Genomic DNA, 40,605 nt, shown 5'->3' with positions numbered 1-40,605 from the left:
AAAGCGGGCTGTGCTATAACCGCTTTCGGTACTACGACCCGGCCGGTGGGTGCTATGTCTCGCCAGACCCGATAGGGGTGCTGGGCGGGTTGAACAATTATGCCTATGCTCCGAATCCCCTAACGTGGATCGATCCTTTAGGTCTTGCTAAGTGTGGGACTGGTGAATATAAAGATGTCGGTGGACATCACGTACATGCTAAAGCTGGTTTTAAGAGTAACCCCAAATATGATCCTAAAAAAGGATTCTCAATTAGTCAGGATTACATGGATAAGATGGGGTTAGACCATCAAGCTATGACTTCATATCAAAGGCAGGCGTTCAAGGAGCTTTATAATAGTGGGCGGCCTAATACTCTTGCAGAGCATACGAAAATAGCAGTCAATGCACTAGAATCAGGAGGAGCAACGACACAACAAGCAAGAAGTCTTGTTGCTGAATCGTTATGGAATTTACGCTCTCAAGGTGCAATCTCTCCCTCAAATATCCCTTGGTATAAGTGAGTTATCGCCATGACAGATAAAGAAATTTTAGATGAATTTGGTTGTGCCGTTATGCATATGGTTCGTGACCGTTCGATTGATAGGTTTGAAAAAATTCAATTAGGAACATTAAAATCACAGAGAGCTATAGAGCTGCATAATCTATTGTCGGATTTTGATGAAAAACAAAAAAAGGTAATTAAAGATTTAATTACCGAGTGTGTTGATAACACTGTATTTAATTTCCTTTTTATGTTTGAGGAAGATGAAAATAAGAAAATATTATCATCAGACGTTAATGTTAACGAAATAAGTGATGGTTTATCCGGTGAGCTTTTTACAGAAGATGGATGGATAAATAAATTTAGCAAGAAGAAATAATAAAATAAGCCGGAAGCGATCCCAACGATCCTTCCGGCTGCTTCTTATGCTGTTTAGTTCAACGATCATATATCAGGCTGTGTCCCTTAATTCAGACTCACTGGTGATGGTGACGAAATGTATTAAATTCATTCGTTTATGAATCAATTTCGTACATTTCCACTGCCGTCACTTGCCAACGCTGTATGATTTTCCACCACGCAGGTGATTAAGAGACACAGCCTGGATTGAATGAGGAAGTACTCTATTAACCAGATCCCGAAATGGATGTTGGGGATCCTCGCTCCAGTGCCGTTTTTAGTGTGTCACCACTTAGATGGTCGGTGATACCATCAGTTGATGCCCATTGTTCAAAAATGGACAACAGTTTATAGGGCTGCCTGATTAATGGGCTAATAGCCTCATTATGTTTACAGGCGAGCCAGAATAATCGTGATAACGGCGTGGATATCCGTGTGGAAGATGACGAGGATGTTTGGTTTTTGGTCGGCATGTTGATTAACTTTTCCAGTTCAGTATGCCGGATGACAAAGCAGGCATCTTGCGGTAGGTCGTGAACCGGAAAGTAATCCTTTCGGAAGTCTGGATTCATGCCTTGTTGTTGAATCTCTTGATAAATATCAGTCCACATTTTCTCAGGGAGTCGCATGATTTTCTGGTTTATTCTTTCCTGCCATGTGATCTTTTCGAATACCTGAAATATCTCTCCTGAAAGAGTTACCGATATACCGTAATTGATCTCATTCTCACCGATGTGTGGTAATGGAATGTGCAGGGAGCGGGCAAGTAAACGTTGTACCATGACGTACTCATGTCCCGCTAATAGTGTGTCAATAATGGGCTGGGTGGGAGTAATGTATCTTCCCTCGGTACTGAGAATAAGATTTCGTTTGCCAAGGAAACTGTTTCTATCGAGCAAACAGAGTCGGTCGATGAATGAGTGCCCGACCGGGCGTAGCTTCAATTTATTATCCAATGTTCGTATTTTTCGTAAAACAACCGGTGACTGGAAGTAGATGGAAAGGCTGATGTTGCCATATAAAGCATGGCGATAAATATCACTGTCCGTCAGTTCTGTTTTTGTTGTTTTCTTCGTTATTCTGATAGCCTCCTGTATCGTCATCCATTCAGGCATACTGCTCTTTGTGTTTAAAAGGAAGGTCTGTTTTTGCATGATGTAATCTCCTTCAGCATGACAACCTTTCCTGTGCGTAGGGGATAACTGGGGGTTAATAAAATTACCGTGTATAACGTTAAGCTTTTATATATAAATTTCCATGGCGTAGAAGGGGTTTAGTTAGAATGACCAGAGTATGCCATTTTTATTTTTTTATCTTTTAAGAAAGAAAATAAAAATCCACAAGGAATGAGATAACCTTGTATCACAAGTGGGCTACCGCCTGCAGTGGTAGCACCACCACAGCATCTGAGATACGTATTCTTTAGTTTTATGAATGGATGTCATCACATTGTTTCACTGGCATGGACAGCCCAGAACTGTTCTGCCAGATTGAATTTATAGAATGAAATTTTTACTTAAAGTGATGCAGTTTGTCATAAAAATAGATGTACTGCTGTCATTATTGGTTATTACGTGTTAGCTCCGGTATTTTTGCGTGTATAGAAAGGGTAATTGGCATCTTTTCATTCTTAAAAGGTTACCCATCGTAATTGGCGGGGCGTTTTCGTTTGCCATAGCTTGCTGCGTCAGGTTGCATGGATGCTTGCCGTTTTTGACACTGGCGATGATGGTGCTGCGGTCATGAAGGATGTGTCACCAATATGCCGTCCGGCCTGATAACCGGGTTGACGCCATAGGCTGTTTGCACCGAGGGACTGGCTGCAGGGCATGTCGCCTGTCGCGGGGATGATGGCCTTGATCGAATCAGGAGAGGAGCCGGTAAAGCTGTTGTGCGGGGAAGCCGGGCCAGCCAGTGCGCCTTTCGGCCTGGTCAGCCAGTGCGTCCTTGAGCTCGTTGTGAATCCTTGCAGAAGACGGGCTTTATGGCCGCAACCGGAAGAGGCAAACAATTTCCCCGGCGCAAACGCCTTCCTCGCGCAGCAAATTCTTTGCCTCTTCCGGTCCTTCACGGTGTTACGGTCGCAAGCGATGCGGCCAGCCCGGCTCCTGCCATTCGGATCACCACAAAGGACGCGACAGGCGCGACCTTGAAAATCCGAAAGGAGCAACATCATGGCTAACATCGGCACCTTCACCACACAAAACAACGGTTTCACTGGCACCGTCCGCACTCTGAATTTGAATGTCAAAGCCAGGTTCATCCCCTGCGACAAAAGCAGCGAGCATGCCCCTGACTTCCGCATTCAGACCCTCGGTGGTTATGACATCGGCGCAGCCTGGCGGAAAATCAGCCAGGCCGAACGGCCTTATCTGTCGGTGACGCTCGACGACCCATCCTTCCCGGCACCCCTCTATGCCCGCCTTATCGAAGAAGAGAATGGCAAGCACCAGTTGATCTGGTTGCGCAGCAAACCGTCTGCCTGACAGCCAGACACCTCGCCCCGCCAGTCACGGCGGGGCGCACACTGTTACTCCGGCAATAAACCAGTGGCTCATTGCGTTTTCGTGGCTCTTGAGATGGTCAATGCAGTATGTCCCCTGCGTTAATGGGCAGGGGACATACAGCGAATACTTTTTGCTAACCGATGATAAAGTTTACTGCGCGCTCCCTGCATTCTCGCGCATAAACATAGGGCGCAACGTATCCCTCCCGGTTCATATCCAGATAATCCGACCACCATTGCATCATCGCTTGTCGGGCATCAAGGTATTTCGCTTTATGGATGTAAGCCGCTCGCACGCTGTTGCGCTCCTGATGGCTCATCTGGCGCTCAACCGCATCCTGTAACCACAGGCTGGATTCCATCAGCGCGCTACAGGCCATTGCCCGGAATCCGTGACCACAGATATCATTTTTTGTGTCATAGCCCATCAGGCGCAACGCCTTGTTGACTGTGTTTTCGCACATCGGTTTATACGGATTGTGAGCGCCGGGAAATATCAGTACCTGATGTCCGGAGATTTCCTGTATCTGTCTCAGAATAGCGATGGCCTGCCGGGAGAGGGGAACGATATGTGGGGTACGCATCTTCGCGCCACGCCCGGAATAACGTACGCCGGGGATGGCTTTGCGGGTAGCGGGAATAGTCCAGATGTGGTTTCTGAAATCAATTTCCGACCATCGCGCGAAGCGCAATTCGCTGGAGCGGATGAACAGATGCAGGGTGAGCGATACGGCCAGCCGGGTTAATTCCCGTCCTTGCCGGTAGTCCTCAATGCGTGTCAACAGTTCAGGTAGTTGCTCCAGCGGCAGGGCAGGGTAGTGACGTTTAACGGGCGGGGCGATAATACCGTCCAGATTGGCCGCCGGATTGTGTTCTATCAGTTCCTGATGCACAGCATGACGCATGATGTTGCACAGGTGCTGCCGGGTACGGGCTGCCACTTCCAGTAAACCTTTTTTCTCAATCCCTCTCAGCAGACCGATGCAGTGACGGGGTTTCAGCTCCGTGACGGGCAGGTGCCCGATAACCGGAAAGAGATGGTTGTTCATACTGGCGAGCAGGCGAGTGGCATGGCTCTCTGACCATGTCCGGTTGCTCTTGTGCCAGTCCAGGGCTACATCTCTGAATGATTTTTCTGGTGAGCGGGGCGCTTTTTTTGCCGCCCGCTGGTGTGCGGGGTTGATATTCTGCGCCAGCAGTTTACGGATGCTGTCACGTTGTTGACGCGCATCAGCCAGCGATACATCGGGGTAGGTACCTAAACCAAGGCGGGATTCTTTTTTATTGATACGATATTTGAGATACCAGAGACGTGAACCGCCGGGATTAATCAACAGGTACAGGCCGTGAGAATCGGAAACTTTGTAGGGTTTTGCAGATGGTTTTAAGTTGCGGATTTTTGAGTCATTAAGAGACATGTGGGGGTCACTCCGTCATCGAACTAACCTGACCCCCACATTCTTCCCGTGCAGAGGGAAAACTGAAAATGCATCGGGAAGATATTTCATGCTATATCGCTAAATAAAAAGCAGATGCCTTTCGACATCTGCTTTTCTGAATTTGGCTCCTCTGACTGGACTCGCACTTCATCTATGATTCCTGTTATTCGTGGTTTTCATAATATTAGTGTTTTTTATACCAACACTTCTACCAACATTATTTAATCTGCTTGTATAAAATGTCAATTAAAAACAATTGGTTATGACAACATGCGGTGCTGAACTCTATTGAACAATATGCATGCTTGGGCTTGGTATGCTTTTGCTTTTACCCGCTTTATTTCAATAGATTAGCAACATCAAAACCGATATCTTTAGGCATAACATATCAAAGAGATAAGTAAAACCCAAAGGATACGTTATGACCAAAGCGGAGATCGCCGAAGCTGTTAAGGAATGGTTCAATATTGAGAATTACAGCGAGCTTCATGATTTGACGGTCGAAGAGCTTTTCCAAGAGATAGAGAACCGAATTATCGTTTACCGGATGGAAAGCCGTCTGGCTTCGATGAGTTACGAAAACAGGAAGATACATGATGATTACTATGATGATTTGCTGGATGGTAAAGTCATTTTTGGGGATATCTTCGAAGGGCCAAAGAAAGAGCTTTCTTCCAGCTATGCCATCAAGCCTGTCACACACCAAGGGCTATGGGAGGTGGCGGGTTATGTTGCTGCTTTCGATAAATACGTTAACCCGGAAGGAAAACCCCTACCTCATATGGAAGTCTCACACTATCTGAAGGAAGCCGGGGTAAACAACGAGGGGCTGATGCTGGTTCAAATTAATCTGGCGGAAACGTCATCCGAAGAAATCATAAATCACCTTAAAGTGATGGTGCCTGAGTGGAAAGAACAACTACAGGCTCCTGAGCCTCCAGCCAGAGATTTCCGTTTTGGGGTTAGCAACCTCAAAAGAATACTTGATTACAACATCATTCCCATCATGGATTTGCTGTTCTGGGCGCAGGGTGAAGAGGTCAGGATTGGTATGCCGCAACTGACCAGCTTTTTATACCCTGATGAGTTCAAAGGCGGTATTCGTGATGTTGAAAAAGTGAAATCAACAGATCATCCACTGGCAGTCAAGTATCTGACAAAGCATACTTACTATCAGTCTTTTGTCGATTTTACGTACAGATACGACGACAGAAGACACTGGAAAGTACAGGAACTGATCGAAGATGAACTTGGTAAGGACAAGGAGGAACTTGATCAGAACTGACCTTTCAAGTGGCGGTGTGTTGCGCAATGCAGATATCGCCTATATTCACTGAATCTGAACATACCCAATTTTTATCCTCCCAAAAATCTGCGTAAAAAACTCTTTTCTGAACATCCCTAGTTTAGAATCAGACAAAATCCTAGAATTATCTCCATCGAACAACACAGGAGATAAATATGGTTCAAATCGAAGAAAATAAAAAACAGCGCCTTATTCGTTTACCGGAAGTAATAAGAAGAACAGGATTTGGTAAGACGTGGATTTATGAACTTATCAAAGCCGGACGTTTTCCTGCACAGGTAAAAACGGGTGTAAGAGCAGTAGCTTTTATCGAAAGTGAGATTGATGCGTGGATTGATAACGCTATTTCACAATCACGTAGTGTATCTAAATAATATAAACAAGAGGAAATAAAATGAAGAGTATGGTATTGCCATCAATGAAAATGAATGTCACCAATGATTCTACAAGATATTTTATATTAAAAAGTTGTGAGGGTTATGATAAGTATTTACGACGCATGCAGGAATGTGTGGGGGAAAGGTTCTATTACCTCCTTGAGGATGATGAGTATATGGAAGATATTTTAAAAGCAGTCATAGGAAACAGCAAGATAGGTTTTAACAAGTTTTTAAAAAGGCACAGATATAAAGGTTCGCTTAATGACGTTCACTTTGATGAAGTTCTTGTGAATCTACGCGAAATACACAATGCAGTGAGCTTCTGTATTTTAAACGACCACCAGTAGGTGTTAGATCTGCCTCGTCAGGGGTAAATAATATCAAAGTGAAATATAAAAGCATTTAACTATGAGGAACAAATATGTCTAAAGAAACCGTTATTGAAAATAAATCCACAGCGCTGTTCTTTGATCTTGCTAAAAGGTCGTTTAAGACAAGCTGGAAAGTCCTGCAACAGATTAATGGTGAAAGTAAGGAGCTGCTGGATGATCCTGATTTTATGAGTCCATTCATTATGAATGTATTTGACCATATTCAGAGGAACTTTGAAAGGTTTACGGCTCAAGAAGGTAATCGTGGTGATATTACCGAAGTTAACTTTGAACTGGTTGCAGCAATGTTGGTGCGGTATTCAGATAGTTTTAGAAAGTAAGTTTAACGTTGCCCCGCAAGGGGCTAACAACCATAAATGTAACATAAGGATTAAAAATGAAAGAGATAGTATTGAAAGAAAAAAGTGAAGCAGCAATATATATTATTTCAACAGTATTACAGGGGTATTGTGAAACGATTTATCACATAAATGAAAAAGAGCCTGAAACAGCAATGAATATTATATCAGGAGAAATGCTATCAGAAATACTTTATGACGTGCTGATTGCACATGAGGTTGAAGTATGCGCTAAAGATGAGAGATATAAAGATTTATCTGACATCAACTTTGATGAGCTGAAGGAAACGATTCTATATTGGCATAAAGAACATGTCATAGAACTGGTGTTAAAAAACATAGAGCAGAATGACACTGATGATCGTGTTTATTGGAAACTTAAAATAACGGTAAATCGTCAATGACAAATGGCTATATTCCCTCGCTGAGAGGGAAATAATATAAATAAAAAGATGAGGTAATCAATATGATTGATGAATTCCACGTAATGTTTATGTACAGAAAAATCCAAGCAGAAGCCGCTACGACAGACCTTAAAACCCTGAACCAACTGTTGAAGAAGTTCCGCAAGGTGGTAGCAGAGCGCCGTGAAGAATACTATCAGGAGATTGGTGAGAAAAAGGCGCGTAAGCTGAAGGAGAAAAGATTACAGAAGCTGCTTGAAAAAATGGAAAGTGACCGTATTTCGCCAGAAGATCTTTGTTGCTGACACCAGAAACTGCGAAAGGTATTACTTGAATGAACTTTCCTTCCAGAAAGTAAGCTCGTAAAAAAGTGGGTGAAGTAAATGTCAATCACTACATACCATATTGGTGAGGTCACCAATATGGTCTCTCTATTTTCATTTAAATAGCCATTTTCCTGCGTTTTGTATTCGTTATCGCATATCCATTTACTAAAAATGATATATCAGAAAGTTGCTCAAGGTTTTTCTCAACAGACTGCTGAAAATCAAGAGCCGCTTCAGTTCGTTGCTTTACCACGAGAGCGATAATTTCATCATCACTTTTTTCTACAATCGCTTTCGCATAAAGCCTGCGTTCATAAAGCTTATCAAAATCCCCTGATGATTGGACAGATTTTTTAGCCTCTGAATAACTTATAGGATTAATTTCATCGATAAAATTAACCATTAGAGATTTTCTCTTTTTATCTAGCCTGCGTAGTTCGGTATGTGCAGATTTATATTTCTTAATTTCATATTCAAATGCGTCTTCATTACGCAGTTTACGATATCCTTCTTTATATTCATCCATTGATGGTTGTTGTTTTAGTTTTTCAATAGTATCTAAATATGCTAATAAATCGCTGTTGTCTAATTTTACATTCCTCATAAATACCTCGTTAATAATGATTGTTATATTTATATATTAAGGTATGTAGAGAAAGTGTCAAATTGAGCAGATGGTTAAAAATTATTTTCATCTGCGTTCCCGGTGAGTGTAATATTAACCCTATACCATTCTGGCATAATAAATTGTAAAGGGGTGTTTTAAACAAGCTGAAGCGTTTTATATTGCTCAAAAATCAGCTCACCATTATCAGTATAAATCTCAACCTTACCTATTTTACCATCAGGTCTTTTGATTGAATAACGAATCAATCTGATATCGTAATATTTATCTAACAGATCTTTTCGATTAGCAAAATATTTTGATTTTGTTGTATGATTTATTAGGTAGTTATAGCTTGAACAAATATGTTTTTTGAAGTCCCTTTCGGATAAGCCACTTTCTTTAATTTTTTTGGTGATAAAAAATTTTAGCGGTCGCTCATATTCTTCTTTCTCTCTGGCTTTACGGGCTTGTTCTTCCTTCTTACGTTGCTGTTCGATGAGATAGAGCCTATCTTTCTCTGCCTGTTGGCGATTTTGTTCATTTTGAATGATGCTACTTACCTGCGAAGCTGGAATAACCTGAATGTTATTTTCCCAATATCGATAAGGATTACTCGACTGAATGTTTTCAACTGTAGTGAATATTTTATTTGTATCAAGTTTTTTATCAAAAGAAATAATACGATTATTACCCTCTTTTGCGATTAGTTTTGCTGTATTCTCTAAGTTTGCCTGACTTCTTAAATTAAATGAACCTACAACGGTGTTTCGGCTATTGTGATATAAAGCTTGTTTTTTATTGTCACGATAACATTCAAGATAAGAATAGAGTTTGAACTCTTCAATGCCAAATGTTTCCTCAAGCATAGCCATCTGTTCAGCTAAGACATTCAGAATGTCGTTTTTAGATAGTTTTTCATGAAGTTTTATCACAAGTGAACCGGGTAGTTTTTTCATTTTTTCTCCTTGTTATTATTGTTTTTATCAGGATACTGCTTTCAAAATATTTGTGCCATCAGCTAATTCTTTTCTTGCCGCTTCATTTTCTTTCGTTCGTTTGTATACCTTTCGTGGTTTATCGATCTTGATACTGTTTTTAGCATTAGGAACTGCATTATTCTTTTTCTTCTTACTAAAAATAAATGCGTCCGTGTAGATCTCTTTCGTTTCTGTTTCTAACGCTAAGTTTCGTCTTTCTTGCTTTGAGTAATCAGTATAGTTTTCTGGGTATTGTTCAAGCTCCGCATGAAGACTTCTGGCATTACTTAAATGCTCTTTACGCTTCTCATCAAGTTGATGACTTAGACCTTTGGCGAAAATGTTCGAGTTAATATATAGATGACCATGATGCTCAACGAGTATTCCTTTCTGTTTTAGTTTTTTGAATATGTTTGACATATTACCGGATGCGATATTCAATGCTTTGCAGAGTGATGATTGAGACAGATTGATAAGATTTCCGAACTCCATGTATTCTAAAATATAAGTTAATACACGGAATTCATTCTTAGATATATCTAAATCAGAAAAAACACGAAAGTTGGAAGTGAAAGCAAAAACGTAAGGCTGTGCAAATGAGATTGCTTTATCTTCTTCTGTTGCAATAACAGTGGTCGATTTTATATCTTTGTTTTGCAGCAAGTGTCTTGCGATATCAATCTTTTGTTCAGTGGTTAATGTTTCAAATAAGCGAAGTAGTTCAGTATCATTAGTATTCATATTATTCTCTCTTATAGTTTTTATTCTGTTATTTTTAATACTATGCAGAAATATAAAAGTCAATAGTTAAACTATAAATAAAATAGGAGTTTTATTATTATGATATTGCTATATGTTAAAAAACCTATGTTCAAACATAGATCTTGCTATGTTCGAACATAGGACGGATCTATGTGCGCACATAGGTATCTGCTATGTTTGAACATAGCAAAAAAAGGTGTGAAGCCTTGATTTTATTGGGCTGGGACCGTGCTTATAATTAAATAATTAGTAAGAAGTTAAGAGAGTCCAGCTTTCCTTTTTTCTTATGTAAAGAGAGTTTTACGTGAAAATATGCGGTTTTCTTGATGCTAATTTTCAGCGATGTGATTGTTTCGTACAATCACGGAGCGCTGCTGGCATCTTAGGAATACTGCAATTGTTTTACCTTTATTTTATTGGCGGCTGTCGCCGCAATTCTTTATGGATAAATCCATCATTAACAGGGACAAGCCCTGTTTCAGCAATGTGATTGTTTCGGACAATCACGAAGTGCTGCTTCTTTGAATATAGTTTTCCTATACGTTTAAGAGCAAATGCTATAGCCTTGATGAATTTCTAGTTAATATACTGACAAAGGGCGAAGCCGTGAGCGAAAGCTCATAAGAAAGGATTTGTTTTTCAATATGAATTTTTAATTAAGTATAGGGTAAATCTGGTATATATAATATCGTAAAAACTAAACCGTCCATGAAGTCGTAATATTAATCATACTATTTCTGCTTTATCGGCTATCGCCGAGATTTTTTATGGATAAATCCATCATTAACAGGGACAAGCCCTGTTCCAGCAATGTGATTGTTTCGGACAATCACGAAGCGCTGCTTCTCTAAATATAGTTTTCCTATACGTTTAAGAGCAAATGCTATATGTTATCGCGGTAATTCTATGTTTAAACATAGGATCAATTTCTTATTTTATGATGGAGTGATCTGGAAACAGTTTTCCCTCTATTTACTATCAATATTGAAAAATCACCTCATAAAAATAGAAATATATATTTCAGAGTTAGGGCGTAGCCGTGCTCATGAAAACGGGTTTATCGTTTTCGACAGCACATGAGCGTTAGCTCATAAGATAAATATTTTTTTCAAAAGAAGATTAAAATAATAAGAAAAACGTTGTTGTCCAAAAGTTAAATTTGATTTTCATAAAATAAATATGGTATTAAAAAATAAAACAAAAAGGAAAATCAAAGGATGAATAATATTAAAATCATTACGCTATTTCACGCTAACAAAAACGTACCATTTATGACCTGTATGGTTAAAGACATTGAAGAAAACAAACACGGGATAAAACTTATCTTAGAAAACGGCAATAAAATCTATGTAAAAGATTACGATTTTTTCTTCCTGTCAGAATCTGCAAATGAACATGATAAAGAACGTATGGTAAATGTATTTGGGAGACTGATTTCAGAACTCAGCCAAGTTAGCGAAAAAACAATAAAATCTCTGATATCAGAGACCAAAACCTACAACAGTCAGCATCCCAACACGCCCGTTAGTGTTTTGGATGATTATTATTACTGTCGCAGAGTGAAAGCCAATACCTCAGATGAACCCGCATTGATGAATGCACTTGGCCTACAGGATCTGCGTGAAGCCATAACAGAAGATGTCTTCTTATCTGAACTGGAAGCCTCTGGCGGTATCGTACTTCACACCGATATGGGCTATCCAGTTGTGGAATACAAAGGTACTGATATCAGAATAGCTATCGAGCCGATAAACCTTGCCTCTATGCGAGATCTGACCAATGGCTATGTGGTAATGTTCAGGAACGGTGAGTTCGAGCATGAACTTGAGGGCGATCACTATGAGGCGTTATCTCAGGCTGTTGATAGGCTTAAGATCGCTGTTGTGATGTACATATCTTTTAAAAATAACCCCATATACTAAAAATTCATATACAAAATGGGAAAAGTTTTTTTTAGAATAACCATTTTTATTACTTCAATTTAATTAATTTTAATGATAAAAATAATGTATTTATTACGTTATAGATAAATGTTTATTTAATTTTTTAAAGGATGATTTAATGATCTCGGGGTTGTTTCTACGTAACTTCAAAAATTATGAAAACATAAACTTCATCCCATTCTGGACGTCTGAAAATGATAGGATGACTATTTTTGCAGGTGATAACGGCGCAGGTAAATCTGCCATTTTAGAAAGCATAAACTGTTTAATGAATAACATTGATAGCAAGGAGTGGGCATATTCAATTGGTCAAAACAAAGATCGCGTTAATATTTTCCCTTTGTTTTTGATAAAAAAGAATGAATGGCTGAACGATGATGTTCAACAGATGGAAAGAATTTCTCATTATTTTTGGAACTATAATTTTCTTGATGTATCAACTGCTGACTTTGTTAAGAAATTTATTTCATATAGAGATAGCCTTAGGGGTTGGTATCCACCTGATGAGTATTATCTCTTGGCGATTGGTAAGAATTTTGAAGGAAATATTTTACTCACGAGTACTTTTCATAGAAAAATAGCTGATGCAACAAAAAAAGATGGAGTCTCTAGAGATAAAATAAATTCTATATTCAAAAAATTGCTAGAGCGTTACAAATTTGTGTATCTTCCTGTGGAAAATAAAACTAGTGATATACTATCTCTTCAAGCAAATGAAATGCAAGGCATGATGGATAGAGAAATTTCAGATGAAATTAGAAATCTTTTATCTAATAAAGAGCACCTCCTGCCCGTAAGTCATCCATTAAATGATGGGAAAAAAAATGCGAAAAAACATAGCGTCATTGACATTATTAATAATAAACTAGATTTGTATATAGATGATATTAATAAAAAAATACCAGAAGGTTACAAATTTGAATATAAAGGGGCCATCAAAAGACCTATTAAGCCAACAGATATTTTGGATTCAATTTTTTTAAAATATTTTTCTTATAGACCATTATCAAAAAACTCTAAAAATATTAAAAATTTAAGCTCTGGGGAACAACGTATTGCATTGATTGATATTGCAACTGCACTCCTTTCTACAGAGTCTCCAAAAAATAAAGAAGTAATTTTAGCTATTGATGAGCCAGAGGTGTCTTTAGAGTCAGCCCATAGATTTGAGCAGTTTTCAAGCTTGATTAATTTATCTGAAAAATACAACAAACAAATATTTATTACAACACACTGGTATGGTTTAGTATTGAGACCTATGCATGCATCTTTACATTATATACATAAAGATAATGGCAATGTTAAAATAGATGCATTCCCATTAGTAAACATTCAAGAGAGTAGAAGAGCTTTTCCTAATTCCATTGAGATTAGAAGCTATTTTGATCTAATGGCATCTATGTTAAGTTTATTAAAGAAAAATGAATACAACTGGATTTTTTGTGAAGGGAGTGAGGATTATTTATATCTTAAGTCTTTTTTAAAAGATACGATACCGAACCTATTTATCCTTCCCTTCAATGGTTGTGGGAATATAAAGAAAATATTCGATTTCTTGCATGTGCCATTTTCTGATAATGAAGAGAATAAACAAATTAAAGGAAAGGTAATGTGCCTGATTGATACTGATACAAAAAACATAATCAAGGTAGATGGTTATTCTTTAAATAAATACAAAGGAAAACTTGGGTTCTTTCGGTTGTCTATTTGTGATGATAGTTCCGATATTGTAAGTATTGCATCCCCTGATGCGACAAATACAGAAATAGAGGATTTTTTAGATCCTGAACTCATGTTTGCATCATTAACTAATCTTTCTATAAATGATAGTACCTTACAAGGTTTTATGGGTCTATATAATTTGAATAAAGATGTTAAATTCACTAACATAAGTAATGGAATGAGTTTTCTAAAAAGAAAAACAAAAGCATCCCATGAAAAAATAAAAGATTTTAGTGATTATCTATCAAGTGCCAAGCTTAAAAAACTCATTGCTGAAGAATACACCAAAGACCCTAGTAAAATTGTAGTTAGACAGGAGGATCAATGGGTCATAAAAATAAAAGATTTCTTCTCTAAATGAATGTTATCAATAAATCTCCCCTCTAGTGTGAGGGGAGTATATTACTAATCCAACAACCCACGCGAAACCTTACTTGCTGTCTGACTGAAATTATATCGGTCAACAACATTCCCTTTAAACCAGATTTCAAGGGAGTTCATATGAGCGGTGTTGCTGTTCTTCAGCAGGGCCAGACCGGGAACGTAGTTCGATATCTGACTCTCACCTGACATACTGGAGTAGGACCACATTTCCTGACCATCATTGCTGGCGCGTGTTTGCGGCTCCCCGAATGCAGCCAAGATTTCCTGCTGCGTAGTTTTCCCTTTAACGATTTTGGTTTTAACGGTCTGTTGGGTTTCGTTTTTCAGGGATTTATTACCATAAGTCGTGCAGGCGGAAAGAGGCAGGATCACCAGTGCCGCAATAAGCAGTTTTTTCATATTAACTCCGATAAAACATAACAATAAAAAAGTAGTATGAAGGAGATTAAAAATCGTGTTGGTTGTAGACCACCACAAGCCTGTTTCATTGATTACTGGCGAACATGTGCCTCCACAGAAAAATGGAAAAGCATTAGGTGAACGAGTAATCGGGTAAATTAAGTGATTATCACGTTATTCCATATGAAACCTTGCCTGTGTATTTCCCCTGATGTGCATAACAGCCATTCCTGCCCCATAAAACAGCCTGTAGTGCGTTTCTTACAATCTGAAAGGCTTTGGCTTTTACTGAGCCTGAAGTACGTGGCAAATCGCTTTATGAGCCTCTGTTTAACTCTATCTATCAGCGTCAGGTATGGCAAGCAAAATGATCGGTATATCAGATCAATAATTACATATTGATAGATAATAGCGATTAAAATAGGTTTATCGATCGGTATTTTAATTGTTTTAATCGATCGAATATGCAAGTTATGATAGTTAATGTCTATCATTGTTTCAGTTTTGATCGTTACAAACGATATGACGGCCAGCAGAAATAATTGAAAGCTATCAATTGGTTAATGAGGTGGCTTTGTTCTTATGTGTCTGTCAGAACAAGCTGTAACGGATACCGGTAAACAGTCGCCTCCCTTAAATGACAGCGTTTTTGATTATCAGGATGGATAAGTAGATGAAGAAGATTTTGCTCGTTGCTGGCACGGCACTGGTTCTGGCGGGATGTGGTGAGAAAGGCGACTTTGAGAAGGCTATCAACGCAAAAATATCATCGTCCAAAGTGTGCTACTCACTCAATGACAATGATGTTGTATTCAATAAAGGTTTCCCCAGACGGGTGAACCGTGGTTTCCGCTCTGCCGGATACAGTGCCAGTGATGAAATCCTTAAAGGGCTTGTTGAACAGGGGTTGTTAAAGGTTTCGCAAGAATCTGACGGGTTTAACAGTGTTGATGTTCTGGAAATTACCGATAAAGGTCAGGAAGTTGAGTTCTGGGATCGCAAAGACGGTGCCTGTGTGGGCCATCGTGCTGTTGCTGAGGTTAAAAGCTGGACCGAACCCAGCGAAGGTAATGGCGTTAAAATGACGCAAGTGACCTATACGTGGAAACTGGATGGTGTACCGGGCTGGGTGGATAAGAAAGCCTTTTCTGGCGTCAAGGGGATGGCTGCACCCGAAGAAACTAAAACTGTTCTGGTGAAAACCAATAACGGCTGGTCAGCACAGTAATTTCAGGAAAAGAAGCTATGAACACTATCTGGATGTTTTTCATTGCTCTGCTGGTGAACATACCATCACTGGCCCCGGTACTGTTTCTACAGAAGATATCAAAGAAGGTTAAGGTATCATTGGCCCTGAGGCTTTTTCTGCTGAACGCCTTCTTGGTACTTTCTATTGTGACGCTATCGCAGAACACCACACAAAAATATGGGTTGTTCCCGTTATGGCTGATGTTAGCTGCTATCGGGCTGTTTATGATCACACTGGTGCCAACGATAAAATTTATACGTAAGCATTTGACCATAGGTAAAAGTCGGGCTGTTATCCTCTCATCATTCCTGATTGTCTATGCCGCCAGATTTCATAGCGTGTTTTCAAATGTGAGTGGCAGCGGATACACGCTTAATGGATTCAATGTGGTATGGACGTTGTGCTTCCTGTTTGCCAGTCTGCTGGCTTATCTCGGTTGTGCTGGGAACAAAAAATACTATGGGACATCTATTCCTCTTGCCAATGCGCAGCCTAAAAGTCATAAAGCCTATGCTCCCCAATCAGAGATTGATGTCGATATTGCTGTGAAAGGATCAAGTGTGTTATTCGATCCAAATCTGGATATTGTGGAACAGCAGCGCTTTCGGGATGCTATTGAAAAGCGAAATAATGATAGATGGTAAGCTGTTTTAATCTATAATCTTAATTCATATGGCCCTGTTTTATACAGGGCTTATTGTATTAAATAATGTGCTAAATGAATTCGAGGTTGGTTATTTTTCAATGTTTTTATAATTCATTAACTGGGCATACCCCTGTTCCATTTCTTCAATAAAATCCTCACCAATAGTTGGAAATCCTGATGTTAGATTTTCTTCTTCCTTGATTTTAAATATTTCATATAAATAGCTGTCTTTTTTATGTACGACATGAATGGCAGGGAAAGGTCTGTTGTTTATAATCTTCTTATTAATCTCCTTATCATTAATAATATTATATTGGTCACCAGTAATATCAATCACAATGTCATCTATCTCAAGCCAGTAGTGAGTAATCTGACCATTTTTACCTGTGGCAGCACTTACACCCTTTATCGAAAGCTCAGGCCATAATGTCAGGTAATGATAAGAAAGAAGCATCGAAGAAAGCTTACAACTCATGACAGGAAAGCAATCTATAACGAGGCTGGTGTTCTTTTTGTCACAGAATTCGATCAATTTTCGAAACTTTGTAGCTTCATCTTGGATTTCAGTAATCGTTAACAACATAAATCCTTAGTTGAGTAAAATAATTTACCTTGGCAATATACATAATTGGCTTCGAATTAAAAAGAACATTTTGTCATCATTCTCTGTAGTAGTGTGGTTTTAGTTTCAATGTATTATTTTTTCTGGATGGCGTAAGTAAAATCATAACCAAACTGTGATCGCGTTCAGAACGTTCATTTTTAGGAGTGCTTGGGACATAAGTAACTTCTTCTATACTTTTCAATAGAATAATTTTACGGATTACGCTTCAAGACCCAATGTCATCGTTTGATTGCTCTCGACATCCGCGTTATGATCTTACATCATCAAAATCCGTAGTTAATAAATAATGTAGAAAAACATATACAGATTATGAATGGACTTTTAACGAAAGATGATGCTGTGCATTTTCTGGTACTGACCCAAAAACTCATGTTTATAAGATATATAAAATTTTATCTTTATTAATAGTGTTTGAATCCATTCAGAACTTGTTTTTTATGATAAATTTATGTAAACGCATTCATTGTGTAATGATTTGTTGTTTATTTCTTGCTTTTTGAAGGCGAAAATAATATGATGTAAAATATTTTTTGATTTACAAATGAATTTCAGAGGGAAAAGTGTTTAAGCATAAACCAAAAAATATTATGGCATCAATAGGTGCTTGGGCATATGCAATTATCATTACATTGCTTGCATTTATTTATTCTTATCAAAAAAATGATGTTCAAGAATTAATAAAAGAAAATGCTTTTATTCTAAATTTTATTTTGGGTATTTCCGTTCTTTTAGTTCTCATACAATCTCAATTTATCTATGTCAAAAAAAGATTTAAGGAAAAAGATTATAATAAAATTTATTCTTATAATGATTTAAATTATTTTAAAGGTGTGATCCCGATAGTTGCTGTTTTAGGATTATCAAGAACGGGAAAAACAACTTTAATTGATACTATTCTATATAATAAACCATTAAATAAAAGAACACAGGGTGTCTATGGTAGGCTAAAAAACATCGAAGATAAAAAGAATGTTTTTTTCTACGATATGAGTGGTGAAAGTACTATACAGATAAATAACGTTATGCATTCATCAGATTGTATTATTTTCTTGCTGGATCATAATGAAAGTAGTGAGGATAAAGCCATTGATAAAAAAAGAGTTAATGCAAACGTAAAATTAATTGAGGATTTAATTTCATCATATAATGAAAAGGAAAGTAATAAAGGCATCCCAACTTTATTTTTAATAAACAAGTCTGACTTGTCTCGTGATTATGATTTGTATGAGGATTTTTATAAAAAAGCTATAATTAATTGGAGCCATGTTTTTGGTAAAAAAACAAAATGTATTAAATATTCAAATAAATATATTTCCGAGGCCATTGACAATACTTCGAGTACTACATATGCATTAAATGATATAATCGGCTTTATTAAGGAGAATGTATATGAAAAATAATTTTTTTGAACCTTTGATATTGAATGATATCCCATTCAATTTTGCTGTTATTTTACCAGTGAACGGTAGGGATACCCTCTGTATTTATAATGATAGAAAATTTGGACTAAAAGCATATGGCTATTTTCAATCAAATGGTCAGGAAAATAATAAATATTCCCCATCCACTATTATCTCAAGCTCTTTTGGTATAAAGAGTAACGAAAAAGAAATACACTTTATTTTCTCGGAAGATACCTATCCCGATATCAATAATAGAGATGAGAGAAGTTCTCATATTGTATTTGCATGGGAGGGTTTAAGTAATAAATACAACCATGAAAAAATATCAAGTATATTTTCCTCTTATGAGAAATATATTTATGATAACTTTAGAAAGTGGATTGATATTAAGGGCGAAGAGAGTGAAATAAATAACGGCGATATTTCATTAAATATCAATTATAATGATATGGAAAACATTGAGAGAAATATCGAAGAGCGCGTTTCTATAATTGTATATCAGGCAGAACGAACATCTTCCCTTATAGTTAATAAAAATAAAAAAACTAGACAGGTATTACTTGTTTTTTCATTCATATATTTAATTGTTATAACACTACTTTTTTTTACGAAGTTCATTTTTTAAAATCACAAATTCCTACTATGGCCACGTGATGGCCTCAGCGTTGGAGCGCTGTTGCTTGAATGCTCAGGTGGGCTGGATGGGGTGAGATTCATACTAAGCTCTAGAGCTTGATGATATTGCTCTGAACGACTTGGAAAACGCCTGATCTCATCCGCAGTTGGCTTGTAGTCATTACTGTTAAATCTGGCTCGTCTTTCATACTCAACGCGTGGAACATAGATACCCTGTACCTCATCAAACACGTAGTTTTCGGCAATACGTTTATCGTGATCCGCATCAACGGAAACAGGAGCGGGTTTCTTTCTGGCCCAGACAAATTTTTCTCTTATATATTCCACTACCAGCAAAGTGAAACGTTTGAAAATACCATCCTGACTCGGTTTAACCGGCTTTCTCTTACTTTTTACAGGAGCGCGTTTAACCGCTCTGGCCGTTGAAGAGGATGGGGTTATCAATTTGGTGCGTGTATGAGGCGCAGGGGCAACCAGAACAGGCTTTTGGTTTTCTGATGATGCTGATTGTGAACCTGTTTCAGAGAACTCTGTTCGAGGTTGTATTTCAGGTAAGACGATTTCAACAGGTTCAGGAAGCTGCGACACGGTAAAGCTTCTGAGGTCAACAACGATCTGAAGATCCAAATCTTTGAAGACACTATATGTGGCCTGTGCTTCCTGTTTCATCTCATCGCGTACAGCCTGTTCAGCAGCACGTTTTTCCTGAACGCTTCGACTGTTCCACTTGGCACGATGAATACGTTGCATTGCCGGGCGGCTGGTTGCTGTTGCTTTGGCAAGCCATAGTGCTTTTTCTTCTGCATCCAAGGTAATAGCAGCATGTTCGAGTGCTTCATTATGTTGAGCCTCAATAGAACGATGATCAATACGTTCATTACTGCCAGCAGCAGTAAGATAGCGGTTGGCAAGAGCAGACCACGCTTCACGCCACAGTATTACGTTTTTCTTGTCGTTCCAGCTCCTTTCTTTTTTACCAAAGCCATCAGCGGTGATCGGTTTTAATGTCAACATCACATGTGCATGGGGGTTATTGCCATCCAAATCGTGGAAGGCGATATCGGCAATCATCCCCTTATCAACGAAATTCTTCTGGCAGTATTCAACAACCAGTTTTATCTTGTCTTCATTGTCCAGTTCACAGGGAATAGCCACATCAAAATAACGGGCTGTTTGACCGTCTTTCTGACGCTCAACCCTTTCAACTTCATTCCACAAGGAGCTTGAGTTTTCGACAATATCAGCAGGTGCGGAAACAGGTGCTAATATCAGATGATGGAATAAATCTGTTCTGTGGCTGAAATCATAGGTATTGCCAGTGCGATCATCTGTTATTCTTGACCTGTTATGATAGGCGGCCTTCCTACAGGAAGACATACCCTCAGAACGTTTCACAATTTTAAACTCCAGATGAAATATCGCCATATAATAAAAGACCTCAATATAAAATAAAACCAAAATATAAAACGCAACGATAACTATGCTGCCGTTAGTTTTTCGCAAGAAAAACTTAGGGGTTGACGTTGACTTTGTTTCCGAAGGAAACGGTGTTAGCCTGCGGCAGGCAACCCCCGGTAGGGCCCACACGCTCACGAAGTGAGTGTATAAGTGGGCATTGTCTTATTAAAAATAGAGACAATGTAAAAGCCTCCCTACTTAATTAATACGAAATATATGAATGCCTGTAAAACAAAACGCCGAATTAAGCGGCGCAATCTGGATAACCGGGCGAAGTATTCCGCGATATTACATCAGTGGGGTTTAGATGGTGTCCGAAGGACAAAAAGAGTGTTAATTTATCCCGCCGTAAGGCGGGAAAACCCTAAAACAAGAAAATAGATGAGGTTATCGGTAATTTTCCCTGTTGCAGAATTCACAGGTTAAGGTAAGGAATCAAAGTAAAAAGTTTAAAGGTGGAATGGAAAACATTAATAAACAAAAATAAGTAACGCGGAGAGGTCGGGGTTTTAAAAGCAGCGGGATTTTATGTGCATTGTTTGTATGTTTCATTTTTCGCTGTGTTTCATTACTTTTAACTAACTGTAACATTGACGATTTTCGTTAACTAGCTGACGAAATAGTGTGATTTCATTCGAAAAATGCTCCTTGAATTCTGGACATTGAACGGCTCTGATCCAGCACTAACATTCCCAGTTTCGCGACTTCTGCAGGGAGTAAGCACGTTGCAACGATCTGTTTGACATCACCCTATGAGTCGATCGTGAACATATGGTGTTCTCATTTTTCATTATGGTGGTATATTATGATTACCACCATTACACAATCTATAAATTCCTTAATCGAATTAACTTTCAATGATAATTATTTCATTTAAAATGGTTGGTGTTTCTCTTGAGGCAGTGATCCACTGACTTGCTTTTTAGCAAGATAGTTACGGATAGATTGGATACGTGAATAAAACGCAAAAAAGTAACTATGAAAGCGGGTAGTGCGAGCCAGATACCAGATAGTGACTATCTGGCTGGAATAGCAGGAACTGTCGTTCTGTCTGTTTTGACCGGTAACCGCCTCCTGTAGTTAAGTTGTCTAGTAAAGATAGTGTGCTGGTTGAAAACTGTCGGGCCTCTTCATCTGAACATCTGGTGACTCTTGACACGGTTAGGACTATGCTTGCGAAACAGAAGTATTGCCAAAAACTAAAATGATTTATTAATTTCAGCTTATTATGGAGTAAGTATGACAAATGTAGGTTTTTCTTTTGAGGGGGTGATGATCGACCGAATTATTGCTCATAGAATCTTCCCAAGATCTCCAGATAAGCAAATGGTTCCACCTAAGTTGAGCAATCAGTTAATAACGTTAGAACAAGATGCTTTAGATGCACTACAGGTTCGTATAACAGAAGCCTTAGGCAATAAATCTCATGGTATTGAAATGTCTATTACCGATACCGGTAATGATAGTTTTTTTACGCTAACAACGTCTGTTCTGCATGTCGAAGGTCAATCATTTATTGACGTATCCAAACGATTGGCGTCTAAATTGACAGAGGCTCAATACAGTGCAGGGAAAGTTTCTGGTGGTGTGTTAGTAATCATTACAGGAAAAATTGGTGATCAAGCCTGCCCCTTCTTGGCTGTACTACGTGCTGAAATGCAAAATGGATTTCGGACTAATGATACTCCTGAAAAAATAGCGATGGAGTATATTGCTGATTTATTGCTTACGCCAACCCAACGCCTTTATAAAATAGGTATATTGATTGAATGTGAGTCAGGACATGAATTAATTGATGGCCGTTATGATACGCAATATTATCGTTCGTTTTTATTTGATCATTTGATGACATCGACAGAAACTAAAAATGCTGCTGGTTATTTTTACAGCGTTTTTCTTGGTATGGGGATCGAAAAGTCCTCCAAGAAATTGACTCAGGATTTTTTTGAACACACGCGAAATTTCATCAATCAGGCTCCGGTGGATGAAGAAACTAAATTTGATTTACACGAGTCATTGCGTTCTGAACTGCGAAGCCAGAAAGCAACTTTGAGTACTGCTTCGTTTGCTACGGAACATCTTCCTCAAGAATTACAGGCGAGTTATCAATCATTTATGGTTCAAAAAGGTTTTCCGCAGAATTCAGTATCTAAAGATACTGATTATATTAAGAAAAAACTTCGTCGAAGAAGTAAGCTAGTGTTTACAAGCGATGTATGGATATCCATACCACCAGATCAATTAAAAGAACTGGTACAGATTGAAAAAACAGATGATGATGATGACTCTACTACACTTAAAGTTAAAGGGCGGTTGAAAAGTCAGGAATGATTAGAATTGAGGATTTCAGACGTTATCTTGTTGAAAACCATGCTGCTTATGAAGCGTGGGGTAAACATATTGCGTCTGAAATCAATGCGACTTTGACTAAACAACTCGGTGAAGAAGAAGCAAAATACTTCATCAAGGTAGAACCCACGCCGAGAGTTAAAGGCATTGAGTCAGCCTTAGGGAAGGTTGGTCGAAAAGGTTATAACAATCCCATCCAGCAGATGACGGATCTCGTCGGAGTTCGTTTTGTTGTTTTACTCTCAGATGATATTGAGAGAATTTGTAATATCATTCAAGGTCATGAAGAATGGACAGTTATTGTATCTAAAGACTATCAGGATGATATAGAGGCGAACCCTAAATTATTTGACTATCAATCCAAGCACTTTGAAGTTAGACTAAAAGTAGATAGTGTGATATCGGGAGTAAATATTACTACAGATATGTGCTGCGAAGTGCAAGTTAGGACATTATTGCAACATGCATATGCAGAATTAGTTCATGATAGCGTTTATAAACCTGTTGGCCCTGTACCCAAAAAAGCTGAACGCCAAATTGCACGAAGTATGGCATTAATGGAGACAACGGATGAATTATTTTGTAATACGATGAAGCTTTTATGCGATACGAACAAACCAAGAAATGATTTTTTAGAGGAGCTAAAAGAACTTTATATAAATAAAATTGGTGGGTCTTATTTAAATAAGGAAGATAAAATTAACTATTGTTTTTTGGATGAATATAGAGGTTTTATCCAAGATGATCTTTTAACAAAATTAATTAATCTTCTTAATGAGAAGAAATATATACCAACTAAGATTCAACAAAGAGCAATGGCTAATTTATTTTTCGCTCAGCCTGTGGTTATTTTTGCCTACTGGATCGCAATCACTGAAGACAGTAGCAAATTACAGAGCGAATGGCCTTTGCCCGGATATTTAAATGAATTGAGAATGATTTTAAGTGATGTTGGTATAAGTAGCGGCATTGGGTATTAATCCCCATACCAACTTAAACTCCATGCTGTAGAAAATTTACTATAATCTAATGTCTGTATATATTAAATAATAACCAGCCATATGCTGCAGCTCCCTGTCTAAATCCCTTTATCTGCATCTGTAATATATCTTTTTATCTATGATCTAATATCTTTTTGGTAAAGCATTCTATATGTTTTCTATTGAATTGGATAAAATGAAAAGTGAAAATGATGTGAGACTCTGATGAAACAGTATTAATTTTAATGGGGAAAATTCTGTGATGTGGAGTATCAATATAATTATTGTTTTTTATATTTTATCAAATAAAGTTATCTTCTTGTATTGATAATTATTCAAAATATGGTAAATGATGATATAACAAAAACAAGGAGGTGTAATGTATAAGAATAATGATGAAGCCATTGATTGGGAAGCTAAAAGGCTTCTTGATGATGGTATCTATACTGATACAGAACAAGCTTATTTAGAAGCAGAGAAAATAGTAAACCAGATAAGGGAAAAAGCAAAGCAGCACCAGATAAAGCAACAATTTAAATTGAAGATTAAGTCAGTCAAGAAACAAATTGGTAATGGTTATGGTTATGATTATGCGAATGTCCCTTATGCCAACAAGAAAAAACATTGGGGAGAACATAAATGACCAGAAAAGATATCAAACAACAAATTGCTTCAGCACAGGAACGTTTATATTTCTTGGAAGCCAAAAAGAAACAGCAAACGAAAAAAGAAAATACTCGCCAGAAAATTATTTTCGGTGCAGAGGTTGCCAAAGTCTTAGGTTGTGATATTGGTTATGTAGATAAAGAATTAGTCTTTGGTGTTCTGCTCAATATATCTAATCTATCTGAGCGTGATATTGAAGGGTATAGAGCACAGGGCCAAATCTATATCGAAAATGTTATAAATAAATCCAAATGTTAATTATTTTTTTCACGTCCGAACGGTGAACCGACCTAAAACTTGCTTTTAGGTCGGTGAGCTGTTGAGCAAGCCCTAGAGGGCGCGGTAGCCAATTCAGATAAAATAAAAATAGGGGAAATATGTATTCTAAAGAAATATTTTCTACAGGAACGCCTGAAGATATATATGGAATGATTTTCGAACAATTACCATCAATCGAAAGTGATTATATTTGGCACGGTAGAGGTTGTAGATTATTGTTCACTATCATAGAAATATTGGTCTATTTGAGAGAAGAAAAATTTGTTATAATTGATTATGGGAAAGTAATTCGATTGATTGAACTTAAAAATCTAAAGGCTTTAATTGATTCGGATATACCAGAGCATTGCCGAGATAGTTTGAAGGAATATATCAGCGGTCTTCTCCCCGTTGAAAATGAATATCCTGTACACGAGTTCATCACGTTCCGTTTCCTGAAGATAGATACTTCTGATTTTTCATGACCAAAATTTCCACCATGCTTTTTTGCTTTGAACCCCTGATATATCTTTGGGTGGTGAAAATGATTCCAATGTTGTATTAACAGAGGGTGAATTATTTTTTAGGTAATCGATTAGTGATATCCATTCTCCCTGTCTCATTGTTTCAATGTGCTCTAAAGAAATACCCGTGGATGAGAATTTAGTGTTACTTTGGTTCAGTACTTCCTGACACCAAAATAAATAAGCCTCTCCAACAGGAAAACCATCATCCCAACTTTCGCTAAAACCAGAATCTAATACAGCTTTTTTACGACAACGTGAAATCTGACAATCCCCGAAATAGGAGAAATCATTTTTCAATGATATTTCGGCTTTTTGCTGGCTTGAATAGAAGCACATTAAGTAAACCCCCTCGGCTGGCGCGAGTTCTGCGTAGCGGTCTTTTAGAAGCTTATGGGGATAGTCTATCCCATTTCTGTTTTCCCATCTTTTAGCGCGAAATAAGCTATCCTGTATTTTTTTAAGTTTTACAGCGGTATCGATGCGGTAAATGTAATCATCCATATAACAATCTCTTCGCGTAATATAATAAATCCGCTAACTATAGACTAGCGGATTCGTTTTCGTGGATGCTGCGTTTCTTTATCAGATAGCAAAGTCTTCCAGAGTTTTACCACTTTCCAGCGCTGCGGCGATAGCTTTAGGTGTCCGCCCCTGACCTGTCCACGTCTGTTCGTTGCCGTTTTCGTCGGTATATTTGTACTTGGCAGGACGGGGAGTGCGTTTGGTTTTTGCTGTTTTGCTGGTAACACCAGCGTCGAGCAGTTCAGACGGATCAATACCATCTTCCAGCAGTCTGGCGCGTAAGGCTTCGATTTTAGCCTGACGCTCTGCGTTTTGTTGCTGTGCGCTGGCTTCTTCTTCACGCCGGTCTTCAACAATGGCAGTCAGCTTTTCCAGCATTTCTTCCAGTGTTGCCAGATCGGTTTCACGAGCCTGAGCACGGAGGGTGCGAATGTTATTTAATATTTTTAGGGCTTCACTCATTATCATTTATCCTGAATGTTGAACGTCATACACATCATACTATAAACGATAAAATAATGCAGATACTATAAATGTGTTTGATGCCTTATTATTCGTTTTTTATGGATTTACATTTCCCGCTCTTGACCACTTTTTCATTTTTGTTAATTGAATAGTACGTGAAAATAAAAAAGGACGATGAAAATGAAAAAACAAAATAAGACAGGGTTCTCACTGTTAGAACTCATTTTGGTGCTGGGTGTTGGAACCACAGTGACTTTTATGAAATTTCAGGATATGAAAAACGAACAGGAAACTGTTGTTGCTAAAGCTGTAGGTGAACAGATAAAGCAAATGGGTGAGGCGGTAAATGGCTATATCAATATCCGTTATGACAAACTTTCTACCCTGATATCCAGTACCAACCAGTCAAGTGATCCGGGACCAAGAACGTGTTCGGGTTCAGTCTGCGAAATTACCTATCAGACGCTGGTGAATGAAGGGTTATTACCTTCCTCTTTTTCTGGTGTTAATGCGCAAAAATCTTCATATAAAATTTTTTTGAGACGTTCAGGGAACGTTCCCAACTACATCATTAATGGCCTGATTACGACGACGAACGTATGGACTGATGGCGGGAAAGTCCGTTATGACTTGTTGGGTAAAGCAATGCAGGCGGCGGGCATTGACAGTGGAATGACAAAAACAACTACCGCTGCATCAGGTTATGGCGGGCAGTGGTCAGAACTTTCTACGGACTACAGCAATATCACCGCTGCGGGGCTTCTGGCTTATCGTGTGGGATATGATTCATCAATGTATTCTGTTTACCTGCGTCGTGATGGAACACTCCCTATGACGGGCGATCTGAATATGGGTGGTCAGAGCATATACAACGCTCAAAATATCACTGCGGCTGGGACAACGACAACGGGGGTACTTAAAACTGTTGGCGAGGCGACAGTAGGTGCGGATCTAACCGTGGCGGGGAACACTCAGGTTAACGGGAATATCAATGCCAATAATACTGTTACAGGTACAACCGTAGTATCTCGTGGTGAAACCTATACGCAAAACTGGTTCAGAACATTAGGTGATGGTGGGATTTATTTCCAGAAATACGGCGGTGGCTGGAATATGGCAGATACGGCAACCATTAACGCTTATGGCGGCAAGAATGTTCAGACCAGTGGCGGGTTATATGGTGGTTATGTTCATTCTAATGGCAACATCGATGCTAATGGAACGGTTAATGCTTCCTATATATGGGCAAGCGGGAATATAAACTCAAACTATGTGCATTCCAACGGGAATATCGATGCTAACGGGCGGATTAATTCAGGGGAATTTATCTATATAAATGGTCAGGCTAATGCTGGGTGGGGATGCTCGCCGAATGGATTAATCGGCAGAGATGGAGCAGGAAAGGCTATGTCATGCGTAAACGGTATCTGGTCTTCATTTGGAGCATCAACAATAGTTCGTTCTGCTGATTTTGGTTCAAGTAATTTAAATCGGAATTCCGCAGGCGTGGTAAACTGTGCATCTAATGAACACCTTATTTCCGGTGGTGTGAGTTGCCTGTCATCCGCTGGATTAGGTTTCATCATCAAGAGTCAGCCTGCTTCAAACGGCTGGTACGGCCTTTGTGGTGACAGTAGTCAGAATATGACAGGGATCACTGTATGGGCTGTATGTAGCCAATAGATGGGAATTAATATCGCTACTGATGTTTGTTATTTAAAAAACACGATGATGTGATGACACATATCCTTTAAAAGTCAGATCCACCATAAGACAGATCTGACATTTTCATATCCATCTGTTATGCCTGAAATTCACCCTCTGTGTCGTCAGTGCTGTCGGAATGAAATGTCCGATACAGGAAATCAAGGCGCTCCCACAGCACAAAACTCAGGATCTCTTTGACTTGGGGATTATCAATTTCAACAATCGCATAAATTAGTGCCCGACACTGATCGATAATTTCTTCTGGTTCCAGCGGCGTGTTATCGAACATAACACACCTCAAGAACAGACTGGCCCAAAGCAAAAAAGCCCGTATCCAGATGCAGATTTTCAGGTGGAGAATGGGTAAACTGATAAACAGCCATAGCGTTACTCCGTATAACGGTGTGGTTAGCCCCTGTCTGGTATTGAGAGTACCTTTCAGGGGCGAAACGGGTGTTCAGGTGAGTTTAATAGGGTTTCGTACCTGATCGGCTGCAATGTAAGGCTAAATAGCTTCTCATATCGCTGCTACACTTGTGGGAGGTGGTGCCCCGTTAGGTACGGGCCTCGCATAATGTGAGGTGAAGCATCAATATGCGAAGTTATTTAGGATTGGTGCTAGTCAATTGCTAAACGCGAGACAGAAAAATCTACAGTTGGTAAATTTCTGACCTTGAGAATTCGTATAGTTCTGAAGTTGCATAAAGCCGCTTTGAAAGCTGGTCTGTGTGTTGAGCCAAAGAGATGATGCATACGAACAGCGTCGAATCATACCTCCGACTTAGTATCCAGCAGGTTAGGGCTGATTAAAAAAAGAACATCATAATTGATGGGAAGCCACTTTTCTCAATCTATGTCTATATTTAAATGTCTGCTATATGGTGTTAATTAATTACGGGATGGTATTATGAAAAAACTAATTATTGCTTGTTCTGTTTTATTGATTGCAACAGGTGCTTTTGCAAAAGGTGGTGGGTACCATTCATACGCTGGAAGTGGTTATAGCGCACCGAAAACATATGGCTATGGGACAGGTAGTAGTTCAAGTCATGAAAAGGTAAATGGCTATATTAAAAACAATGGAACGTATGTTTCCCCATATCAGCGGACTTCAAAAGACACAACGCAATATAATAATTTCAGCACTAAAGGTAATTACAATCCATATACAAATACATATGGGACCAAAAAAGCAACACACTGATTTCCTGAAAATGGCGTTTTCGACCTAGCGCCATTTTTATATTCATAAATGAGGCTATAACCCGAAAAATATCATTTTCTATTTTTACTGGTTGATATAAGAATTGTTATGATAGTCACCTATGACTTAGGAGAAAGTTAATGTATTTCTGATTTAATATCTGTTTTATGTTGACGCGTTTTTTATCTTGTGCATAATAAATAGATAAGATTGCAGTTATCAAATAAAAGTCGTAAAATTTAAATCCTTTCAAAAATCAAATAGTCAATCTTAACGAGGGGTATATGTTTTCTCTGATTTATAAGGGTGATGTATGTTTTTTTTAGGATATCTCATATCTATAGTTGGATTTTTTTTCTATAAAAATACGTCACCAAATACTGCATTGGTGTTCATATCTTCTTGTTATTTTATTGTGATGATACATATCATAGCGTATAAAAAGGCTATAACCACTAAAAAAAATGATTTTTTTCGTTTTAAAAATGTAGTTTCTAAGCATATCCCGACTCTTTACAGAAAAAAAAGAGAAATCCTCAATAATAATGATTATGGCTTTTTTGATTCAGAGAAATGGGAGAGTGAAAAAAAACGATTTATCATCGGATTGAATTACAAATCTGATAGAAGCCTTTTATATAAAGGCATTAGTTTGCATGAGAAATTTGATATTATTGATGTGCTTGTTTGTAATTATACCCCAAAAGTAAATTTAATTTATAATGACTCTATGAACGGTATTGAATTTGAAGATTATTGCAGATCAATATTAAAAGATAATGGGTGGGATGTGTCAGAAACTAAAAGAAGTGGCGATCAGGGAGTTGATTTAATTGCCAGAAAAAATGGATTTTCTGTTGGCATTCAGTGTAAGAAATACTCAAAACCTGTTGGTAATGCGGCTGTTCAGGAAGTAAAATCAGGTATTGGATATTATGAGTTAGACTACGGTGTAGTTGTTTCTAATAATGAGTTTACCAGTGGCGCTAAAGATCTAGCGTTAGCTAACAATATACATCTTATACATTATTACAACCTTCCCAATTTGCATGCTGTTATTTTAAATAACACAATATAGATGTTTCTAAATCCTAAATATCTTGTAATAATGCTATAGCCCCTGTCGGGGCTTTACTCCCAATAATCTATCCCTTCTGCCCAAACTCAAACGGCCTGATCATACCGTTACGGTTAGCATCCAGAAAATCAGCCCACCATTGCAGCATCAGGCGGCGTTGCTCAAGGTGTTTGGCCTTATGGGTGTAGGCAGCGCGAACGTTGTTCTTTTCCATATGGCTCATTTGAAGTTCAACCACATCTTCAGGCCAGATGCCCGATTCGATTAACGCACTACACGCCAGCGTTCGAAAGCCGTGGCCGCACAGATCGGTTTTGGTGTCATAGCCCATTTTACGTAGCGCCTTGTTAATGGTGTTTTCACTCATTGGCTTCATCGCATCATAACAGCCTGTCAGGATAAAGCCGTCGTCACCGTTAACGTCATAGGTGAGGGTTTTTAGCTCTTTCAGAATGTCCAGCGCCTGACGGCATAGAGGAACATAGTGCTTTCTGCGCATTTTGGCACCGCGGCCTGAATGTTTGATCCCTTCAATGGCTTCACGCTGTTCAGGGATAACCCATAAGGCACTGTTAAAATCGATCTCTGACCATCTGGCAAAGCGGAGTTCACTGGAGCGAATAAATATCAGCAGAGTGAGTTTTATCGCCAATTGGGTCAGTCTGCTACGCCCCTGATAGCCTTCAATGCGTTCCAGTAGGGTTGGTATCTCTTCCAGCTCGATAGCGGGGCGGTGCTCTGTCTGTGGTTTCTGAACCGCACCTTCCAAATCATAGGCAGGGTTAAAGCGGATCATCTTTTGCTGGACGGCATAACGCATAATGGCAGTGGCGTACTGTTTCACCCGCATAGCGATTTCCAGATAGCCCAGCTTTTCTATCTTTTTGATGGGAACCAGCAGATCGCCTGTATCCAGTTCAGCAATGTCCTTGTTACCGATGTCAGGAAACAGATAGGTTTCAATACGGGTCCAGACAGAACGCTGATAATCTTCCGACCATGTGGTTTTGGTGGCAAACCAGTTTCTGGCTACCGTTTTGAACGCGCGGGTATTGTTGCGTTTTTCCTGAATCGCTTTGTTGTCTGCCTGCTTTTTAGCGCTGGGGTCAATTCCTGCCGCTAACAGCTTTTTCGCTTCATCTCGCCGTTGTCTGGCATCCGCCAGTGAAACAGCCGGGTAGACGCCTAAAGCGAGTATTTTTTGCTTCTTTTCGAAACGATAAGACAAGCGCCAGTATTTAGACCCATTAGGATGCACTAACAGGTGCATACCAAAGCCATCAGTAAGCTTATATTCCTTCTCAAGAGATTTGGCATTTTTTACTTTGGAATCAGTTAGAGACACGATTTGCCCCCTTGAGTTGTTGGTATAAGCAGAATCGAACCAGAAATACCAACAATTCTACCAACAAAAGTCGTGGGCAGTAGCGTTTTTTGGTGAACGAGGGTGAAGCTAAAGAAGGGGATAACCAATTGATAAAAAGCAAAAAAGCAGACGTCAGTGAACGTCTGCTTTCTTTAAATTGGCTCCTCTGACTGGACTCGAACCAGTGACATACGGATTAACAGTCCGCCGTTCTACCGACTGAACTACAGAGGAATCGTTTGAACGGGGCGAATCTTATCTGTGGTACCTTGCGCTGTCAACGGGCAAAACCGACATTCCGTACTGACTGCTTGGCTTATGTACAATCCGCGGAGTTCATCATCATTATGGTGATAAATCAGTCGGCTGGCGGTATTGCCTGCCAGCGTTGCAAGCGTTCCAACGGGTCCTGACGATAAAATTTGCAAAAATTCCGGTATACCTCTGGGAAACGCTCCACCAGCAAGTCAGGCGCGCTGAAGAAATATTCAGACAGCACCGCGAAGCACTCGGCCGGGTCGGTGGCGGCGTAAGGATCCATGCTGGCGGCATCTTCTCCCACCAGTTCGATTTCTTCGCGCAATGCCTCCATGGCGGCGTGCAGGGTTTGTTCCCAATGCGCGATGTCGCGTAGTGGCATCGCTGGTACGCCAGAAGGGCGTTCATTACCACGCTTATCTAGCTTATGCGCAACTTCATGGATAATCAGATTGAATCCGGAAAGATCAAAGGAGTCTTGAATCTCCAGCCAGTTCAGTACGACTGGTCCCTGATCCCAGCTTTGGCCAGACTGAACGTTAGGGCCGCTGTGCACCAGACCGAACTCATCCATCCACTCGCCATCTACCGTGAAAGGTGCGGGGTGGATCAGTACATCATGAAACCCATCAAGCCATTCAATACCCAGCTTCAGCACCGGCAGGGAAAATAATAGTGCGATACGTTGTGCCATCAGCTCGGTGAGCGCCAGCCCCTGCAACGGTACCAGGCGTTTTTGACGTAAAAATTGTCTTGCTACCATTACCACCTGTTGCCGTTCAGCTTCAGCCAGTGGCGTTAACAGCGGGATAGACAGTGCCTGCTGCCAGTCTAAGAACGCATCAGGTGTAGGGGATTTCCATTGCCACTTCATCATGGTGTTGCTCGCTAAGTCATCACTTGAATTCAAAGGCGTCGGTTTGTTCTTGTTAACATGCCATAAAACAGGGCATTATAAGCACCGATTTCGTGGAGAGATGCCGGAGCGGCTGAACGGACCGGTCTCGAAAACCGGAGTAGGGGCAACTCTACCGGGGGTTCAAATCCCCCTCTCTCCGCCACTCACTTCTTTTTGCTGTTCACTCCATTGTGTATTTTTTCGTTGATTCATCCCGTATGCGTGCATGGTGTAGCCTAACACCCGATGATGAGTGTTTCTGGCAGAACCGTCATGAAATCACCATTTTTATACCATAAGTTCTCGCCATTGATACCCTGGTTCAGCGCCGGTAGAGATACCGCTATGCTGTTTCATTTTATTGCTTGTTAATAATGAAGGTGCAGCATTCTGTATTGTTGTTTCTGGTTGATGGCACAACAATGAGAGCGATAAGTGTAGCGTCAAATCCCTTTATGATAATGACCGAAGCGATACGTTTTCGAAAGAACCTATTTTCTACTGAACTGGTGAAAATAGATTTTATTCATTGTCTAAATAAGGCTGATTGAAATGACTGAAGAAGATATCTATCCACTGTTGGGTAAATTGGCGTATGGCCGTGTTTATGCCTATGCCGTGCCTTGCTGTGATTATCATGCGCCACACCAGAAACATCCATTTATTCTTTTTTCACTGAGTCAGGAAAATAATTATAACGCCTCTCAGCAGTTGGCCAGCCAGAAGGTGACGGTCAGTGCAGACTGTTATGCGCATACCGTAGCTGAAGCCCGTGCGTTGCGTGAACAGGTACGAGCGGCGCTGTCAGTATTGCAGCCGAATAAAACCGTTGAATATAACGACTTTGATGTGGAATACGAAAAATTCCGTATGACACTGGAAGTTGATATTTCTCGTTAATTATTTGGATTTAAATTTATCGTCAACATCCATCTGGTATTGGATTGGCCTGTTTTTGACCGTTCCATACAATAAAGGAATAATGTTATGTGGTATAAGTCAGGTAGTTTGTCTTTATTTTCTGGCAGCAAGGTCGTCTTGGGTAATAATACTCTTTGGGCCGATAAGAATAATGGTGTTATTGCTGGCGGCATGTTGCTGATTTTTGCTGATTGCAGCATTAAGATTTATGAAATTGCCTCCGTCGTGTCGGACACCGAGCTGATGCTGGCCAGTGAATATAGCGGTTGTACCGCTAATGGTGTGCATTACGCTATTCCCGTGTTTGGTAGTAACGACACCTTCGATCACGCTGCTTATGTGGCGCAGATTGCGGCGATGCTGGCAGGTTACCAGTCCCAACTGACTCAGTGGAAACAAGTGCTGACCGAGCGTGGCCAGGTGACGCTGACGGATAATAGTGGTCAGAGCGTGGTGGTGAAAACGCTGCCAGATTTGACTGATGCCGTGAGCCGCATGATGGATAAAACCCTCAATGGTGCGGATATTCCGGATAAAGCGCAGTTTGTCGCTAATCTGGGATTAAGTGACGTAGTGCATAAGTCCGATCTGGCAAACCACACCCATACTGCCTCGCAAATTACCGACTTCACTGACGCGGTGCGTAAAGTTCTGGTGGCGACCCTGGCAGCCGGACAGGGTGTTTCCCTGAATTACGATACAACTAACAATCAGTTAGTTGTCAGTGCGACAGGTAGCAATAGCGGCGGCGGAAACAATGGCGGTCGTGGTTATACCGTAGTAACGCGCAGTGGTGCGACGGCGAATCAGGTATTCACCTTCCCATTTAGCGCTACCGGTTCTATGGATTACAGTTTCGAGGCTTTTGCGTTAAAAGAGGAAGCGGCAGCTGCCAGTCCGGTTGTTGTGAACAGTTTTGATAATGGCACTGGCATGATTGCAACTGATGGTTTGGTGTTTAATGGTGTTATGAAGCCATATACAGGCGGAGACACGACGCTGACTATGAATGCTAATGGAATTTACGAGGCTATCATCCCTGAAATCCAGATTGGCGATATTCAGGTATCCGCTTATACATCGATCATCCCGGTTTTGACATCAAATACATCAGCATCAGGGATAACAGTTTCAGCTACTAGCACTAATGAGATCAACTACCCATGGAAAGCCTTTGATGGGAACGCTTCAACCTATTGGCAGAATTACGGTGGTCCATCAGGGCTCATCGTGGCATTCTCTGTCGGCACGACCGTTAGCGGATATTATCTTGATGCTGCGCTGGCGGGGCCACCGATGGGAACTGGCTTCTGGGATTTTCAGGGTAGTGATGATGGGAGCACATGGACAACTCTTGATTCCGGTTCAGGCAACAGAATTACTGTTACGAAGTCATTACCTCAACCGGTATCATACAGATATTATCGGCTATACATTCCCGGTAGTGGTGGATTCGTCTATGAAATGAAAATCCTCAATAATGTTCAGCGGGTATTAATCCAGGCAAGTGATGACAAATACTATACCGTGACGAATGGCGAGCTTACGCAGATACCTTTGCCATCATCCATCGCTGATATCTCAGCGACCGGCTTCACCACCTCTGGAAAAATAACTAATGTCATCGTGAAAAAGCTGCTCTCAAATCAGGGTGGAAAATTGAATGTTATTGTGTCACCTGCGCCGCAGATTGCTAAAACAGCAAGCCTGAAAAATATTAAATCCTATAGCTTATTATCCACAGTGACAGCTACAGTAACGCAAACAGGTGCAGGTGCAGTAAAAATGGCTGTGTCGCGAGATGGGAATGAATGGTTTACATGGAATGGTAGTGCGTTTATTTCTATTGGCACATTAACTATTGACCGTAACGGCGCAGATAAATTAAATACCCAGGGTGTGTCAGTTTCAGCACTGAATGCTTTAACTAGTACTCAATGGGCACTGTTATATGCGAATACACAGGGGGTACCTGATAATATTGCTTTTGCGTTTGGTTTCTCTGTGCCTAATGGTGCTACTGATGATGCACAGGTAGACCAGATTATACTATCAGCGGTGTCTTCTGCCTGGAAAAAACAAACTGAAGCTGAAGTGGAAATACGGTGGTATCCCGATAAAGTGACGTTTAAAACCGTTGCGGCAGGTAACTACAAGTTGGCCTATCAGCAACCGTAATCTCTGACCTGTATGCATCAATAGACTGGCGGGCTGATATTCTCAGCCCGCCTTTTATCTATAGAAACGTCTATGTAAGGGGTCTATAGACAAAAATATGCCCGGTTAAACCGGGCATATTAATAGCTACATATGAATAGTTAAAGGAAACGCTATTAACCGTGCAGGCGGCGGGTAATTTCAGCAACGCGTGCGCCGTACAATCTAGCGGTTTCCAGGTCACCTGCCGGGATGGCATCCGCACCAGCGTCAGACGGAGACTGAATCAGTGCACCGGCAGAACCACCGAGGTTGTTGGCATCGTTACGGGTGGAAGCCAGCGCGTTAGCTGGCGCTTGTCCCAGGCTAACCCAGATACCGCCGTGCTGTGCCGCCAGCGTCTGCAGATAAATCAGGGTAACTTGCTTGTCACCATTCAGGCTGGCGCTGTTGGCGAAACCGCCAAATACTTTGTCCTGCCAGCCACGGGTAAACCAAATTTTGGAGCTGGCATCAGCAAATTTTTTGAACTGCCACGGTACGTTGCCCATGTAGGTCGGTGCACCGAAAATGATACCGTTTGCGGCGTTCAGAGTTTCCCAGTCGGCGTCGGTGATATCGCCGTTGCTATCAATAGCGATCAGGCTTGCCTGTGCGCTCTCTGCAACCAGTTCAGCGATATGTTTGGTGTGGCCGTAGCCGGAATAGTAGACAACCGCGAGTTTGCTCATTGTATTTCCTCATTTATGGACGCATAAAGGCGTTTATGGACGGATAAAAGCGTGGGTAAAACCATAAACCATGTTCAGTGATGTCGGCATATTATCGCGCCCCATTTTTATAAACAATGAATTACCCGAAAGTACCTAGGTTACCCTGTGGTAACCCGAGGTTGATAATTTGAATGAAAATAATCGAATACGAACTGATAGCGTATTTCTTTTCTATGATATGAATAAAATGAATAAGACAGATATCCACCAGACATGCTGAGGATATCTGTACCCGACGCTTTAATGAACCAGCCGCTGGATGCCGTCACGCGCCAACGCGTAACTACCGCATTTTTGGTAAAATTCCAGAGCCTGCTGCTTCATGCCGACACATTCCAAAATAACGCCGACATTGTAGTTGGCTTTATAAGAGTTGACGCCTTCTTTATTCCCTGTCGGCATATTTGTACATTGCACGAATAAATCGACTGCATTCTGCAGTTGGCCATTATTCATCAGTATGAGGGCTTTCAAAAATATAAAATCAGTGGATGAGAAGTTGGACTCATACTGGATAATATCCATCGCTTCTGCATATTTCCCCGCATTGATCAATGCATAGCCGTAAGTTTCAATCAGGTCTTCGGTGTATTCGTAAGTAAAATTGGTCTCGAAGCGTATTGCCTGTTGAAAATAGTGAATGGCTGTCGGATAGTCGCGTTTCAGATAATAACTTTTACCTAACTGGAATAGCAGGTATGGGTCATCTTCCTGCGTCGTGAGCGCCTGTTTCAGTAACGTGATATTGCGTGAAACCTTGTCGGTATCCTGCAAGACTTCCTTTCTATACCCCACATGATTGAGCCGGATTGGCGCCATAAATGGCGGCGCTAAGGGCGTGTTGGTGTCTCGTGGTGTCACTTGTTCGTGAATAATACCGCTGTAGTGATACCTATCTTTGCAAAATAGTCGGTTGATGGATTCCCGGGCAGTAGTGATATCGTTCCCTTCGTCCAGGTAATTGATGCGTTCTACGCGGCCTATCGAGTGCGGATGTGCTTTTATCAGAGCGTGTAGTGCTTCAATATCAACAGATTCGACCTCTTCATCGGCATCAATCACGAGAACCCAATCGTGACGCGCGTAATCCAAAGACACATTGCGTGCCGCAGAGAAATCGGCGACCCAAGTGAAGTCATAAACATGGGGGGTGAATTGGCGGGCGATGGCTTTGGAGTCATCAGTAGAACCTGTATCGACAACGATAATATCGTCAAAATGCGCTGCAATAGAGGCCAGCGTGCTGGCAAGATGCCTGGCTTCGTTTTTCATTATCATGCAGACGGAAATCATTACATTTACCAGGTAGAGGAAAAGAGTTCGACGATATTCTGTCACCAGCAGACATCATTGGCGTAATATCGTGCACTATGCCGCATCGCAACACCGATGCGTCCGCCATCAGAATAGCGGAATGGGGCGTCCTTCGTCATTGACTGCCACAAAATTGAACTGACCGGTAATCACTTTGGTGCGGCCTTCGGCGTACATCTGCTCCAGATAGACCGACACATCTACGGTCAGGCTGGTACGTCCGACCCGGCTGACCTGCCCGACCAGCTCCACAATCGTGCCTGATGGGATAGGGGTCGTGAAATTGATCTTTTCGGTTGAAACGGTGACCAGGGGTTTATGGCAAAAACGGGTGGCAGTAATAAAAGAAATTTCGTCCATCCATGCCAGTGCGGTGCCGCCAAACAACGTGGAATGGTGGTTGATAGTGGTAGGGAAGACGACTTTGGCGACCCGGGTGATGGATTGCTGAATGCGTTCTTCCTCAGATAATGCTTGTGTCATGATGCGACGACCTTATGGAGTAACATAAACGCGGTTATCTTACACCAATTCTGTTACAGCGGTCTGGCCGTTGGTCGATTAAGGTCGTCTAACGGCCAGTCTGGAGTGGATGGCTTGAGGTGGTGGTGGCCCTATTCGCATTCTTGCCGCCAGGCCGCGCACACGCCAGGCGTTCTGTCGGGGCAAGGCGTCAGGTCACCTGCCCACAGGTGTCACAGTCTGGATTCTTCGATAAGCGCATTTCGCGAAATTGCATCGTCATCGCATCAAACAGCAGCAATTTACCCGCCAGCGGCTGGCCATAGTGCGCCAGCAACTTGATGGTTTCCAGCGCCTGCAATGACCCTATCACGCCAACCAACGGTGCCATCACACCCGCTTCGACACAGGTGAGTGCACTGTCGCCAAACAAACGGCTAAGGCAGCGGTAGCAAGGCTCCTGCGGTTGATAGGTAAAAACGCTGATTTGCCCTTCCATTCGGATCGCCGCACCGGAAACCAACGGTATTTTCTGCAGAAAACAGAGATGGTTAAGCCGCTCACGAATAGAAACGTTATCAGTGCAATCCACCACGACATCGTGTTGCGTCACGACAGCCTGTAGGGCGTCATCGTCCAGATTATCCTGAATCGGTGTTATCTGAATGTGTGGATTGATGCGCTGCAAGGTCTGACGGGCCGACTCGACTTTCGGCATGCCGATGCGATCGTCGCGATGTAACACCTGGCGTTGCAGGTTGGACAGTGACACGGTATCAAAATCCAGCAGGGTGAGTTGGCCGACACCGGCTGATGCCAGATACTGCGAGGCGGCACAACCCAGCCCACCTAACCCGACAATCAGTACCCGAGCGGCTTTCAATCGTTCCTGTGCATCAAAATCAAACCCGCGCAGGACGATTTGCCGATTATAACGCAGGGTTTCTTCATCAGTCAGTTCAGGCAGCATCAGTAGTGGCTCTGTAACAGTGAGTTGAAGGGTTCGACTTCCACCCATTCGCCCGCGTCAACACGGCCGCGTTCCGCTTCCAGTACGATGAAGCAGTTGCCGAGACTGAAAGAACTGAACACATGTGAGCCTTGATGCCCGGTGGTCCGCACTTCCAGGTCGCCCTGTGAGTTACGGGTTAACACGCCGCGTTGGAAATCCAGTCGGCCGGGGGATTTTTTCAGCGGTGTCGCTGTTTTTACCCGAAAACGTGTCGGTAATGACCACCCGCTATGGCCGGACAACTGTGCCAGCAGCGGTTGCACGAGCTGGTAAAACGTTACCGCGGCGGAAACCGGGTTACCCGGCAGTCCGCAGAACCAGGCGTGGCTCAGCTTGCCGAAAGCAAATGGTTTACCGGGTTTGATGGCCAGTTTCCAAAAGCGGATATCTCCCAGCATTTCCAGCATCTGTTTGGTGTAATCCGCTTCTCCTACTGATACGCCCCCGCTGCTGATCACCACATCGGCAGCCTGATCCGCCTGCAGAAAGACCTCACGCAGCGCGGTGGGATCATCACGCACGATGCCAAGGTCTATTACGTCATGGCCCAATTGTTCGAGCATCAGCCGTACCGCAAAGCGGTTGGTATCGTAAATTTGCCCTGGTTGCAACGGCTCGCCGACAGGTTGTAGCTCATCGCCGGTGGAAAATAGCGCCACCCGCAGACGGCGTACGACCGATATGCTGGCAATGCCCAGTGATGCCAGCAACGGCAATTCGGCCGCCCCCAGCCGCGTACCTGCGGGCAGAACCTGCGCCTGCTGTTGTATGTCCTCACCGATACGGCGGATATTCTGGCCCGGTTTCACCGCATGGGTGCACCGAATCCGGCCATCGGCATCGCTTTGTGTTTCCTCCTGCATGACCACCGCGTCGGCACCGGCGGGGATCGCCGCACCGGTC

General features: G+C 41.0%; 43 protein-coding genes and 2 tRNA genes (1 of these 45 running past the window's edge). 26 read left to right on the top strand and 19 right to left on the bottom strand.

From position 1 onward, the window contains the following. A partial coding sequence (locus tag FAZ14_RS20415) for an RHS repeat-associated core domain-containing protein (RefSeq protein WP_194287079.1) occupies window positions 1-503 on the top strand: 503 nt, incomplete at its 5' end. Window positions 504-512: 9 nt separating this feature from the next. After that, entirely contained in the window at window positions 513-863 is a 351-nt protein-coding gene (locus FAZ14_RS14930) for a hypothetical protein (RefSeq protein ID WP_153508804.1), read from the top strand. A gap of 247 nt (window positions 864-1,110) precedes the next feature. Here the strand turns inward: FAZ14_RS14930 and FAZ14_RS14925 are convergent, their stop codons facing one another. Continuing rightward, window positions 1,111-2,037, bottom strand: a complete 927-nt coding sequence (locus tag FAZ14_RS14925; protein WP_153508803.1) for a hypothetical protein — start codon at window positions 2,035-2,037, stop codon at window positions 1,111-1,113. 1,020 nt (window positions 2,038-3,057) lie between these two features. Here FAZ14_RS14925 and FAZ14_RS14920 point away from each other — a divergent pair. Beyond that, window positions 3,058-3,369, top strand: a complete 312-nt coding sequence (locus FAZ14_RS14920) for a DUF736 domain-containing protein (protein WP_153508802.1) — start codon at window positions 3,058-3,060, stop codon at window positions 3,367-3,369. Window positions 3,370-3,523: 154 nt separating this feature from the next. Here the strand turns inward: FAZ14_RS14920 and FAZ14_RS14915 are convergent, their stop codons facing one another. After that, on the bottom strand, window positions 3,524-4,807 hold the full coding sequence (locus tag FAZ14_RS14915) for a tyrosine-type recombinase/integrase (protein WP_153508801.1): 1,284 nt from the start codon (window positions 4,805-4,807) through the stop codon (window positions 3,524-3,526). A 442-nt stretch (window positions 4,808-5,249) separates the two neighbouring features. Here FAZ14_RS14915 and FAZ14_RS14910 point away from each other — a divergent pair, with 442 nt between their 5' ends. The 6 genes from FAZ14_RS14910 to FAZ14_RS14885 all read left to right on the top strand — a co-directional run bounded on the left by FAZ14_RS14910 (window position 5,250) and on the right by FAZ14_RS14885 (window position 7,953). After that, complete coding sequence (locus tag FAZ14_RS14910; RefSeq protein WP_125259811.1) at window positions 5,250-6,113, top strand: DUF6387 family protein; 864 nt, start codon at window positions 5,250-5,252, stop codon at window positions 6,111-6,113. Between the two features lie 176 nt (window positions 6,114-6,289). Further along, window positions 6,290-6,508, top strand: coding sequence for a helix-turn-helix transcriptional regulator (locus FAZ14_RS14905; RefSeq protein ID WP_153508800.1), 219 nt, complete (start codon window positions 6,290-6,292; stop codon window positions 6,506-6,508). A gap of 20 nt (window positions 6,509-6,528) precedes the next feature. After that, the gene (locus FAZ14_RS14900) at window positions 6,529-6,861 is read left to right on the top strand and encodes a hypothetical protein (RefSeq protein WP_153508799.1); all 333 of its coding nucleotides are present in this window, start codon (window positions 6,529-6,531) and stop codon (window positions 6,859-6,861) included. A 74-nt stretch (window positions 6,862-6,935) separates the two neighbouring features. Further along, on the top strand, window positions 6,936-7,226 hold the full coding sequence (locus FAZ14_RS14895; protein WP_153508798.1) for a hypothetical protein: 291 nt from the start codon (window positions 6,936-6,938) through the stop codon (window positions 7,224-7,226). A gap of 56 nt (window positions 7,227-7,282) precedes the next feature. After that, on the top strand, window positions 7,283-7,648 hold the full coding sequence (locus FAZ14_RS14890; protein WP_019843944.1) for a hypothetical protein: 366 nt from the start codon (window positions 7,283-7,285) through the stop codon (window positions 7,646-7,648). A gap of 62 nt (window positions 7,649-7,710) precedes the next feature. Next, window positions 7,711-7,953, top strand: a complete 243-nt coding sequence (locus tag FAZ14_RS14885; RefSeq protein WP_153508797.1) for an H-NS family histone-like protein — start codon at window positions 7,711-7,713, stop codon at window positions 7,951-7,953. Window positions 7,954-8,089: 136 nt separating this feature from the next. On the opposite strand, the gene FAZ14_RS14880 is transcribed toward FAZ14_RS14885, so the two are convergent. The 3 genes from FAZ14_RS14880 to FAZ14_RS14870 form a co-directional block, all read right to left on the bottom strand. Continuing rightward, complete coding sequence (locus FAZ14_RS14880; RefSeq protein WP_153508796.1) at window positions 8,090-8,578, bottom strand: DUF4756 family protein; 489 nt, start codon at window positions 8,576-8,578, stop codon at window positions 8,090-8,092. A 158-nt stretch (window positions 8,579-8,736) separates the two neighbouring features. Next, window positions 8,737-9,537, bottom strand: coding sequence for a hypothetical protein (locus FAZ14_RS14875; protein ID WP_153508795.1), 801 nt, complete (start codon window positions 9,535-9,537; stop codon window positions 8,737-8,739). A 27-nt stretch (window positions 9,538-9,564) separates the two neighbouring features. Then, window positions 9,565-10,299, bottom strand: coding sequence for a helix-turn-helix domain-containing protein (locus tag FAZ14_RS14870; protein WP_153508794.1), 735 nt, complete (start codon window positions 10,297-10,299; stop codon window positions 9,565-9,567). A 1,238-nt stretch (window positions 10,300-11,537) separates the two neighbouring features. On the opposite strand from FAZ14_RS14870, the gene FAZ14_RS14865 reads away from it, so the two are divergent. Together FAZ14_RS14865 and FAZ14_RS14860 are read left to right on the top strand one after the other, a co-directional pair. Then, window positions 11,538-12,242, top strand: coding sequence for a hypothetical protein (locus tag FAZ14_RS14865; protein ID WP_153508793.1), 705 nt, complete (start codon window positions 11,538-11,540; stop codon window positions 12,240-12,242). 139 nt (window positions 12,243-12,381) lie between these two features. Continuing rightward, entirely contained in the window at window positions 12,382-14,346 is a 1,965-nt protein-coding gene (locus tag FAZ14_RS14860; RefSeq protein ID WP_153508792.1) for an AAA family ATPase, read from the top strand. A 44-nt stretch (window positions 14,347-14,390) separates the two neighbouring features. Here the strand turns inward: FAZ14_RS14860 and FAZ14_RS14855 are convergent, their stop codons facing one another. Continuing rightward, complete coding sequence (locus FAZ14_RS14855; RefSeq protein WP_153508791.1) at window positions 14,391-14,768, bottom strand: hypothetical protein; 378 nt, start codon at window positions 14,766-14,768, stop codon at window positions 14,391-14,393. A gap of 673 nt (window positions 14,769-15,441) precedes the next feature. On the opposite strand from FAZ14_RS14855, the gene FAZ14_RS14850 reads away from it, so the two are divergent. Together FAZ14_RS14850 and FAZ14_RS14845 are read left to right on the top strand one after the other, a co-directional pair. Next, entirely contained in the window at window positions 15,442-15,996 is a 555-nt protein-coding gene (locus FAZ14_RS14850) for a membrane lipoprotein lipid attachment site-containing protein (protein ID WP_153508790.1), read from the top strand. Window positions 15,997-16,013: 17 nt separating this feature from the next. Then, a complete protein-coding gene (locus FAZ14_RS14845) occupies window positions 16,014-16,661 on the top strand; it encodes a hypothetical protein (RefSeq protein WP_153508789.1) in 648 nt (215 codons plus the stop codon). A gap of 90 nt (window positions 16,662-16,751) precedes the next feature. On the opposite strand, the gene FAZ14_RS14840 is transcribed toward FAZ14_RS14845, so the two are convergent. After that, complete coding sequence (locus tag FAZ14_RS14840) at window positions 16,752-17,246, bottom strand: hypothetical protein (protein ID WP_235914569.1); 495 nt, start codon at window positions 17,244-17,246, stop codon at window positions 16,752-16,754. 602 nt (window positions 17,247-17,848) lie between these two features. Here FAZ14_RS14840 and FAZ14_RS14835 point away from each other — a divergent pair. Both FAZ14_RS14835 and FAZ14_RS14830 read left to right on the top strand, forming a co-directional pair. After that, a complete protein-coding gene (locus FAZ14_RS14835) occupies window positions 17,849-18,688 on the top strand; it encodes a GTPase domain-containing protein (protein ID WP_235914567.1) in 840 nt (279 codons plus the stop codon). Further along, window positions 18,678-19,316: a hypothetical protein gene (locus tag FAZ14_RS14830; RefSeq protein WP_153508787.1), complete on the top strand. Its 639-nt coding sequence runs from the start codon at window positions 18,678-18,680 to the stop codon at window positions 19,314-19,316. Before FAZ14_RS14835 ends, FAZ14_RS14830 begins: the two co-directional genes overlap by 11 nt. A gap of 2 nt (window positions 19,317-19,318) precedes the next feature. Here FAZ14_RS14830 and mobQ read toward each other — a convergent pair whose 3' ends face one another. Continuing rightward, entirely contained in the window at window positions 19,319-20,752 is a 1,434-nt protein-coding gene (mobQ, locus tag FAZ14_RS14825) for a MobQ family relaxase (RefSeq protein ID WP_153508808.1), read from the bottom strand. A 1,272-nt stretch (window positions 20,753-22,024) separates the two neighbouring features. On the opposite strand from mobQ, the gene FAZ14_RS14820 reads away from it, so the two are divergent. From FAZ14_RS14820 to FAZ14_RS14800, 5 genes are all read left to right on the top strand, one after another. Further along, window positions 22,025-23,116: a nucleoid-associated protein gene (locus FAZ14_RS14820; protein WP_153508786.1), complete on the top strand. Its 1,092-nt coding sequence runs from the start codon at window positions 22,025-22,027 to the stop codon at window positions 23,114-23,116. Further along, the gene (locus FAZ14_RS14815; protein ID WP_153508785.1) at window positions 23,113-24,114 is read left to right on the top strand and encodes a GTP pyrophosphokinase; all 1,002 of its coding nucleotides are present in this window, start codon (window positions 23,113-23,115) and stop codon (window positions 24,112-24,114) included. The genes FAZ14_RS14820 and FAZ14_RS14815 overlap by 4 nt, the downstream gene beginning before the upstream one ends. A 379-nt stretch (window positions 24,115-24,493) precedes the next feature. Then, complete coding sequence (locus tag FAZ14_RS14810; protein WP_153508784.1) at window positions 24,494-24,757, top strand: hypothetical protein; 264 nt, start codon at window positions 24,494-24,496, stop codon at window positions 24,755-24,757. Continuing rightward, complete coding sequence (locus FAZ14_RS14805; protein ID WP_033576544.1) at window positions 24,754-25,038, top strand: conjugal transfer protein TraD; 285 nt, start codon at window positions 24,754-24,756, stop codon at window positions 25,036-25,038. The genes FAZ14_RS14810 and FAZ14_RS14805 overlap by 4 nt, the downstream gene beginning before the upstream one ends. Before the next feature lie 119 nt (window positions 25,039-25,157). Then, a complete protein-coding gene (locus tag FAZ14_RS14800) occupies window positions 25,158-25,523 on the top strand; it encodes a hypothetical protein (RefSeq protein WP_231578102.1) in 366 nt (121 codons plus the stop codon). Here the strand turns inward: FAZ14_RS14800 and FAZ14_RS14795 are convergent. Beyond that, the gene (locus FAZ14_RS14795) at window positions 25,518-26,066 is read right to left on the bottom strand and encodes a hypothetical protein (protein ID WP_153508783.1); all 549 of its coding nucleotides are present in this window, start codon (window positions 26,064-26,066) and stop codon (window positions 25,518-25,520) included. The genes FAZ14_RS14800 and FAZ14_RS14795 overlap by 6 nt on opposite strands. Before the next feature lie 81 nt (window positions 26,067-26,147). Beyond that, complete coding sequence (locus tag FAZ14_RS14790; protein WP_153508782.1) at window positions 26,148-26,549, bottom strand: H-NS family histone-like protein; 402 nt, start codon at window positions 26,547-26,549, stop codon at window positions 26,148-26,150. Window positions 26,550-26,732: 183 nt separating this feature from the next. Between FAZ14_RS14790 and pilV the strand changes: the two genes are divergently transcribed. Then, window positions 26,733-28,235 (top strand): shufflon system plasmid conjugative transfer pilus tip adhesin PilV, encoded by a 1,503-nt coding sequence (pilV, locus tag FAZ14_RS14785; protein WP_153508781.1) that lies wholly within the window; start codon window positions 26,733-26,735, stop codon window positions 28,233-28,235. A 118-nt stretch (window positions 28,236-28,353) separates the two neighbouring features. Here pilV and FAZ14_RS14780 read toward each other — a convergent pair whose 3' ends face one another. Continuing rightward, entirely contained in the window at window positions 28,354-28,548 is a 195-nt protein-coding gene (locus FAZ14_RS14780; RefSeq protein ID WP_153508780.1) for a hypothetical protein, read from the bottom strand. Between the two features lie 618 nt (window positions 28,549-29,166). On the opposite strand from FAZ14_RS14780, the gene FAZ14_RS14775 reads away from it, so the two are divergent. Next, window positions 29,167-29,463, top strand: coding sequence for a hypothetical protein (locus tag FAZ14_RS14775; RefSeq protein WP_153508779.1), 297 nt, complete (start codon window positions 29,167-29,169; stop codon window positions 29,461-29,463). A 313-nt stretch (window positions 29,464-29,776) separates the two neighbouring features. Next, the gene (locus FAZ14_RS14770) at window positions 29,777-30,541 is read left to right on the top strand and encodes a restriction endonuclease (protein WP_153508778.1); all 765 of its coding nucleotides are present in this window, start codon (window positions 29,777-29,779) and stop codon (window positions 30,539-30,541) included. A gap of 67 nt (window positions 30,542-30,608) precedes the next feature. Here the strand turns inward: FAZ14_RS14770 and FAZ14_RS14765 are convergent, their stop codons facing one another. The 3 genes from FAZ14_RS14765 to mtfA all read right to left on the bottom strand — a co-directional run bounded on the left by FAZ14_RS14765 (window position 30,609) and on the right by mtfA (window position 33,042). Next, window positions 30,609-31,886 carry a tyrosine-type recombinase/integrase gene (locus FAZ14_RS14765; RefSeq protein ID WP_153508777.1) on the bottom strand — a complete coding sequence of 426 codons (1,278 nt, stop codon included), beginning with the start codon at window positions 31,884-31,886 and terminating at the stop codon, window positions 30,609-30,611. A gap of 179 nt (window positions 31,887-32,065) precedes the next feature. Continuing rightward, window positions 32,066-32,141: transfer RNA gene (locus FAZ14_RS14760), tRNA-Asn, on the bottom strand. Window positions 32,142-32,265: 124 nt separating this feature from the next. Beyond that, window positions 32,266-33,042, bottom strand: coding sequence for a DgsA anti-repressor MtfA (mtfA, locus tag FAZ14_RS14755; protein WP_016942648.1), 777 nt, complete (start codon window positions 33,040-33,042; stop codon window positions 32,266-32,268). 94 nt (window positions 33,043-33,136) lie between these two features. On the opposite strand from mtfA, the gene FAZ14_RS14750 reads away from it, so the two are divergent. The 3 genes from FAZ14_RS14750 (at window position 33,137) to FAZ14_RS14740 (ending at window position 36,162) form a co-directional block, all read left to right on the top strand. Next, window positions 33,137-33,226 (top strand) — tRNA-Ser (locus FAZ14_RS14750). Window positions 33,227-33,615: 389 nt separating this feature from the next. Next, window positions 33,616-33,963, top strand: coding sequence for a DUF3168 domain-containing protein (locus FAZ14_RS14745; protein ID WP_153508776.1), 348 nt, complete (start codon window positions 33,616-33,618; stop codon window positions 33,961-33,963). An 87-nt stretch (window positions 33,964-34,050) separates the two neighbouring features. Next, window positions 34,051-36,162, top strand: coding sequence for a discoidin domain-containing protein (locus FAZ14_RS14740; RefSeq protein WP_153508775.1), 2,112 nt, complete (start codon window positions 34,051-34,053; stop codon window positions 36,160-36,162). 155 nt (window positions 36,163-36,317) lie between these two features. Here FAZ14_RS14740 and FAZ14_RS14735 read toward each other — a convergent pair whose 3' ends face one another. From FAZ14_RS14735 to moeA, 5 genes are all read right to left on the bottom strand, one after another. Beyond that, complete coding sequence (locus FAZ14_RS14735; protein WP_016942645.1) at window positions 36,318-36,872, bottom strand: flavodoxin family protein; 555 nt, start codon at window positions 36,870-36,872, stop codon at window positions 36,318-36,320. A 282-nt stretch (window positions 36,873-37,154) separates the two neighbouring features. Beyond that, on the bottom strand, window positions 37,155-38,207 hold the full coding sequence (locus tag FAZ14_RS14730) for a glycosyltransferase (protein ID WP_029456487.1): 1,053 nt from the start codon (window positions 38,205-38,207) through the stop codon (window positions 37,155-37,157). A 108-nt stretch (window positions 38,208-38,315) separates the two neighbouring features. Then, entirely contained in the window at window positions 38,316-38,711 is a 396-nt protein-coding gene (locus tag FAZ14_RS14725) for an acyl-CoA thioesterase (RefSeq protein WP_016942643.1), read from the bottom strand. A gap of 190 nt (window positions 38,712-38,901) precedes the next feature. After that, a complete protein-coding gene (gene moeB / locus FAZ14_RS14720; RefSeq protein ID WP_016942642.1) occupies window positions 38,902-39,660 on the bottom strand; it encodes a molybdopterin-synthase adenylyltransferase MoeB in 759 nt (252 codons plus the stop codon). Continuing rightward, window positions 39,660-40,605: the 3' portion of a molybdopterin molybdotransferase MoeA gene (gene moeA / locus FAZ14_RS14715; RefSeq protein ID WP_153508774.1), read on the bottom strand. It continues 290 nt past the right edge of the window; the window shows 946 of its 1,236 coding nt (coding positions 291-1,236); its start codon lies beyond the right edge, outside the window; its stop codon occupies window positions 39,660-39,662. The genes moeB and moeA overlap by 1 nt, the downstream gene beginning before the upstream one ends.

Source organism: Dickeya oryzae, from assembly GCF_009372235.1.
GTDB lineage: Bacteria > Pseudomonadota > Gammaproteobacteria > Enterobacterales > Enterobacteriaceae > Dickeya > Dickeya oryzae.
Note: the sequence above shows the minus strand (reverse complement) of the source record. Positions and strands in the feature narration are given on the sequence as shown.

Coding starts and splice junctions, on each gene's coding strand:
- FAZ14_RS14930 (WP_153508804.1), top strand. CDS start 513: ATGACAGATAAAGAAATTTTAGATGAATTTGGTTGTGCCGTTATGCAT.
- FAZ14_RS14925 (WP_153508803.1), bottom strand. CDS start 2,037: ATGCAAAAACAGACCTTCCTTTTAAACACAAAGAGCAGTATGCCTGAA.
- FAZ14_RS14920 (WP_153508802.1), top strand. CDS start 3,058: ATGGCTAACATCGGCACCTTCACCACACAAAACAACGGTTTCACTGGC.
- FAZ14_RS14915 (WP_153508801.1), bottom strand. CDS start 4,807: ATGTCTCTTAATGACTCAAAAATCCGCAACTTAAAACCATCTGCAAAA.
- FAZ14_RS14910 (WP_125259811.1), top strand. CDS start 5,250: ATGACCAAAGCGGAGATCGCCGAAGCTGTTAAGGAATGGTTCAATATT.
- FAZ14_RS14905 (WP_153508800.1), top strand. CDS start 6,290: ATGGTTCAAATCGAAGAAAATAAAAAACAGCGCCTTATTCGTTTACCG.
- FAZ14_RS14900 (WP_153508799.1), top strand. CDS start 6,529: ATGAAGAGTATGGTATTGCCATCAATGAAAATGAATGTCACCAATGAT.
- FAZ14_RS14895 (WP_153508798.1), top strand. CDS start 6,936: ATGTCTAAAGAAACCGTTATTGAAAATAAATCCACAGCGCTGTTCTTT.
- FAZ14_RS14890 (WP_019843944.1), top strand. CDS start 7,283: ATGAAAGAGATAGTATTGAAAGAAAAAAGTGAAGCAGCAATATATATT.
- FAZ14_RS14885 (WP_153508797.1), top strand. CDS start 7,711: ATGATTGATGAATTCCACGTAATGTTTATGTACAGAAAAATCCAAGCA.
- FAZ14_RS14880 (WP_153508796.1), bottom strand. CDS start 8,578: ATGAGGAATGTAAAATTAGACAACAGCGATTTATTAGCATATTTAGAT.
- FAZ14_RS14875 (WP_153508795.1), bottom strand. CDS start 9,537: ATGAAAAAACTACCCGGTTCACTTGTGATAAAACTTCATGAAAAACTA.
- FAZ14_RS14870 (WP_153508794.1), bottom strand. CDS start 10,299: ATGAATACTAATGATACTGAACTACTTCGCTTATTTGAAACATTAACC.
- FAZ14_RS14865 (WP_153508793.1), top strand. CDS start 11,538: ATGAATAATATTAAAATCATTACGCTATTTCACGCTAACAAAAACGTA.
- FAZ14_RS14860 (WP_153508792.1), top strand. CDS start 12,382: ATGATCTCGGGGTTGTTTCTACGTAACTTCAAAAATTATGAAAACATA.
- FAZ14_RS14855 (WP_153508791.1), bottom strand. CDS start 14,768: ATGAAAAAACTGCTTATTGCGGCACTGGTGATCCTGCCTCTTTCCGCC.
- FAZ14_RS14850 (WP_153508790.1), top strand. CDS start 15,442: ATGAAGAAGATTTTGCTCGTTGCTGGCACGGCACTGGTTCTGGCGGGA.
- FAZ14_RS14845 (WP_153508789.1), top strand. CDS start 16,014: ATGAACACTATCTGGATGTTTTTCATTGCTCTGCTGGTGAACATACCA.
- FAZ14_RS14840 (WP_235914569.1), bottom strand. CDS start 17,246: ATGTTGTTAACGATTACTGAAATCCAAGATGAAGCTACAAAGTTTCGA.
- FAZ14_RS14830 (WP_153508787.1), top strand. CDS start 18,678: ATGAAAAATAATTTTTTTGAACCTTTGATATTGAATGATATCCCATTC.
- mobQ (WP_153508808.1), bottom strand. CDS start 20,752: ATGGCGATATTTCATCTGGAGTTTAAAATTGTGAAACGTTCTGAGGGT.
- FAZ14_RS14820 (WP_153508786.1), top strand. CDS start 22,025: ATGACAAATGTAGGTTTTTCTTTTGAGGGGGTGATGATCGACCGAATT.
- FAZ14_RS14815 (WP_153508785.1), top strand. CDS start 23,113: ATGATTAGAATTGAGGATTTCAGACGTTATCTTGTTGAAAACCATGCT.
- FAZ14_RS14810 (WP_153508784.1), top strand. CDS start 24,494: ATGTATAAGAATAATGATGAAGCCATTGATTGGGAAGCTAAAAGGCTT.
- FAZ14_RS14805 (WP_033576544.1), top strand. CDS start 24,754: ATGACCAGAAAAGATATCAAACAACAAATTGCTTCAGCACAGGAACGT.
- FAZ14_RS14800 (WP_231578102.1), top strand. CDS start 25,158: ATGTATTCTAAAGAAATATTTTCTACAGGAACGCCTGAAGATATATAT.
- FAZ14_RS14795 (WP_153508783.1), bottom strand. CDS start 26,066: ATGGATGATTACATTTACCGCATCGATACCGCTGTAAAACTTAAAAAA.
- FAZ14_RS14790 (WP_153508782.1), bottom strand. CDS start 26,549: ATGAGTGAAGCCCTAAAAATATTAAATAACATTCGCACCCTCCGTGCT.
- pilV (WP_153508781.1), top strand. CDS start 26,733: ATGAAAAAACAAAATAAGACAGGGTTCTCACTGTTAGAACTCATTTTG.
- FAZ14_RS14780 (WP_153508780.1), bottom strand. CDS start 28,548: ATGTTCGATAACACGCCGCTGGAACCAGAAGAAATTATCGATCAGTGT.
- FAZ14_RS14775 (WP_153508779.1), top strand. CDS start 29,167: ATGAAAAAACTAATTATTGCTTGTTCTGTTTTATTGATTGCAACAGGT.
- FAZ14_RS14770 (WP_153508778.1), top strand. CDS start 29,777: ATGTTTTTTTTAGGATATCTCATATCTATAGTTGGATTTTTTTTCTAT.
- mtfA (WP_016942648.1), bottom strand. CDS start 33,042: ATGATGAAGTGGCAATGGAAATCCCCTACACCTGATGCGTTCTTAGAC.
- FAZ14_RS14745 (WP_153508776.1), top strand. CDS start 33,616: ATGACTGAAGAAGATATCTATCCACTGTTGGGTAAATTGGCGTATGGC.
- FAZ14_RS14740 (WP_153508775.1), top strand. CDS start 34,051: ATGTGGTATAAGTCAGGTAGTTTGTCTTTATTTTCTGGCAGCAAGGTC.
- FAZ14_RS14735 (WP_016942645.1), bottom strand. CDS start 36,872: ATGAGCAAACTCGCGGTTGTCTACTATTCCGGCTACGGCCACACCAAA.
- FAZ14_RS14730 (WP_029456487.1), bottom strand. CDS start 38,207: ATGATTTCCGTCTGCATGATAATGAAAAACGAAGCCAGGCATCTTGCC.
- FAZ14_RS14725 (WP_016942643.1), bottom strand. CDS start 38,711: ATGACACAAGCATTATCTGAGGAAGAACGCATTCAGCAATCCATCACC.
- moeB (WP_016942642.1), bottom strand. CDS start 39,660: ATGCTGCCTGAACTGACTGATGAAGAAACCCTGCGTTATAATCGGCAA.